At 61.1% G+C, this 57,055-nt stretch carries 50 protein-coding genes and 1 pseudogene (1 of these 51 cut by a window edge); 22 read left to right on the plus strand and 29 right to left on the minus strand.

The annotated features are described in order from the left end of the window. Positions 1-143: pseudogene (locus tag HGP16_RS22425) on the plus strand (IS5/IS1182 family transposase); the annotation flags it as partial. Positions 144-184: 41 nt separating this feature from the next. On the opposite strand, the gene HGP16_RS22430 reads toward HGP16_RS22425, so the two are convergent. Beyond that, positions 185-979 (minus strand): FadR/GntR family transcriptional regulator, encoded by a 795-nt coding sequence (locus HGP16_RS22430; RefSeq protein WP_168842205.1) that lies wholly within the window; start codon positions 977-979, stop codon positions 185-187. A 418-nt stretch (positions 980-1,397) separates the two neighbouring features. On the opposite strand from HGP16_RS22430, the gene HGP16_RS22435 reads away from it, so the two are divergent. Continuing rightward, positions 1,398-2,861 (plus strand): DHA2 family efflux MFS transporter permease subunit, encoded by a 1,464-nt coding sequence (locus HGP16_RS22435; RefSeq protein ID WP_205927552.1) that lies wholly within the window; start codon positions 1,398-1,400, stop codon positions 2,859-2,861. A gap of 21 nt (positions 2,862-2,882) precedes the next feature. On the opposite strand, the gene HGP16_RS22440 is transcribed toward HGP16_RS22435, so the two are convergent. Then, the gene (locus tag HGP16_RS22440; protein ID WP_168842206.1) at positions 2,883-3,023 is read right to left on the minus strand and encodes a hypothetical protein; all 141 of its coding nucleotides are present in this window, start codon (positions 3,021-3,023) and stop codon (positions 2,883-2,885) included. Positions 3,024-3,272: 249 nt separating this feature from the next. On the opposite strand from HGP16_RS22440, the gene HGP16_RS22445 reads away from it, so the two are divergent. Continuing rightward, positions 3,273-4,319 carry an NAD(P)-dependent alcohol dehydrogenase gene (locus tag HGP16_RS22445; protein ID WP_168842207.1) on the plus strand — a complete coding sequence of 349 codons (1,047 nt, stop codon included), beginning with the start codon at positions 3,273-3,275 and terminating at the stop codon, positions 4,317-4,319. A gap of 172 nt (positions 4,320-4,491) precedes the next feature. Next, positions 4,492-6,234 (plus strand): cation:proton antiporter, encoded by a 1,743-nt coding sequence (locus tag HGP16_RS22450; RefSeq protein WP_168842208.1) that lies wholly within the window; start codon positions 4,492-4,494, stop codon positions 6,232-6,234. Positions 6,235-6,238: 4 nt separating this feature from the next. On the opposite strand, the gene HGP16_RS22455 is transcribed toward HGP16_RS22450, so the two are convergent. Then, on the minus strand, positions 6,239-7,150 hold the full coding sequence (locus HGP16_RS22455) for an acetamidase/formamidase family protein (RefSeq protein ID WP_168842209.1): 912 nt from the start codon (positions 7,148-7,150) through the stop codon (positions 6,239-6,241). A 139-nt stretch (positions 7,151-7,289) separates the two neighbouring features. Further along, complete coding sequence (locus HGP16_RS22460; protein WP_168842210.1) at positions 7,290-8,240, minus strand: GlxA family transcriptional regulator; 951 nt, start codon at positions 8,238-8,240, stop codon at positions 7,290-7,292. A gap of 85 nt (positions 8,241-8,325) precedes the next feature. Here HGP16_RS22460 and HGP16_RS22465 point away from each other — a divergent pair, with 85 nt between their 5' ends. From HGP16_RS22465 to HGP16_RS22475, 3 genes are all read left to right on the plus strand, one after another. Continuing rightward, positions 8,326-9,015 carry a DJ-1/PfpI family protein gene (locus tag HGP16_RS22465; RefSeq protein ID WP_168842211.1) on the plus strand — a complete coding sequence of 230 codons (690 nt, stop codon included), beginning with the start codon at positions 8,326-8,328 and terminating at the stop codon, positions 9,013-9,015. Between the two features lie 323 nt (positions 9,016-9,338). Then, positions 9,339-10,271 (plus strand): alpha/beta hydrolase, encoded by a 933-nt coding sequence (locus HGP16_RS22470; RefSeq protein ID WP_246703409.1) that lies wholly within the window; start codon positions 9,339-9,341, stop codon positions 10,269-10,271. 359 nt (positions 10,272-10,630) lie between these two features. Beyond that, positions 10,631-11,464, plus strand: a complete 834-nt coding sequence (locus HGP16_RS22475) for an alpha/beta fold hydrolase (RefSeq protein WP_205927553.1) — start codon at positions 10,631-10,633, stop codon at positions 11,462-11,464. Between the two features lie 85 nt (positions 11,465-11,549). Here the strand turns inward: HGP16_RS22475 and HGP16_RS22480 are convergent, their stop codons facing one another. The 16 genes from HGP16_RS22480 to HGP16_RS22555 all read right to left on the minus strand — a co-directional run bounded on the left by HGP16_RS22480 (position 11,550) and on the right by HGP16_RS22555 (position 31,833). After that, a complete protein-coding gene (locus tag HGP16_RS22480; protein ID WP_086005378.1) occupies positions 11,550-11,723 on the minus strand; it encodes a hypothetical protein in 174 nt (57 codons plus the stop codon). A 140-nt stretch (positions 11,724-11,863) separates the two neighbouring features. Next, positions 11,864-12,370, minus strand: a complete 507-nt coding sequence (locus HGP16_RS22485; protein ID WP_168842214.1) for a hypothetical protein — start codon at positions 12,368-12,370, stop codon at positions 11,864-11,866. Between the two features lie 64 nt (positions 12,371-12,434). Further along, positions 12,435-13,466, minus strand: coding sequence for a CorA family divalent cation transporter (locus tag HGP16_RS22490; RefSeq protein WP_168842215.1), 1,032 nt, complete (start codon positions 13,464-13,466; stop codon positions 12,435-12,437). A gap of 137 nt (positions 13,467-13,603) precedes the next feature. Beyond that, positions 13,604-16,261 (minus strand): nitrate reductase, encoded by a 2,658-nt coding sequence (locus tag HGP16_RS22495; protein WP_168842216.1) that lies wholly within the window; start codon positions 16,259-16,261, stop codon positions 13,604-13,606. Further along, a complete protein-coding gene (nirD, locus tag HGP16_RS22500; RefSeq protein ID WP_168842217.1) occupies positions 16,261-16,608 on the minus strand; it encodes a nitrite reductase small subunit NirD in 348 nt (115 codons plus the stop codon). Before nirD ends, HGP16_RS22495 begins: the two co-directional genes overlap by 1 nt. Before the next feature lie 10 nt (positions 16,609-16,618). After that, the gene (nirB, locus tag HGP16_RS22505; protein WP_168842218.1) at positions 16,619-19,069 is read right to left on the minus strand and encodes a nitrite reductase large subunit NirB; all 2,451 of its coding nucleotides are present in this window, start codon (positions 19,067-19,069) and stop codon (positions 16,619-16,621) included. A 4-nt stretch (positions 19,070-19,073) separates the two neighbouring features. Beyond that, positions 19,074-19,871 carry an ABC transporter ATP-binding protein gene (locus tag HGP16_RS22510; protein WP_168842219.1) on the minus strand — a complete coding sequence of 266 codons (798 nt, stop codon included), beginning with the start codon at positions 19,869-19,871 and terminating at the stop codon, positions 19,074-19,076. A gap of 10 nt (positions 19,872-19,881) precedes the next feature. Beyond that, positions 19,882-20,778 (minus strand): nitrate ABC transporter permease, encoded by an 897-nt coding sequence (gene ntrB, locus HGP16_RS22515; RefSeq protein WP_168842220.1) that lies wholly within the window; start codon positions 20,776-20,778, stop codon positions 19,882-19,884. A 34-nt stretch (positions 20,779-20,812) separates the two neighbouring features. Then, positions 20,813-22,111, minus strand: coding sequence for a CmpA/NrtA family ABC transporter substrate-binding protein (locus HGP16_RS22520; protein WP_168842221.1), 1,299 nt, complete (start codon positions 22,109-22,111; stop codon positions 20,813-20,815). A 364-nt stretch (positions 22,112-22,475) separates the two neighbouring features. Then, complete coding sequence (locus tag HGP16_RS22525; RefSeq protein WP_246703408.1) at positions 22,476-23,774, minus strand: CmpA/NrtA family ABC transporter substrate-binding protein; 1,299 nt, start codon at positions 23,772-23,774, stop codon at positions 22,476-22,478. A gap of 55 nt (positions 23,775-23,829) precedes the next feature. Then, a complete protein-coding gene (locus HGP16_RS22530) occupies positions 23,830-24,417 on the minus strand; it encodes an ANTAR domain-containing response regulator (protein ID WP_168842222.1) in 588 nt (195 codons plus the stop codon). Positions 24,418-24,534: 117 nt separating this feature from the next. After that, complete coding sequence (locus HGP16_RS22535; RefSeq protein ID WP_246703386.1) at positions 24,535-25,587, minus strand: siderophore-interacting protein; 1,053 nt, start codon at positions 25,585-25,587, stop codon at positions 24,535-24,537. Then, complete coding sequence (fhuB, locus tag HGP16_RS22540; protein WP_168842356.1) at positions 25,584-27,560, minus strand: Fe(3+)-hydroxamate ABC transporter permease FhuB; 1,977 nt, start codon at positions 27,558-27,560, stop codon at positions 25,584-25,586. The genes HGP16_RS22535 and fhuB overlap by 4 nt, the downstream gene beginning before the upstream one ends. Before the next feature lie 37 nt (positions 27,561-27,597). Further along, entirely contained in the window at positions 27,598-28,491 is an 894-nt protein-coding gene (locus tag HGP16_RS22545; RefSeq protein WP_168842223.1) for an ABC transporter substrate-binding protein, read from the minus strand. Between the two features lie 101 nt (positions 28,492-28,592). After that, positions 28,593-30,779 (minus strand): TonB-dependent siderophore receptor, encoded by a 2,187-nt coding sequence (locus HGP16_RS22550; protein ID WP_168842224.1) that lies wholly within the window; start codon positions 30,777-30,779, stop codon positions 28,593-28,595. 169 nt (positions 30,780-30,948) lie between these two features. Then, positions 30,949-31,833, minus strand: a complete 885-nt coding sequence (locus tag HGP16_RS22555) for a helix-turn-helix domain-containing protein (RefSeq protein ID WP_168842225.1) — start codon at positions 31,831-31,833, stop codon at positions 30,949-30,951. A 286-nt stretch (positions 31,834-32,119) separates the two neighbouring features. On the opposite strand from HGP16_RS22555, the gene htpG reads away from it, so the two are divergent. The 4 genes from htpG (at position 32,120) to HGP16_RS22575 (ending at position 38,450) form a co-directional block, all read left to right on the plus strand. Further along, entirely contained in the window at positions 32,120-34,006 is a 1,887-nt protein-coding gene (gene htpG, locus HGP16_RS22560; RefSeq protein ID WP_168842226.1) for a molecular chaperone HtpG, read from the plus strand. A 277-nt stretch (positions 34,007-34,283) separates the two neighbouring features. Next, positions 34,284-35,057 (plus strand): siderophore-interacting protein, encoded by a 774-nt coding sequence (locus tag HGP16_RS22565; protein WP_168842357.1) that lies wholly within the window; start codon positions 34,284-34,286, stop codon positions 35,055-35,057. A gap of 346 nt (positions 35,058-35,403) precedes the next feature. After that, entirely contained in the window at positions 35,404-37,143 is a 1,740-nt protein-coding gene (locus tag HGP16_RS22570) for a type I secretion system permease/ATPase (RefSeq protein WP_168842227.1), read from the plus strand. Beyond that, positions 37,140-38,450 carry an HlyD family type I secretion periplasmic adaptor subunit gene (locus HGP16_RS22575; RefSeq protein ID WP_168842228.1) on the plus strand — a complete coding sequence of 437 codons (1,311 nt, stop codon included), beginning with the start codon at positions 37,140-37,142 and terminating at the stop codon, positions 38,448-38,450. Before HGP16_RS22570 ends, HGP16_RS22575 begins: the two co-directional genes overlap by 4 nt. A 158-nt stretch (positions 38,451-38,608) precedes the next feature. On the opposite strand, the gene HGP16_RS22580 is transcribed toward HGP16_RS22575, so the two are convergent. Next, a complete protein-coding gene (locus tag HGP16_RS22580) occupies positions 38,609-40,045 on the minus strand; it encodes a family 16 glycosylhydrolase (RefSeq protein WP_168842229.1) in 1,437 nt (478 codons plus the stop codon). A 225-nt stretch (positions 40,046-40,270) separates the two neighbouring features. Beyond that, positions 40,271-41,194: a LysR family transcriptional regulator gene (locus HGP16_RS22585; RefSeq protein WP_168842230.1), complete on the minus strand. Its 924-nt coding sequence runs from the start codon at positions 41,192-41,194 to the stop codon at positions 40,271-40,273. A gap of 210 nt (positions 41,195-41,404) precedes the next feature. Here HGP16_RS22585 and HGP16_RS22590 point away from each other — a divergent pair, with 210 nt between their 5' ends. From HGP16_RS22590 to HGP16_RS22620, 7 genes are all read left to right on the plus strand, one after another. Then, positions 41,405-42,193, plus strand: coding sequence for a DODA-type extradiol aromatic ring-opening family dioxygenase (locus HGP16_RS22590; protein WP_246703407.1), 789 nt, complete (start codon positions 41,405-41,407; stop codon positions 42,191-42,193). Positions 42,194-42,301: 108 nt separating this feature from the next. Continuing rightward, the gene (locus HGP16_RS22595; RefSeq protein WP_168842232.1) at positions 42,302-42,724 is read left to right on the plus strand and encodes a DoxX family protein; all 423 of its coding nucleotides are present in this window, start codon (positions 42,302-42,304) and stop codon (positions 42,722-42,724) included. A gap of 161 nt (positions 42,725-42,885) precedes the next feature. Further along, on the plus strand, positions 42,886-43,788 hold the full coding sequence (locus HGP16_RS22600) for an NADP-dependent oxidoreductase (RefSeq protein ID WP_168842233.1): 903 nt from the start codon (positions 42,886-42,888) through the stop codon (positions 43,786-43,788). A 416-nt stretch (positions 43,789-44,204) separates the two neighbouring features. Further along, a complete protein-coding gene (gene msuE, locus HGP16_RS22605) occupies positions 44,205-44,765 on the plus strand; it encodes an FMN reductase (protein WP_168842234.1) in 561 nt (186 codons plus the stop codon). A 51-nt stretch (positions 44,766-44,816) separates the two neighbouring features. Continuing rightward, positions 44,817-44,993 carry a hypothetical protein gene (locus tag HGP16_RS22610; RefSeq protein WP_168842235.1) on the plus strand — a complete coding sequence of 59 codons (177 nt, stop codon included), beginning with the start codon at positions 44,817-44,819 and terminating at the stop codon, positions 44,991-44,993. A gap of 79 nt (positions 44,994-45,072) precedes the next feature. Then, on the plus strand, positions 45,073-45,657 hold the full coding sequence (locus HGP16_RS22615; RefSeq protein WP_168842236.1) for an alpha/beta hydrolase: 585 nt from the start codon (positions 45,073-45,075) through the stop codon (positions 45,655-45,657). Between the two features lie 112 nt (positions 45,658-45,769). Further along, a complete protein-coding gene (locus HGP16_RS22620; RefSeq protein WP_168842237.1) occupies positions 45,770-46,429 on the plus strand; it encodes a peroxiredoxin in 660 nt (219 codons plus the stop codon). Between the two features lie 63 nt (positions 46,430-46,492). Here HGP16_RS22620 and HGP16_RS22625 read toward each other — a convergent pair whose 3' ends face one another. After that, positions 46,493-47,395, minus strand: a complete 903-nt coding sequence (locus HGP16_RS22625) for a LysR family transcriptional regulator (RefSeq protein WP_168842238.1) — start codon at positions 47,393-47,395, stop codon at positions 46,493-46,495. Positions 47,396-47,487: 92 nt separating this feature from the next. Between HGP16_RS22625 and HGP16_RS22630 the strand changes: the two genes are divergently transcribed. Next, entirely contained in the window at positions 47,488-48,522 is a 1,035-nt protein-coding gene (locus HGP16_RS22630; RefSeq protein ID WP_168842239.1) for an aldo/keto reductase, read from the plus strand. Positions 48,523-48,597: 75 nt separating this feature from the next. Here HGP16_RS22630 and HGP16_RS22635 read toward each other — a convergent pair whose 3' ends face one another. After that, the gene (locus HGP16_RS22635; protein WP_168842240.1) at positions 48,598-49,629 is read right to left on the minus strand and encodes an aldo/keto reductase; all 1,032 of its coding nucleotides are present in this window, start codon (positions 49,627-49,629) and stop codon (positions 48,598-48,600) included. Positions 49,630-49,887: 258 nt separating this feature from the next. Here HGP16_RS22635 and recX point away from each other — a divergent pair, with 258 nt between their 5' ends. Next, positions 49,888-50,424, plus strand: a complete 537-nt coding sequence (gene recX / locus HGP16_RS22640; protein ID WP_168842241.1) for a recombination regulator RecX — start codon at positions 49,888-49,890, stop codon at positions 50,422-50,424. Between the two features lie 130 nt (positions 50,425-50,554). After that, positions 50,555-51,103 (plus strand): DUF922 domain-containing Zn-dependent protease, encoded by a 549-nt coding sequence (locus HGP16_RS22645; protein ID WP_168842358.1) that lies wholly within the window; start codon positions 50,555-50,557, stop codon positions 51,101-51,103. 54 nt (positions 51,104-51,157) lie between these two features. Here HGP16_RS22645 and HGP16_RS22650 read toward each other — a convergent pair whose 3' ends face one another. From HGP16_RS22650 to HGP16_RS22670, 5 genes are read right to left on the minus strand one after another with little or no spacing between them, the layout of a single operon-like run. Beyond that, a complete protein-coding gene (locus HGP16_RS22650; RefSeq protein WP_168842242.1) occupies positions 51,158-51,883 on the minus strand; it encodes a ribonuclease activity regulator RraA in 726 nt (241 codons plus the stop codon). An 18-nt stretch (positions 51,884-51,901) separates the two neighbouring features. Then, positions 51,902-53,638, minus strand: coding sequence for an L-arabinonate dehydratase (araD, locus tag HGP16_RS22655; protein WP_168842243.1), 1,737 nt, complete (start codon positions 53,636-53,638; stop codon positions 51,902-51,904). 55 nt (positions 53,639-53,693) lie between these two features. Further along, complete coding sequence (locus HGP16_RS22660) at positions 53,694-54,557, minus strand: ABC transporter permease (protein WP_168842244.1); 864 nt, start codon at positions 54,555-54,557, stop codon at positions 53,694-53,696. A 3-nt stretch (positions 54,558-54,560) separates the two neighbouring features. Further along, positions 54,561-55,370, minus strand: coding sequence for an ABC transporter ATP-binding protein (locus HGP16_RS22665; protein ID WP_168842245.1), 810 nt, complete (start codon positions 55,368-55,370; stop codon positions 54,561-54,563). A gap of 52 nt (positions 55,371-55,422) precedes the next feature. Next, positions 55,423-56,427, minus strand: a complete 1,005-nt coding sequence (locus HGP16_RS22670) for an ABC transporter substrate-binding protein (protein WP_168842246.1) — start codon at positions 56,425-56,427, stop codon at positions 55,423-55,425. 130 nt (positions 56,428-56,557) lie between these two features. On the opposite strand from HGP16_RS22670, the gene HGP16_RS22675 reads away from it, so the two are divergent. Beyond that, on the plus strand, positions 56,558-57,055 hold the 5' portion of the coding sequence (locus tag HGP16_RS22675; protein ID WP_168842247.1) for a GntR family transcriptional regulator. 195 nt of this gene lie beyond the right edge of the window; only the first 498 of its 693 coding nucleotides appear in the window; its start codon is at positions 56,558-56,560; its stop codon lies beyond the right edge, outside the window.

Genomic DNA, 57,055 nt, shown 5'->3' on the forward strand with positions numbered 1-57,055 from the left:
ATCTCTACGCCCAGCGCCACCTGATCGAGTGCTGCTTCTCCAGACTCAAGCAGTTCCGCAGGGTCGCTACGCGCTTCGAAAAAACCGCCGAAAACTACCTCGCAGTCGTCACTATCGCAGCAATCGTCCTATGGATCAGATAACTGTCCACTCTTCCTAGCCCGCAAGGGCAAGTTGCGGTGCCTCAGAAGCCGTAGTCGCGGGCAAGCCACGCATCCAGCAGATTTCGCGATGCCTTGATTGCAGCGTCCGTATCCTGCGCGATGATGGCGTCGAGGATGGCCTTGTGAAGGGGCAGCGCCCGCTTTTGGCCCTCGGCTATGTCTTCCTGGCCGGAAAGCGTGCGATTGGCGTAGATCCCGACGGCGATCAGGTCGATCAGCTGCGAATAGATCATGTTGTGCGTGGCGGCGAAGATCGCCGTATGAAAGCGCAGGTCGGCGTCGGCATTGCTGTCGACGTCGCCGATGGTGGAAACCATTTCCGCATAAGCGGAGTTCATTGCGGCAATGTCGCTCTCGCTGCGGCGCAGAGCCGCGCGCGCCGTGGCTTCCGGTTCGAGCGCCAGCCGCAAGTCCTTGATCGAACGCATGATTTCGACCGACGGGCCTGTTTCGTAGTACCATACCATGACATCCGTATCGAGGTGATGCCAGTTGGCGCGCTCCTTGACGCGCGTGCCGACGCGGGTCTTGATCTCCACCAGCCCCTTGCCGGCAAGGCACTTCATCGCTTCGCGAATGACGGTGCGGCTGATGCCGAACTGTTCGACGAGATCCGGTTCGTTCGGCAGTGTCGTGCCGACGGGATAGTCGCCGCGGATGATACGTCGGCCGAGTTCATGGACGAAATAACCGAAGACGCCGCGCCGCGGGATCGTACCGTATTTTCGCACAAAGGCGTCGAAGGGCGATTGCGTTACGATCAGTTTCGACTCCGGCGTGGCCGGGATGGTCAATGCGTCGTGGCCATGTTTCATTATGCGGCTCTTGTTCCTTATTGATGCGCCGTCGCGAAGACACTCGTCAGCTTACACTGCATTTCGAGACTTCAAGCCGGTGTCTCGGCTGGTTTGGGGCTGTTCCATATTGTTATGGCGTCGGTCCTGTTGTTCTTCCTGCGGCATTCTTCCGACGAAAAACCCTAGCATGTCTTGCGCATGCATGCCTACTAGCGGCCGATTGATCGCTTTGTTCACCAACATGAACCTGCCGAGGCGCTTTGCGCGGAGCGCGTTTGGATCGAGAAAGCACTCGGCTTACCGATCAAATTGCGCACCGTCCGCCTCGCGAAACGTGATCGCTTAATCGATTGATGGGACGATTTCGACTATCGTAAACGTTACCGAACCGGTTAAATGCATGCGGGATGCGAGGAGGATTCGGAGTTGCTGATCGATGAATGACATGTCCAGGCCCGGGCAGCGGGAGGAAGCGCGGGAGGCTGGCTCCCGCTCGCTGTTGATAGCACTGCTCGTGGCCGGCGCCTTCTTCATGGAAAACCTGGATGGCACTGTCATCGCGACCGCCTTGCCGCAGATGGCCGTTTCCTTCGGTGCCCGCCCGGTCGATCTCAATATCGGCATGAGCGCCTATCTGCTGACGCTTGGTGTTTTCATTCCCATCAGCGGCTGGATCAGCGATCGCTTCGGCGCCCGTCTGGTCTTCACCACGGCGGTCGTCATCTTTACGCTGGCTTCGGTCCTGTGCGGCTTTGCCAACGGCGTCGGTTCCTTCGTTGCCATGCGCATTCTGCAGGGCATCGGCGGGGCGATGATGGTGCCGGTGGGCAGATTGGTCGTCTTGAACAACACGCCGAAGGATAAGCTGATTTCGGCGATCGCAACGATCACCTGGCCGGCGCTGGTGGCGCCGATCCTCGGGCCGCCGCTCGGCGGCTTCATCACCGATCACGCAAGCTGGCGCTGGATCTTCTTCCTCAATCTGCCGCTCGGCATTCTGGCCTTCGCCTTCTCGCTCACGCTCATTCCCGAAACCAAGAGCACGGCGCGTCCCCCTTTCGATTGGCTCGGCTTCGCCATCAGCGGCATCGGCCTGGCGAGCCTGATGTATGGGTTGGAGCTGATCGGACGCCCCGATCCCGCATGGCTGCAAGCATGGGCCTATGTGATCGCCGGCTTCATCCTGCTTGCCGTTGCCGTGTTTCATTTTCTGCGGACGGAGCATCCGCTCATCGATCTCTCCGGGCTAAGGCTGCCGACCTTCGCCATCACCATTTCCGGCGGGTCGTTGTTCCGCACGGCCATTGGCGCCGTGCCCTTCCTCCTGCCGCTGATGTTCCAGGTCGGCTTCGGGCTCAGCGCCTTTCACGCGGGCATGCTGACCTTAGCCGTTTTTGCCGGCAATCTGGCGATGAAGCCGGCGACGACGCCCATCCTGCGCCGCTTCGGCTTCAAGCCGGTGCTGATCGTCAACGGCATCCTCAACGCCATCTTCATCGCGGCCTGCGCGCTGTTTTCGCCCGACACCCCTCTCTGGTTTATCTTGCCGGTGCTGTTCATCGGCGGCATGTGCCGGTCGATGCATTTCACTGCGCTGAATACGATCGCTTTTGCCGATATTCCGCCCCAGCAGATGACGGGCGCCAATACGCTGTTCAGCACGGTTTTTCAGCTGACCATGGGTATGGGTATCGCCGTCGGCGCCATCGGCATCCGCATCGGCCAGGCGATCAGTGCGCCGCTCGGTGCAAGCGGCATCGTTGCCATCGAATTTCGTTTGGCCTTCGTGATGCTGGGCATCATTGCGCTGTTTGCCGTGCTGGACTGCCTGCCGCTGGACCGTAGGGCAGGCGATAACGTCTCGCGCAAGCCGAAGCTGGGCGCTAGGAAGGCGGCGTAACGATCATGTATTGCGAGGTGGTCAGTGCGGGTATTCGATGATGTTGTAGTGCAGCAATATCGCGGGTATCGCCATCAGGATGATCAGAAGCATTGCGAAGCTTGCCGCACGCAACATCTTCATCCGGCGGGCGCGCTGACCGGTCCAATCATATACTGTCATAATGAGCCCCTCCTTCTCTTTAATTATTAGAAGGCAAGAAATGGAACTCCAGTCAATATTGGCAATAGGGAGCTAACTAATAAGAAATGTCTAATATTGGCGCCAATAATGAGCGGTTGACTGCAAGAATGCGGACTTCATCGGCATCGCGTAAAGATCGTTTTGTGACGCCGGCTCACACGTTATAACGGATAAAGATTTCGTCCCTGTGTCAGCGGGGCGTTGGTTGCTTGGAAAGAGGAAGAGGCGATGAGCAAGATGCGTGCCCTGGTTTTGGAGCGTCAGCATGAACTGTCGATCCGTGATATCGATCTGCCGCAGGAGGTTGGGCCGGGCGAGGTCAGGATCAAGATCCATACCGTCGGCGTCTGCGGATCCGACGTGCATTACTATACGCATGGCAAGATCGGCCCCTTCGTCGTCAACGCGCCGATGGTGCTCGGCCACGAGGCTGCCGGCACGGTGGTCGAAGTCGGCGCCGGCGTGACGCATCTGAAGGTTGGCGACCGGGTCTGTATGGAGCCCGGCATCCCCGATGCCAACTCCAAGGCGAGCCGCCTCGGCATGTACAATGTCGATCCCGCCGTCGCCTTCTGGGCAACGCCGCCGATCCATGGCGTGCTAACGCCCTTCGTCGTTCATCCGGCCAATTATACCTTCAAGCTGCCTGATAATGTCAGCTTTGCTGAGGGCGCCATGGTCGAGCCCTTCGCTGTCGGCATGCAGGCCGCGACCAAGGCCCGGATAACGCCCGGCGACACCGCCGTCGTTCTTGGTGCCGGCCCGATCGGCATCATGGTGGCGGTTGCAGCCCTTGCCGGCGGCTGCGCGCGGGCGATCGTTGCCGATCTGGCCCAGCCAAAGCTCGATATCGCCGTCCAGTATCAGGGTGTCATCCCGGTCAACATTCGTGAAAGGGACCTGGTGGAAGAGGTCAATCGGCTCACGGACGGCTGGGGTGCGGATGTCGTCTTCGAATGCTCGGGTTCGCCGAAGGCCTGGGAAACCGTCATGACGCTGCCGCGTCCCGGCGGCGTCATCGTTGCCGTCGGCCTGCCGGTCAATCCGGTCGGCTTCGATGTTTCCACGGCATCGACCAAGGAAATCCGCATCGAGACGATCTTCCGCTATGCCCATCAGTATGAGCGTTCCATCGCACTGATCGCGTCCGGCCGCGTCGATCTGAAGCCGTTGATCTCAGAGACCTTCGCCTTCGAGGAGTCGATCAAGGCTTTCGATCGTGCGGTCGAAGCCCGGCCGACTGACGTCAAGCTGCAGATCGTTCTGGATCAGTAAGCTCTAATTGCAACTTCGCCTTGCCTTGAGGCTGATATCCAGCCCCGTGTATCGGCAAGGCGATGTTTTTCCTGAGTTGCACACGATCCGGTAGACGGCCCGGCAAAAGCGATGCTAGGTAGCCTTCAACAGAGGGAATAGGCTTTAACGCCGTGAAACGGGAAGGATCGCCGTGCCGCACGACGTTGCATTGATCGCATTGATTGCCGCGGGCTTCGTGTTCGCGGCCATTTTCGGCTATCTGGCCGACAGGCTGCACCTGCCGCCGCTGGTCGGCTATCTGGTGGCTGGCGTCATTATCGGCTCGTCGACACCGGGCTTTGTCGCCGACGTTTCGCTGGCATCGCAATTGGCTGAGATCGGCGTCATCCTGCTGATGTTCGGCGTCGGCCTGCATTTTTCCGCCGCCGACCTTTTGGCGGTGCGCGGCGTCGCCATTCCCGGCGCCATCGGACAGATCGCAATCGCAACTCTCCTGGGTGTCGGGTTAACATCGCTATGGGGCTGGAGTGTCGGCGCCGGCGTGGTTTTCGGCTTGAGCCTTGCCGTTGCCAGTACCGTCGTGCTGTTGAAGGCGCTAGAAGAGCGCAACCTCGTGAGCTCAACCAATGGCCGCGTCGCCGTCGGTTGGCTGATCGTCGAGGATCTGGCCATGGTGCTCGCACTCGTCCTTCTGCCCGCCTTTGCCGGTGTCTTAGGCGGTCATGCGGATGCCGGCGAGCATGCCGTTTCCGGCTCGATCTGGCTGACGATCGGCATGACCCTCGTCAAGGTGGCTGCCTTCACAGCCGTTGCGATCTTCATCGGCCCGCGCGTCGTGCCCTGGCTCTTGACCTCGGTCGCCCGCACGGGCTCGCGCGAGCTGTTCACGCTGTCGGTTCTGGCGATCGCGCTCGGCATCGCCTTTGGCGCGGCGGAAATCTTCGGCGTATCTTTTGCGCTCGGCGCCTTCTTTGCCGGCCTCGTGATGAGTGAATCGCATCTCAGCCACAGGGCAGCAGCCGACTCCCTGCCATTGCAGAATGCCTTTTCGGTGCTGTTCTTCGTGTCCGTCGGCATGCTTTTCGATCCGTCGGTACTGATCCGCGAACCGCTGATGATCATCGGCGTGCTGGCGCTGATCATGCTGGGCAAGTCGCTGATTGCCTTCGGCGTCGTGCTGTTGCTGCGCTATCCCGCCAGCATCGGCTTTGCGGTTGCGGCTGGTCTTGCGCAGATCGGCGAATTCTCCTTCATTCTGGCCGGGCTTGGCGTTTCGCTGGGCCTCCTAACGCGGGAAGGGCAGGATCTCATTCTTGCCGGCGCGATCCTCTCGATCACGCTCAATCCGCTGGCCTTCTACGCCACGGAGAGGCTGGAGAAGTGGACCTTTGCCCGCTGGCCGTTCCTGGCGAACAAATACGGCATGGCCAAGCAGGACGGCCTGCGTCGTCAATTGACCGCGATCAACAAGCAGCGCGAGGAGCGGGATCGCCAGCACCATCTCGAGATCGAGCAGCTCATCGAAACCTTCCCGATGTTTGCCGAACTCGATGATAACGAGCATGAGGAGCTGCTGTTGCTCTTCCGGCCACGATCGGCCTCGCCGGGCGACCGCGTCATTCGTATCGGGGATCGCGGCGACAGCATGTTCTTCATCGCCTCCGGTGCCGTCGAGGTGCAGGTGGAGGATGACGAGATCCGGCTCGGCGCCGGCGCCTTCTTTGGTGAAATGGCACTGTTGACGGGCGCACGCCGCACGGCCGATGTCGTCGCCGTCGATTTCTGTCAGCTCTTCGTGCTGGACCGCCGCGACTTCAATCTCTTCATGTCGCGGCATCCGCAATTGCGCGCCGCCGTCAGCCGCATGGCGCGGGAGCGACAGGAGAGCAACGTGTCGCGCCAGCGGCGCGACCTGTCGCAGGATGCAGGCTGAATCCCTAGCGACGCTTCAGCCAGGATTTCGAGACGCGGCAGGCCATGGTATAGGCAGGATCGAAGATGTTGCCGACATCATAGCGCACGACCTGGCCGAGCAGGTGGCTCGCCGCCGTCTTGTCGAGGCCGTAATCGGCGCCGAGCCAGCGCAGCATTTCGCTGGTGGCATGCTGCAGCGCCTGGTCGAGCGGCCGGGCATTGCCGATGGTGAAGATATCCTCTACCGTCTCGCCGCGCGGCCAGACGATCGTCTTTTTCTTCTCCACGCTCAGGCGCACCGTCACCTCGAAGGTGGTTTCGATGCCCGTACCGACGATCTCGCCGTCGCCTTGCACCGCATGACAGTCGCCCAGAAAAAAGAGCGCGCCGGGTGCTGATACCGGAAACCAGATGGTCGTGCCCGGCCCGAGCAGGCGATAATCCATATTGCCGCCGAACTCACCGCTGGTCGCGGTCGATATGGCCTGGCCAAGCGACGGCGCGACCCCGAAGCAGCCGATCATCGGCGACAACGGCAGAGTAAGGCTTTCGAGACCGGCGACGGGTTCGGCCAGCCGCGCTGTCAGAGCTTCACGATCGATCCGCCATATCACCTTTTCGCTCGCGGGCAGGGAGCGGACGTCGTGCGGGTCGACGACATTGCTCGCGACCACGCTGCGGGTGAAGCCGGTATCGCGCGTCGGCACCATGGTCAGGATATCGACTTTGAGGGAATCGCCCGGCTCCGCGCCCTCGACGAAGATCGGCCCGTTCATCGGATTGGGGCCAGAGATGCGATTGATGTCGTCCTTGTCGTAGCCGGCGGCGTCGAGCGTTTCGGTGATAACCGTATCGCCGTCGGCGACATGCAGGGCCGGCGGCAGCGAACCGATGACATTGTGATAATGGGTGGGGTCGAAACGGTGCGTTGCCATTTTGCTTAAGCCTTGTGTCGAATCCTGTTGCGGCAGCCTATGACGACTCCGCGCGTCTAGGAAAGAGCGCCGCGACGATATTTGTGCGATGGCCACCTCGCTCGGGACGCGAGCAAGTACCCGCCATTGCAGGCTCGCCTCAAGCGAAATGATCGCGAAATGCCTGCGGCGTGGTGCCGAATTTCCGCATGAAATTACGCCGCATGGTTTCTTCCGAACTGAAGCCGCAGCGCATGCGCGCCTGATGAACGGTCAGGCCTTCTTGCAGCATGTGGCGGGCTGCCTCGATGCGGATTTCTTCGACGGCTCGCGCCGGTGTCCGCCCGGTTGCTTTCAGATAATGGCGCGAAAAGCTGCGCGCGCTCATATTCGCCTGCCCGGCGAGCGCCGGCAGGGAAAGATCGGCGCGCAGATTGTCCATGATCCAGCCGTGCAGGCGGTCGAAGCGTTCGCCACCGTCCTGAAGCCTAAGCGCCGCACTGAATTGCGCCTGGCCGCCTGGCCGCTTCAGGAAGACGACGAGTGCGCGGGCAACTGAAAGCGCCAGGGTGCGGCCAAGATCGGCCTCGACCAAGGCGAGGGAAAGATCGATACCGGCAGTCACGCCCGCAGAACTCCAGATCTGCCCGTCCTGAACGAAGATCGGATCGGGCTCGAGCTTCACATGCGGAAAGCGCTTGGCGAATTCTTCGCAACGGTTCCAATGGGTCGCCGCCCGGCGCCCGTCCAAAAGACCGGCTTCCGCAAGCAGAAAGGCGCCGCTGCAGACGGAGGCTATTCGCCGGGCACTCGCGGCTCGCCGGCGCACCCATTCGATCAGGCCGAGATTGTCGCAGGCTTTATTGACACCCCAGCCGCCGGCGATGATCAATGTGTCGAGCGGATGATCGGTATCGACAAGCGGCGCGGTCATGAGCGCGAGACCCGAGCTCGTTCGGGTCTGAGTGTGTTCCGCGACCACGACGGCCTCGTAGGGTTTCGGCCGATCGAGCTCGAGCGCTGCCTCGTTGGCGCTGGTGAAAACCTGCAGCGGGCCGGTGATGTCAAGCAGCTGCGCATTGTCAAAGGCGAGAATTTCGATGCGGCGCATGATTGGCAAGAAATGACGGTGGTTTGGCAAATGTGCCAGATCGTTGTCGCATAAGCTCGCAAAAGTCAACCATCGGAGACATATCATGACCATTCGCTTCGGCCTGCTTGCCTTTCCAGGTGTCCAGCAACTCGATCTGACCGCACCCTATGAGGTATTCGCCTCCATGGATGATGCCGAGGTGCATCTCGTCTGGAAGGATCTCTCGCCCATCGTTTCGGCAACGAAGCTGGTGCTGCAACCGACGACGACCTTTGCCGAATGCCCGCCGCTCGATGTGATCTGCGTGCCTGGCGGCGGCGGCGTCAATGCGCTGCTGGAGGATGACGCGGTCCTCAGTTTTATCCGGAAGCAGGCAGCCCAAGCCCGCTTCGTGACATCGGTATGCACAGGCTCCCTCGTCCTCGGCGCGGCTGGCCTGCTCAAGGGCAAGAAGGCGACGACCCATTGGAATGCGTGCGATTTCCTCGAGAATTTCGGCGCTATCGCCACGCCGGGGCGCGTCGTGCGGGATGGCAATGTCTTCACGGCGGGCGGCGTGACTGCCGGCATCGATTTCGGACTGACGATCGTTGCCGCCTTGCGTGACCGGGAGGAAGCCGAAGGGATCCAGTTGTCGCTGGAATATGCGCCGGAGCCGCCGTTTCATTCCGGATTACCCGAGAAGGCCAGCGCCGAGGTGTTGGCCAGAACCAAGGCACGCCTTGCCGGCTCGAGGACGGCGCGGCAGGCGATCATGGCTCGTCTTGCGGCTGCCGGACACGAGCCCGGGTGAGCACCGGTTTGTCCACCGGCACTGTCACCTCGATGAAATGGAGCGCCGATAGGGAGGCGATCGTCGATTGATCATGTCGAGGTGGTGATGGGCAGGCGGAAGAATGGAATTCCAGTTTCACGTCGCCCATCATGCTTGACACAAATAGCTTTTCTGCGACCGTGGGATCATGACAGCGTCCCCGGCCTTACTGGGAAAAGGCTCATTTGATGAACGAATTCCGATCATTTCACTGCGTGTCACGCTTCCTCAAAGCGCTGACAATCCTGATCAGTGCAGGCCTTTGCTCGATACCGCCGGCGACGGCTGCCGAGGCGTCCGAGATGGCGCCGCAGACCAAGGCTTCGAGCGAACAGGTGGAAAAACTCATCGGCACATTGCGTGACAGCAATGCCATGTCAGGCCCGGATCTTGGTCAGCGGCGTGCCGGTTTCGAGAGGCTCATGGCGTCGACGCCGGATCCGTCGCGCGTGCAGATACGGCGCGTCGATGCCAATGGTGTGGATGGTGATCTGATCTGGCCGGCGCGATTGCATCATCCGATCGGCCGGCGCGCCATTCTCTACCTGCATGGCGGCGGCTTTTACAGCGGCTCGCTCAGAACGCATATCAACATCGCCGGCGCGCTCGCCAAGGCGGCGTCGGCCGATGTCTTGCTGATCGATTATCGCCTCGCACCGGAAAATAGCTTTCCCGCGCAAAGAGACGATGCAGTTGCCGCCTATCGCTGGCTTCTGACGTCGGGATACAAGCCTGGCAATATCGTCGTTGCCGGCGAATCGGTCGGCGCAACCTTGGCTATCGAGATCGTCCTCAACCAGCTCCATCTGAGGGGCGCGCTTCCCGCGGCAGTCGTCGCAATGAGCCCCGTCACCGATTTTGCGGCAACGGGTGCCTCGCTGGCGGCCAATGCATCCGAGGATCCGTTCATGGGCAAGGACGAGCTGAGCCTCATCCGCAATGCATTCGTTCGGGATCGATCCCCCGACGATCCGGACATATCGCCGCTCTATGGCAATTTCTCCGGCTTTCCGCCGCTGCTGATCCAGGTCGGCTCGCGCGAGGCGCTGCTCGACGACAGTACGAGGCTGGCGGACAAGGTGCGTCAGGCAGGCGGTAGCGTGAATCTGGAAATCTGGCCGGGCATGATCCATCAATGGCAGATTTTCCCCTTCTGGCTCGATGACGCAAGAAAGTCGAATGCGAGAGTTGCGGAATTCGCGATATCGCATTTCGCTGACAAGCCGGTGCAATAGTTTTCATGCGCAAGGACATGCCAAGCCTTGATCCGTCTGAGATCGAGGAACGGCGAGTGTTTGCTTTTGCCTGTCCTTGTGCTGTCATCACTGTGTCATTTGTTTATCGCGATAAATGATTGTGGAGCAGTTTTTTGGGTAGACAAAACGAACGAAAGGTTTTATGCAGATGCTTATCGCGATAATAAATCGCATAATAACTTTTTATGGAGATTGAAATGAGCCAGTCGATCCCTCAAGCTACTCGTCGGGGCGTTATGACAGCCGGGCTCGGCCTTGCCGCCGCTGCAGCCGTCGCTCCCTTCGCTCAACCTGCACAAGCCTCTACAAAGCAACCAACTTCGAAAGGTAAGGACACAATGAGCAGCAGCACGATTACCACCAAGGACGGCACGCAGATCTTCTACAAGGATTGGGGAACAGGCCAGCCGATCGTCTTCCATCACGGATGGCCCTTGAGCTCCGACGATTGGGACGCCCAGATGCTCTTCTTCCTCCATCAGGGCTACCGCGTCATCGCCCATGACCGTCGCGGCCATGGCCGCTCCAGCCAGACGGAAACCGGCAACGAGATGGATACCTACGCCGCCGACGTGGCCGCGCTTACCGAGCATCTCGACCTCAAGGGCGCCATCCATGTCGGCCATTCCACGGGCGGCGGCGAAGTTGCCCGCTATGTGGCGCAGTATGGCGGTCATGGCCGCGTTTCGAAGGCTGTGCTGATCGGAGCCGTGCCGCCGATCATGGTCAAGTCCGAGAAGAACCCCGGCGGCTTGCCGCTGGAAGTTTTCGATGGCTTCCGTGCGGCACTTGCAGCCAATCGCGCTCAGTTCTTCCGCGATGTTCCCGCGGGACCGTTCTATGGCTTCAACCGTCCCGGCGCCGTTGTGTCGCAGGGCATTATCGACAATTGGTGGCGTCAGGGCATGATGGGCGGCACAAAGGCCCATTATGATTGCATCAAGGCCTTCTCGGAAACCGATTTCACCGAAGATCTGAAGAAGATCGAAGTGCCGACGCTCGTCATGCATGGCGACGACGACCAGATCGTGCCGATCGCAGATTCGGCCCTTCTTTCCTCGAAGCTGCTGAAGAACGGCACGCTGAAGGTTTACAAGGGCTTCCCGCACGGCATGGCCACCACCCATGCGGATGTCATCAATGCGGACTTGCTGGCCTTCTTCAAGGCCTGATGCAGTCTTGAAACTTGAAAACAGAGCGCCCGCCAAAAGGCGGGCGCTTCACAGCCTGCCGAGTGCTGTTACCGCCTCTGCCGCTTCAGCTATCGAGTTTCAACGAAAGCTGAACGGCGCGTGGCAGGGGCGGTAGCGGCCGGCTGATTTCCACACGGCGCGTCCAGTTGGCGCGCCGTTCCTGTTCGCGCTCCCGAAGTGCCTTCGAGACAGCGACAAAGGTCATTGCACGTTCGATGACTTGTTCGGCCTTGGTCATGGATATCTCCATTTGTTCACTTTATGTTCTCATATTGGGCGCACGAAGTCAAGCAAGCCGGGCATTCGGGCGGATTGGCACCTTCCGGCGTTTCCAATATCGATGTCCGCGACGATCAGAGGATCGGGCCATCTCGGCCGCTATTGCCGGCGCAGGTTGATTTCACTGGTGACGATGGCTTTGCCCGAGGTCTGATCCTTGTCGACGGTCCTCAGCGTCAGCTGACCGCTGCCTTGCCGGTCGATGGTCATATTGGCATCCCGGTCGCCATTGACGAGGCGTGCCCAGCGCACCGACAGGTTGATGACATCACCCTGCCTGCTGCCCGACAGCTGCGACGTTGCGCCGGACGGACCGGTATAGGTGCCGGAATATTGGGTTCCTCGGGCCGTGAGCTGGGCCGAGATCGCGCGATTGATGATGAGAAGGCCGCGACAGTTCCCCGTCATCGAAATCGAGGCGCCCGGTGCACTGATGTTGAACCAGCAGGAGACGCCGATCAGCGAGCTGCCTATCTTTCGAAGCACCTTGCCGGTCCCCGTCCAGCTGCCGTTCAATGGTTTTAGAAATCCGCTATCGTCTGCCGCGGCGGGTATTGCGGCATGAAGCCCGGTAAGGATTGCGAGAAGGCATGCCTGTCGGCGCATGGGAACAACCTTTTCACGCGAATTGACGGAGAACGCCGCAAAGACATCGCCGGTTCCGCCGCGGTCACAGCCAATTGATGCGCTTCAGCACATAAAGGGTAATGACGGAGGTGATGGCGACCAAGGCGACGATGATGATGAATGCCCAGGTGTCGTTGACGCCCGGAATGCCGCCGACATTCATGCCGAAAAGGCCGGCGACGACGCTCGGCGGCAGGAGGAGGGCGGCCAGTGCTGCGAGCCGGTTTGAATTGCGGGCGATGCGTTCGCTGATGACGGTCGAAAGGTCGTCGTGCAGAATACCCGTCCGGTCGCGGATCGCGTCGAGATATTCGATGCAGCGCATCAGCTTGTCGATAACCTCGCGCATTCGAAGCTTGTCGCGGTCGGTAAGCCAGGGCGCGTCGTCGTGCTCGATGCGATTGAGAGCATCGCGCTGCGGTGAAAGATAGCGCCGCAGCTGCACGGCTCGCCGGCGAAGCAGCTTCAGACGCTCGCGGACCTCGGCGGCCTCGCCATGGAAGATCAGCTCATCCAGCTCGTCCACCTCTTCATCCATCTGATCAAGAACGGGCTCCAGGTCCCTCACAAGCTTGTCGCTGACGAGCGCCAGCAATTCGCCGGTGCGCTTCGGCCCCTTGCCCTTTTCCAGCGCCTGGCGGATATCGCGAAGGGCTGTGATGTAATGCCCGCTGTCGCGGAACGTCACGACACGGTCCTCGTCCACCCAGGCATGCAAGGGCACGAGGTCCAGCTCCGCCGCCACTCCCTCGACATCCTGAGGAGGGGCGGCACATACGCCGCGAAGGATGATCAGCAGGCCGTCGTCAACCGGCTCCACGCGCGGGCGGGATTCGTCTTCCAGCAGCGCATCGGCAACGAGCGGATCGAAGCCGCCACTGCTGATTACCCATGCTGCCGCGGCATCGTGATTACGCTCGAGATGGACCCAGAGGATGCCATCCGCCGGCTTCCAGTTCTGCAGGCCGGCGGCGCCGATCTCGCGACAGCCGCCATTGCCGTCGAGAAGAACCGCGAAACGTATGCCGGGCTCGACGCCGTAGCTGAGTTGAACCTTCTGGCCTGCGACTTCCATCCGCTCCCATCCTCCCCCGAGCATAAAAGAAAGCGAAATCATGCGTCTATTTTTGATAGTTCTAGCACCGCGCGGCTTGGGGCGGAACTGGAGTCTGTGACGAATGATCGTATTCGCGGGATTTCAGGGCGGGGCGATTACTCGGCCGCCGCAGCAAGACAGCCGTCGATGATGGTGCGGATCTCGGCGCGGCAGGAGCCGCAATTGGTTCCGGCATTGAGCTCCTTGCCGACGGCTTCGACGCTATGGCAACCGCCGCGAATGACGGCGACGATCTGATTGACGCCGACGCTGAAGCAGGAGCAGACCGTCGCGCCGGCGTCGATGGTATCGGCTCCGGGTCTGCCGGCGATCAAAGCAAACCGCTTGCTGAGATTGCCATGCGATGCCGAAAGCTGGGCGATCGCCCAGTTCCGGGCCACGGCGACGGGCTGCCGCGCGACGAAGAGGGCCGCAAGTAGTCGGTCGCCGTTGAAGAAGGCAAGGCGCAAATCGCCGGAGGCCTGATCGGCATAGCCGAGCGGTTCGAGATCGGCAGGTATGTCGAATGTCGATCGACACCAGCCGATCCAGTCGTCGGGCGCCAAATTGAATGCAAGTTCCGTCCGCCAGCCGCCATCGGCCTTGGCGAGCGCCCAATAAGCGCTGTCGAGGTTATGTGGCTTTGCGGCGGAGACTGCGAAGCAATAATGCGATGCCAGGAAGCGCCGGGCGCGGACCGCGACATTCTTCGAGGCCGGCTGGCCGGAAACCGGATCCGTGACCGGGGCGACCACGGCGTCGATGCGGGCTTTGGCGGCAAAGCTGTCGTTCCAGTGCATCGGCACGAACAGGCTGCCGCGCGCCTGCCGCTCCGTCACCAAAGCGCGCACGATCACCTTGCCATGCGGGCTTTCGATCTCGACCAGGCTGGCTTCCGTAACCCCGATCTCGATCGCGTCACGCGGATGGATCTCGGCAAACGGCTCGGCGATATGGGCCGAAAGCCGCGCGCTCTTGCCGGTGCGTGTCATCGTATGCCAGTGATCGCGAACGCGCCCGGTATTGAGGGTGAGCGGAAAGCGGCTATCGGTTCGATCGCTCGCCAGCGGTTCTAAGGCGAGAAAGCGCGCCTTGCGATCGGGATGATAAAACCCGCCATCTGCGAAGAAGCGCGTCGCCCTCGGCGCTGACCCGGCAGGCTGCGGCCACTGGAAGGGTAGGAGTGCGTCATAGTCCTTGGTCGTGATCGCTTCATGAGCACCGATGTCGAAATCGCGGCTGCCGGCATTTTCGAAGCCGGAGAGGCCGGCGTGCTCGGCGAAAATCTCCGCGTTTGTCCGAAAGGCGAAGGCCTGGGAAAATCCCATGCGGCGACCAACCTCCGCCATTTGCCACCAGTCGGGTCTGGCCTCGCCGGGCACTGCCAGAAACTGGCGCTGCCTGGAGATCCGCCGTTCGGAATTGGTGACGGTGCCGTCCTTTTCACCCCAGCCCAGTGAAGGCAGCAGCACATGCGCATGCCGCGTCGTATCGGTCTCGCGCAGAACGTCGGAGACGACGACGAAAGGACAGGCCTTAATGGCCGCCTCGACGGCATCGGCGTCCGGCATGGAGACGACCGGGTTCGTTGCCATGATCCACAATGCCTTGATGCGGCCGTCGGCGACGGCGCGAAACATGTCGACTGCTTTCAATCCCGGCTTGGCGGCAATTCGGGGCGATTGCCAGAAGCGCTGCACCCGGTCGCGATCTCCAGCGCTCTCGATCGCCATGTGTGCGGCAAGCATGTTGGCGAGCCCACCGACCTCGCGGCCGCCCATGGCATTCGGCTGGCCGGTCAGCGAGAAGGGTCCCGTGCCGGGCCGGCCGATGCGGCCGGTGGCGAGATGGCAATTGATGATGGCGTTGACCTTGTCGGTGCCGGATGAGGATTGGTTGACGCCCTGGCTGTAGCAGGTGACGACCCTCTCGGTCGCGGCAAACAGCCGGTAGAATTCGCGCAGCTGCATGGCGGGCAGGCCCGTCAGTTCAAGCACGCGGCTAAACGACAGGGAGCTGGCGGCAGAAAAAGCCTCGGCAAAGCCGCCTGTATGTTCGGCAATGTAATTCTGGTCGATGGTGTTGCTTGCGATCAGATGTTCGAAAAGGCCCAGGAAAAGGGCAACGTCGCCATCCGGCCGGATCGCCAGATGCAGATCGGCGATATCGCAGGTCATTGTCCGGCGTGGGTCGATAACGACGATCTTCATCGCCGGGCGCGCCGCCTTTGCCGCCGCCAGCCGCTGATAGATGACCGGATGACACCAGGCGAGATTGGAGCCGGTGAGGATGACAAGGTCGGCAAGCTCGATATCCTCGTAGGTGCCGGGCACCGTGTCCGAGCCGAAGGCGCGGCGATGGCCGGCGACCGAAGACGACATGCAGAGCCGCGAGTTCGTATCAATATTGCCCGAGCCGATGAAGCCCTTCATCAGCTTGTTGGCGACGTAATAATCCTCCGTCAACAGCTGACCGGAGACGTAGAAGGCAACGGATTGAGGCCCATGCTCGGCAATCGTCTCGCTGAAGCGTTTGGCGACCAGATCAAGCGCCTCGTCCCAGCTTGCCCTTTGGCCGGCAATTTCCGGATGGAGCAGGCGACCGTCGAGATCGATCGTTTCGGCGAGGGCGGAGCCCTTCGAGCACAGGCGCCCGAAGTTGGAAGGGTGGTCAAGATCGCCTTTGACGGAGACTTTGCCGTCTTCATCGACCCTGGCAATGACGCCGCAACCGACGCCGCAATAGGGGCAGGTGGTTTTGACCTCCGCTTCCATCACTCCGCCGCCATCATCAGGCTTTCGAGTGCGATGAAGAGAGCGCCATCTTCGTTGCGGACGGGAATGGTTCGCACCTCGCCCTGATCGGCTCCAAGCGCCTTGCCGGTTTCGAGCGAGATCACCCAGTTGTGCAGCGGGCAGGTCACGGCCGTGCCGTGAACGATGCCCTGGGAGAGCGGGCCGCCTTTGTGCGGGCAGTGATCCTCGATGGCGAAGACCTCGTTTTCGGCCGTGCGGAATACCGCAATCTTGCCCTGCGGGGTTTTCACGCAACGCGCGCCGCGCAGCGGAATGTCGGCGATATTGCCGATTGCATGCCAGCTTTCCTTTGGCCAGGTCGTCATACCCATCTCCTCACTCGGCGGCCTGCGGGAAGCCGATGGTCGCCATCGGCTTGAACTCGTGCTTGTCCTTGCCGGAAACGCGTTCCGACCAGGGATCGACTTGCGCGAATGTCTGGCTGAAGACGAAGCGCTCGTAATAGGCCTTGCGCTTTTCCTGATCCTGCATGATCTGGCGACGGATCTCGTCAAGGCCGATGCGCTTGGCCCATTTATAGATGCGTTCGAGATAGCGGCCCTGCTCGCGGTACATTTGCGTCAGCGCCACGATATGCTCGAGTGCCTCGTCCTCCGTCTTGACGAGACCCAGAACCTCCGTGCCCTTGATGTCGAGACCGGCCGCACCGGCGAAATGGATTTCGAAGCCGCTGTCGACGCAGATGACGCCGATGTCCTTGCAGGTTGCCTCGGCGCAATTGCGTGGACAGCCGGAGACCGCCATTTTGAGCTTGGCCGGCGTCCACGAGCCCCACATGAATTTCTCGATGCGGATGCCAAGGCCGGTCGAATCCTGCGTGCCGAAGCGGCACCAGTCGGAGCCGACGCAGGTCTTCACCGTGCGCAGGCCCTTGGCATAGGCTTGCCCTGAGATGAAGCCGGCTTTGCCGAGATCGGCCCAGACGGCGGGCAGATCCTCCTTCTGCACGCCGAGCAGGTCGATGCGCTGCCCGCCGGTCACCTTCACCATCGGGATTTCGAACTTGTCGACGACATCGGCAATCGCGCGCAGCTCGCCCGAGCTGGTGACGCCGCCCCACATGCGCGGCACGACGGAATAGGTGCCGTCCTTCTGGATGTTGGCGTGAACGCGCTCATTGATGAAGCGCGACTGATAGTCGTCGGCATATTCGTCCGGCCAGTCGCAGACGAGGTAGTAGTTCAAGGCGGGACGGCACTTGGCGCAGCCGCAGGAGGTTTTCCATTCAAGTTCCTGCATGACGGCGGGAATGGTCTTCAACCCCTTGGCTTTTATCAGCCTCCTGACATCGTCATGGCCAAGCTCGGTGCAGGTGCACATCGGCTGGACGGCGGCCGGATTGTAGCTGTCGCCAAGCGTGATCGACATCAGCTGTTCGACAAGGCCGGTGCAGGAGCCGCAGGAGGCCGAAGCCTTGGTGTGGGCGCGCACGTCGTCGAGCGAGGTCAGGCCCTTGGCCGTGATCGTCGAGGTGATCTTGCCCTTGCAGACGCCGTTGCAGCCGCAGATTTCCGCATCATCCGGCAAGGCTGCAACGGCCGCCATAGGGTCCAGCGGCGACCCTCCCTGATAGGCCTGGCCGAAGATCAGGGTTTCGCGCATCTGCGAGATATCGGTCGCCTTCTTCTTCAGGTCGTTGAACCAGGCGCCGTCGGCCGTCTCGCCGTAAAGCACGGTGCCGATGATTTTGTTGTCCTTCAGCACCAGCCGCTTGTAGACGCCGGCCGCCGCGTCGCGCAGGACGATCTCTTCGCGGTCGTCGCCATCGGCGAAGTCTCCAAGCGAAAACAGATCGATGCCCGTGACTTTCAGCTTCGTCGGCGTATCCGAATGCACGAAGGCGGCGCTCGCGTCACCGGCCAGATGCGAGGCGGCGACACGCGCCATCTCGTAAAGCGGAGCGACGAGGCCATAGACCATGCCGCCGACTTCGGCGCATTCGCCGAGTGCCATGATGGAGCCGTCCGAGGTCTGCATGCCGTCGTCGACGACGATGCCGCGGTTGACGGCGATGCCTGCCTCCTTGGCAAGGCCGATATTGGGGCGAATACCAACGGCCATGACGACGAGCGTGGCGGGGATCACGCGCCCATCGTCGAGCTCTATTCCCTCGACCTTGCCGTCACCGATGATCGCCTTGGTATTGGCCTTGGTGATGACCTTGATGCCGCGCTCCTCGACGGCCCTTTGCAGGAGATAGCCGGCGGCCGGATCGAGCTGGCGTTCCATCAGTGTCGGCATGACGTGCAGAACGGTCACGTCCATGCCGCGGGAGGCAAGGCCCGCCGCCGCTTCGAGACCGAGCAGGCCGCCGCCGATGACGATCGCCTTTTCGCGCGATTGGGCGGCAAGCAGCATCGCCTGCACGTCGTCGAGGTCGCGATAGGTGATGACCCCGCGCAGTTCCTTGCCCGGAACCGGAATGATGAAGGGGACGGAGCCGGTCGCGATGACAAGCTTGTCGTAGCTCTCGGTCACGCCATGATCGGAGGTGACGGTCTTTGCCACCCGGTCGATGGCGACGATCTTGTGCCCCTTGTACAGGGTGATGCCGTGCTTGATGTACCAGCCGTCGCCGTGGATGATGATCTGCTCATAATCCTTCTCGCCGGAGAGGACCGGCGACAGCATGATGCGGTCGTAATTGACGCGCGGTTCGGCGTTGAAGATCGTGACCTCATAGAGGCCGGGCGCCTTTTCAAGCACATGCTCCAGCATGCGCCCTGGCGCCATGCCGTTGCCGATGATGACGAGTTTCTGGGTCATGGTATCACTCCGCGGCTTCCACGAAGCGGTGGCGTTCGTAGAGGAACTTCAGCACGGCTTCGCGGCATTTGAGGTAGGTCCGGTCTGAAGCAAGCTCGATGCGGCTGCGCGGCCGAGGGATCGGCACTTCAAGGATATCGCCGATATGGGCAGCTGGACCGTTGGTCATCATGACGATGCGGTCGGACAGCAGCACCGCTTCGTCGACATCGTGGGTGATCATCACCATGGTGCTGCCGAGGCGGGCATGGATTTCCATCACCGCGTCCTGAAGATGGGCGCGGGTGAGCGCGTCCAGCGCGCCGAAGGGCTCGTCGAGCAACAGGATCTTGGGCTGCATGGCGAGCGCCCGGGCAATGCCGACGCGCTGTTTCATCCCGCCGGATATTTCCGAGGGACGCTTGTCCTTGGCATGTGCCATCTGCACGAGATCGAGATTGCGCATGACCCACTCATGGCGCTCGGCCTTGCTCTTCGTGCCGCGAAAGACCTTCGAGACGGCGAGGTTGACGTTTTCGTAGACGCTGAGCCACGGCAGCAGGCTATGGTTCTGGAAGACCACGGCCCGATCCGGACCCGGCGCGTTGACCTCGCGGTTTTCGAGCAGCACCGCACCGGCCGAGACGGGCGTGAGGCCGGCAATGAGGTTGAGCAGGGTCGACTTGCCGCAGCCGGAGTGGCCGATGATCGACACGAATTCGCCCTTCTCGATGACGAGTTCGATGCCCTTCAGCACTTCGGCACGCTGGCCGCCGCGATCGAAATATTTGTCGATATGATCGAGCTTCAGATAGGCGCTCATCCTGTTCTCCTCAATTGCTCGTCATGCCGCGGGTCACGACGGCACCGAGGCCCGCGACCAGACGATCGAGGACAAAGCCGGTGACGCCGATGTAGGCGAGGGCGACGATGATGTCGGGCAGGCGCGAGGAATTCCACGCATCCCAGATGAAGAAGCCGATGCCGACGCCGCCGGTCAGCATTTCGGCGGCGACGATCGCAAGCCAGGAGAGGCCGGCGCCGATGCGCAGTCCGGTGAAGATGTAAGGGGCTGCCGCCGGCACCATGATGCGGAAGAAGAATTCGATCTGGTTCAGCCGCAACACCTTGGCGACGTTGCGATAATCCTGCGGAATGTTGCGAACGCCGACCGCCGTGTTGATGATGACCGGCCAGATCGAAGTGATGAAGATCACGAAGATCGCCGACGGATTGGAATTCTGGAAGGCCGCGAGCGAGAGCGGCAGCCATGCAAGCGGCGGCACCGTGCGCAGCACTTGGAAGATCGGGTCGAGGCCGCGCATCGCCCAGACCGATTGCCCGATCACCGCACCGACCAGAACGCCGGCGACGGCCGCTAAGCCGAAGCCATAGGCGACGCGCTGCAGCGAGACGAGCACGCGCCAGGCAAGCCCGATATCCTGCGATCCGTTGTAGAAGAAGGGGTGGACGATGAGGTCGTAGCTTTCCTGCCAGACCTGGGAAGGCGGCGGCAGGCTGGCGCCCGGCTGCTCACAAAGCAGCTGCCAGATGGCGAGCAGAAGCACGAGCACCACGAGGGGCGGCAGGACGCTGCGCAGGATGGAGGCGACAATGCGGCCCGGCTCGATGCGGCGGGCGGGACGGGCCGCCAATGTCACGACATGGCTCTTTGCGGGGGCAGGCGCTTGCGCAACGGCGGCTTGCTGTTTGCGGGCGGTTACCGACATTGAACGAATCCTTCTTGGGAGAGAGCGCCGAGCATCACGACGCCACCTTGATGGAGAGGCTTTCGAGGTAGGCACTTGGGTTTTCCGGATCGAAAACCTTGCCGTCGAAGAAGGTCTCCTTGCCGCGCGAGGTCGATGCGGGAATATCCGATGCGGCAACGCCGAGATCCTTGGCGGCATCGCGCCAGATATCCTGGCGGTTCACCTGGCCGACCAGTGCCTTGATATCCGTATTGGGCGCGAACTTGCCCCAGCGGATGTTCTCGGCGATGAACCAGGCGTCATGGCTCTGGTAGGGATAGGAAACGCCGTCCTTCCAGAACTTCATGTAGAGATCGGTGCCCTTGGCGACCCGGCCGTTGCCGTAATTGATATCGCCCTTGAGGCGGCCGAGCACGTCCTTGGGCGGCACGTTGAACCATTGCCGCTTGCCGAGGATGGTGGCCATCTCCTCCTTGTTGTCCATGCTGTCGCACCATTGCTGCGCCTCCATGACGGCGATCAGCAGGGCCTTGGCGGCATTCGGATTTTTCTCGATCCAGTCGGCGCGCATGCCGAGGGCCTTTTCCGGGTGGCCCTTCCAGATTTCGCCGGTCGTGCAGGCGGTAAAGCCGATGCCCTGATTGACGAGCTGTTCGTTCCAGGGTTCGCCGACGCAGAAGACGTCCATGTTGCCGACCTTCATGTTCGCCACCATCTGCGGCGGCGGCACGACGATGGTCGAGACGTCCTTGTCGGGATGGATGCCGCCGGCGGCCAGCCAATAACGGATCCACAGATCATGCGTGCCGCCCGGGAAGGTCATGGCGGCCTTGATTTCCTTGCCCGCGGCTCGTTTCGCGTCGAAGGCGGCCTTCAGCTTCGATGCGTCGAGCTGGACGCCGGTTTCCGCATATTCCTTTGCGACCGAAATGCCCTGGCTGTCGTAGTTGAGGCGGGCAAGGATCGCCATCGGCACGGGCTGGTTGTTCTGCGTCACCTTGCCCGTGTGCATGAGGTAGGGGAGTGGCGAGAGAATGTGGGCGCCATCGATGCCGTTTGCCGCTCCGCCGAGCACGAGGTTGTCGCGCGTCGCGCCCCACGATGCCTGCTTGGCCACATCGACATTGGGAAGGCCATGCTTTTCGAACAGGCCTTTTTCCTTGGCGATGACCAGCGGCGCGGCGTCCGTCAGGGCGATATAACCAAGCTTCGCATCCGACACTTCAGGTCCGGCGGTAGCTGCAAAGGCGCCGGAGGGGAAAGCCGTCCTGACGGCGCCGATCAAGGCTGCCACGGCGGATGTCTTCAAAAGGTTTCGGCGCGTAACACTACCGGACAGGATCTTCTTCACTTGCAGTTCCCCTTTTTGCGCGTGACGCATGGATTTCGGACATAAAAAAACGCCGCTCGGTTGATGCAGCCCGGGAAGAAAGTGAATCCTCGGGGCAAGAACCTTGCGACGTCGATGTCTTTGCGAGCGCGTTTTCCGCGCATTGCGTGCTTCAATCGCCGTTGATCGAAGCGTATTTAATCAAGCAATCCGCGTGCCAGTTTTTGATATGGTTCCTAATGCAATGAAATTACTGATTTATTTCAGGGGCGTCAGGCTTGGCCGTTTTATGTGCGAATGCTGCAGATGCTAAAGTTTTGGGCGGATGTCGACTGTCCGGCCTGGGATTCTGCGTTTATTCTGTGCAGTGCAGCGTAGCCAAAGGCTAAATGTCCTCGGCTGAGAATTGCACTGCATTCACCGTCTTCACCGCGAAGCCGTCGATGTAGCTCGTCATGTCTGTGGGATCGAAAACGTGACCATCCATGAAGCGATCGCTCTCCGTATTGCCCTCTATCCGGATATCGGCATCGTCGGGCGAGGCCTCGTTTCCAAGCGCCAGCCGATACAGGTCCGATCGATAGGCGGAAGCCGCCATCGTTATATTCTGCTGGGAAAGCGCGCTTTGCCCCCAGCGGACCATCTGGCTGAAGATCCAAAGTGCCTGGCTCGGGCGCGGGTAGTTGGCAAAGCCGCCATGGAAACTGAAATATCGGTCGATGATGCGGCGATGGCCTCTGGCATCAAGATTGAATTCGCCCGCCAGCACATGGCGGATGATATGGACGGGCGCTGCGATATAGCGCTGATCGGCAAGCGCTTCGGCAAGGGCATCATGATTTTCCGCTTCGTCGCACCAGCGCGCTGCCGCGTCGAGCGCCACGATGAGGCGCGAAACGGTTTCTGGATGGCTTTCGGCCCATTCCGGGCGCATGCCGATCACCTTTTCGGGGGCGGAGGGCCAGATGTCCTGCTTGGCGGCGACGATGCGGCCGACGCCGCGTTCGGAGGCGACCATGTTCCAGGGCGCGCCGACGCAGAAGCCATCGATGGCGCCGGCCGCGAGCGCATCTGATGTCAGTGGCGGCGGTACGACGACAAGCTTCACGTCCCGGTCGGGATCGATGCCGCCGGCGGCCAGCCAATAGCGGAATTCGTAATTATGCGACGAGAACGGATAGGTCATGCCAAGCGTTGGCGGCTGCTCGCCGCGCGCCTTCATGGTTTCGACCACTTTCGCAAGCGCCTGTGTATTTTCCAATGCGCTTGCCTGATCGGAAAGACCTGTTTCTTCGCACATGCGGTCGAACAGCCGTGTCGATAGCGTAATGGCGTTGCCGCCGCACCCGAGCGAGAATGGCGTAATCGTCGGAGAAGGGTTCGAGCCGAGCCCCAGCATCGCCGCGACCGGCATCGGTGAAAGCATGTGGGCGATGTCGAACTGGCGAAAGGCAAGCCGGTCGCGGATATTGGCCCAGGAGACGTCCCTGATGAGGTCGAGCGCGATCCCCTCCTTGCGTGCGAAGCCGAATTCCGCGGCTGCGATCAGAACCGAAGCATCCACCAGCGGAATGAAGCCCGCGCGCAATATGCGCGGGCCTTCGCTTGCAATCCGCGCCGGTGCGGGGGGATTGCTGCTGCCTGCCTTGCGGGCATTGGCGAAAGGGGCTGCCTGCATTCTCATATTCACTCCGATGTCTCCCCTGCGTGGGCGACGGACGAGATTGGCCTGAGCGCGCTCACATTAGCAATCCCGCTGCCGTCACGACACTTTGCGCGATCTCGGACATCTTCTTCTTCTCGTTCATGGCCGTCTGCCGCAACAGCGCGAAAGCTTCCTCTTCCGAGAGTCCGCGCATCTTCATCAGGATTCCCTTGGCGCGCTCGACGATCTTGCGCTCTTCCAGCGCCGACTTGGCTTCCGCCAGTTCGCGCTGCAACCGGCTGAAGGCGTTGAAGCGGCTGACCGCCATATCGAGGATCGGCTTGACCCGCTCCTTCTTCAGGCCGTCGACGATATAGGCCGAAACGCCGGCCTCGACCGCCGCCTCGATCGAGGCCGTATCGGAGCGGTCGACGAACATGGCGATCGGTCGGCTCACGGTCCGTGTCAGCTGAAACAGATGTTCCATCATGTCGCGGTTCGGATTTTCGAGGTCGATGATGATGACATCAGGCCGAAGTGTCTCGATCGTGCGCGCCACGCCCTGCACTTCATGGATAACCGTCACGCGCGCGTGTCCGGCCTCCCGCAAACCTTCTTCGATGATCGAGGCGCGGATGGTGTTTTCATCAATCACAAGAATGGTCAGATCGAGACGGCTCATCGCATCTTTATGACGCAATGCAGCAAAACGAACAAGTCTTGTTCGCCGAAATATTGGGCGATTTAGAATATCGCCGAAATATTAGGCTATTTCGATCCTGCTTTGGCTATTTCCTCATCAACGCTGCCAATAGGCGGCGATGCTAAAGGTGCAGGGGTCCCTGGCGATCCCGTTTTTGACGAAAGCACGGATGGCGCGGGCCTGCTTCTGTTCGCAGGCGACCCAGACGTAGGTCTCCGGATCGGCCGAGGGCACGATGTCGCGCAGGATGCGTTCGAGGGTATCGGTCATCCCGGCTGCCGCACCATTGCGATGCAGCCAGGTGACATCCATCGACGCGCTTGAGGTCAGCGGCTGCTCCTCCTGCTTGTCCGCGATCTCGAGAAAGATGCGCAGCTCCGCATCAACAGGCACGGAGGCCGCGATGCGGGCGATGGCGGGCAGGGCAGTTTCATCTCCGGCGAGAATGAGCTTGCGCGCTGTCGGCACGCCGCCGCCGCCCGGACCGATGAGGCCGGCGCGATCGCCGGGGCGGGCAATCATCGCCCATGTCGCGCCTGGGACGTTGTCGCCTTCATGCACGACGAAATCGATGTTCATCTCGCCGCGGTCAAGATCGATGCCGCGGATCGTATAGGCGCGGATGGTCAGCGCGTCGTCGCCCTTCGGCCAATGAATACGGCCATCCGGCTCCGTATGCGGCCAGACCGGCGTGCGACCTTTTGGCGGAAGGAGGAGGCGGACATGCATGCCGCCCTCGACGAAATGCCTGGCGTCGTCAGTTGCCACCACGACGCGGCGCATATGCGGGGTGATGTCGTAGGCGTCCACGACGCTGATCTCTCGGAAGTTCGGTATGGCCGATGGTTGCGGCCCGTCGGCCCAATAGAGGGCAAGCGTGTTGCTGGTGGAGAGTTCGAACAGGTTTTCGGCAACCATGCTGCGGATCGTGAAGAGCATGGCCGCTGTCGGGCAACGCAGCTTGATATCGAGGCGATCGTTGCTGACAGCGATGTCGGCGCTGCCGATGACGGTCTCGATGCAGGCTCCGGCTTCGCTCCGCGTGATGGTTACATGCTCGGCAAAGCGCGCGCAGAACTGATCCAGCAACTGACCGGCATCCTTATGGGTGGCAACGCCGGAAGCGGTGAAACCTCTTGCATGCATCATTGCTTAGTCTCCCTTTGGGTCAGGAACCAGATGAGATAGGGGCCGCCGATCAGCGCCGCGAACAGGCCGACGGGAACCTCGTAGGGAAAGATCACTATTCGCGACAGCCAATCGGCCAGCGTCAGCAGCATGGCGCCAAGCAACAGGCTGGCCATCAATTGCTTGAGGGTCGCGTGGAAGCCGACGAGCCGGGCAAGATGCGGCGCGATCAGCCCGGTGAGGCTAAGCGGGCCGACGAGGAAAGATGAGATCGCGGTCAGCAGCGCTGCCACGATAGCCAAAACCAGCCGGCTTGCCCTAGTCGAGAGGCCCACGGAACGGGAGACGCCGCCGCCAAGCGGCAGGATATCGAACCACCGTCGCAGGACAGGCAGCACTGGTATGAGGAGTGCGGCCGAAATGATGCCGGTCCAGGCTTCGAAGGAGCCGGCGCGGTTGGTGGAGCCCGACAGCCAGGTCAACAAGAGATAGCCGCGCAGGTCGCCACGGGAGAGAACGACCGTGACGATTGCCATCGACAGCGCACCGATCGCGACACCGGAGAGCAGCAGACGCTCCGGGCCGAAGTTACCGCGAGCGCTGACCGCCATGATGGCGAGGAACGCGATCAGCGCGCCGAGCGTCATCGCCGTGATCGTGATGGCGGGCGAGGGGAAGGCAAACAGGAAGAGGGCTACAGTCAGTCCGGCGCCACCACCGGCGCTGACGCCCAGGACCTCGGGGCTCGCAAGCGGATTGGCGGTCAGGCGCTGCATGACGAAGCCGGCTGCGGCCAGCATGGCGCCTGCGGTCGCGGCAACGACAGTGCGTGGCAGGCGGAAGCGCAGAAGCTCTGAGAACCGGCCGCCGACAGCCACCTGCCAGCCGTCGATGCCGCGCCCGACCGACAGGGCAAAGACCAGCAGAAGAATGAAGCCGATGGCGAGCAAAGCAAGCCCCCGCCAGGGTGCGGCGAGGTTCAGCCGCGCTCGCGGGGCGCCATCGGCGCGCGGTGGATTGCGCGAATGCAGGCGCGGCAGCAGCAGAAGCAAGAGCGGCCCGCCGAGAAGTGCGGTCGCCGCCCCTGTCGGGGCGAGATCCGTAAACTCCGGCGAAAGCAGTTGCACGACGCAATCCGTGAGGAACAGCAGCCCGGCACCGGCAACCGGTGCGGCAATCAGCAATTGCCCGGTGCTGCGTGCGCCACAGGATCTTGCCAGATGAGGCGCAGCAAGGCCGAGAAAGCCGATGATGCCGACCTGCGCCGTTACCGAAGCCGCGAGCCAGACGGCGAGAGCCAGAACGGCGAAGCGCATGCCGTGCAGGGCCAGGCCGAGGCTCTTCGCGCTGCTGTCGTCCAGGCTCATCACCGTCAGCGGGCGAACGAGTACGAGCGCCGCCGCAAAGCCGACGGCAAGGCGAGGGGCAAGCGTGACGACGCCATCCCAGCTTTGCTGATTGAGCGCGCCCGCGCCCCAGATAAAGACCGACATGGCGTATTCGCCGCGCGCGAGAATGATGGTGACGCTGAGTGCGCTCGCGACCAATGTCACCATCATGCCGCATAGCGCCACCGTCACCGGATTGAGGCCACGGCGCCAGCTCAAGGCCAGAACGAGCAGGACAGCCGCAAGTCCGCCGGCAAAGGCGGAAATCTCGCGCGGCAAGCCGATGAGAAGCGGAAAGAGGCCGACGGCGATCGTCATCGACAGCTGCGCGCCGGCGGCGATCCCAAGCGTCGAGGCATCGGCGATCGGATTGCGCAAGACCCTTTGCAACAGGGCGCCGGAAAGGCCGAGTGTCGCGCCGGCGATGATCGAGATGGCCGATCGCGGCAGCAGGCTATCGATTAATAGGATGCCGTTGAGGGCCGCTGCACCCTCCACGTCCGCGGCAAGCTGTGGACGCAGGAAGAGGAGCGCCGCAAAGGCAAGGATACAGACGACGGCAAGCAGGGCACCATTGCGTGCCAGCGGCCTGTCTCTCGCAATCATGTCTCTCGCAATCATGTCTCTGGCAACCACACGGCGATCAACCATTCCATGCACGGGTGAGCCTTCCCGCAAGGAGATCGGCAAAGCGCTCTGCTGCCGGCAGCGCGCCATAGGGGTTGATCGAGCCGAGCAGGAGGACGCGGCCCTGCCGCACCGATGGCAGTGCTTTCCAGAAAGCGCTTTGCTGGAGTTCGACAAGGGCTTCGGCCGGATGTGGCGGGATGAGGATGATCCATGCGTCCGGCATGGCGGCCAGCCGCTCGATGCCGACGGGCGCGGTTGCCGAATAGGTCGTGAGATCCGGCCAGGCATTGGCAAGGCCGGTGCGGGCCAGGACCTCCCCGAACATGCTGTCGGAGCCGAAAACGCGGAAGTGTCTGGCGCCGCCCAGATTGATCGGCAGGATCGGGCGATGATCGCCCGCGCCGAAGCTGATGCGATAGGCTTCCAGCTTTTCCCGCGTGGCCTCGACGAGCGCGCGGCCGGTGGGAAGCCCGAGCCGCTCTGCGATCTCAAGCGTCATCTCTTCGGAACGCCGATAGGGGCTGGCTCCCGGCTGATAGAGGGCATGGCTCTCGACCGGCGCGATCAGGCGCAGGCGATCGTCGGCCCAGGCGTAGAAATTGGAGTTGAAGATCAGCTCCGGCTTGGCGGCATAAAGGACCTCGAAATTCGGCGTGCCGCGCAGCCCGAGATCGGCGACAGCCGCGGGAATGGCCGGCGTGACGGCAACGTCTTGGAATTGCAGCAGTTCGGTACCGGCGACCACATTTGCGCCGAGCGCCAGCAGGGTTTCCAGAATGGCCCAATCGAGCGTTGCCACACGCGGGCTCGTTGCCGCACGCACCGGCGTCAAACCGGCAAGGGCAACGGCTCCCGTCATGGCCAGCAGCTGCCGACGCGACAGCCTGTGAGCGCTTCTTACCGTCATGCTGGCGTCGCCTCTGGATTCAAATCGGTCCGGGGATTGCCTTGCGGCAATCCCCGGCTCTCTGCCATGATCGAGAAACAAAGTATACTTTTATTCTCAACTTACCACTTCTTGCTGAGCTTGAAGGTGACGGTTCTTGCTTCGCCGTAGCCGCAGACGTTCTCGCCTGCGCAACCCGAGACATATTCCTTGTCGAACAGGTTCGAGACGTTGAGCGCTGCAGCCCAGCCCTTCTTCTGATAGCGGATGCCCGCATCGAAGAGAGTTGCCGAAGGCACGCGCAGGGTATTGGCCTGGTTCGCCCAGGACTTGCCCTGGTAGCGTACGCCGGCGCCGATGCTGAGGCCGTCAAGCGCGTCGCTCGTAAACGCATAGTCGAGCCACAAGGACGCGGTGGAGTTCGGTACCAGATAGGGCGAATTGCCGACGATGGAGGAGTCGAGGTCCTTGGTGACTTCGAGGTCTGTGTAGGAATAGGAGCCGAGCACCTTCCAGTTTTCGTCCAGATTGACCTTGCCTTCGAATTCGGCGCCGCGCGAACGGACCTCGCCGACCTGCCTCTGCAGGAAGGTGACCGGATCGGTCAGAGCCATGTTCTTGCGGTCGATCTGAAAGATGGACGCCGTGAACAGGCCGTCGATGAAGTCCGGCTCGTACTTGACGCCGGCCTCATATTGCTCGCCTTTTTCCGGAAGCAGCCCGCCGCCGGTGACGCTGGTGCCGACGAGCGGCCGGAAGAAGGTGCCGGCGCTGACATAGGGCGTGATGCCGTTGGCGAACTCGTAGGCGAGGCCCGCGCGGCCGCTCGGCGCACTTTCGTTCGAGCTGTAGGTGGTGCCGACCTTTGCATCGGAATTTGTGTCGACGAAGTCGTAACGGCCATTGAGCGTAACCAGCCAGCCGCCGCCGAAGCGGATCTGGTCCTGCGCATAGACGCCGAGCTGCTGCTGCGTCAGCACCTGGTTGAGATAGACGAAGTTCGTGCCCTGCGCGGTGCCGTAGACCGGATTGGTGGCGCTGATCGGGTTGGAGCCGCAGCAGGCCTGGATCTGGTCGAGTCTATAGATCGAGTAGTCGGTGCCGATGAGGAAATCGTGGCTGATCGGGCCGGTGTCGAACTTGTTCTCCGCACGGCTGTCGACCGAGAAGGTATCGACCTTCGAACGTTCGAAGAAGCCGATGCGGTTCAGCATATAGTCCGGATCATTATAGGACGGATCGAGCGGATTGCCGTCGACATAGCCGTTCAGATACGGGCCTTCCTCGCGCTTGTAGAGATGGCCGTAACGCGCGTTCTGCGACACGGTCCAGCCGCCGTCGAAGTCATGCGAGAATTCGTAGCCGAGCATCTGCTGGGCGTATTTCAGATTGTCGACGCTGCGCTCGCCATAGAAGGCGTCGCGCTTGATCTTGCCGAAAGGCGCATCGACGACCGTGCCGACATAGGGAAAGAATCCGTTGCCGCTATGGATTTCGTCGAGACCGCTCAGCATGCCGAAAACGGTGAGCTTGGTGGAATCGTCCGGCGAGATGATGACCTGCGGCATGATGAAGCCGCGCAGGTCATGGGTGCCGTCGCTATAGGTGTCGCCGCCGGCGATCTTGCCGGTCAGGCGGTAGCGATAGACGCCGTCGGCCGAAAGCTTGTCGGAAAAGTCGAAGCCGGCGAAGGCATTGCCGAGATTGTTGATGCCGATTTCGGTGTAGTAATAGGGATCGCCGGTTGGCTCCTTGCGGACCATGTTGACGAGACCGCCGGGATTGGAGCCGCCGTAGAGCACGGAGGAAGGGCCTTTCAGCACTTCGACGCGCTCGAGCATGAACGGATCGATCTGGAAGCCGCCGAAGCCGTAGCTGTAGAGCGTCAGGCCATTCATGAAGACGCCGCTTTGCGTCGCGTCGAAGCCGCGAATATAGAACCAGTCGGTATCGCCGTCATTGCCGAAGGGTTGGATGGTGACGCCGGGCGTATACCGCAGCGCCTCGTCCACCTTGTTGGTGATGCCGCGATCCTGCATTTCCTGTCGGCCGATGACGGAGACCGATTGCGGCACCTCGGTGATCGACGTATCGGATTTCGAACCGGATGTGGCCTTCTTGGCGACATAGCCCTTGATCGGCGCCGTGTCGCTGGCTTCGCTCTTCTGTTGCGCGCCTTGAATGACCAGCGGCTGCAATTCCGTTGGCGCTTCCTGTGCCGCGACCTGCGAGCCCGACAGCAATGTGGCAATGGCCATGCCCGCCGCCATGAGCCGCGCTCGCGATATGTGTTTCTTCAATCCCCGCATTTCCGTCGTTTGTCCCGAATTCTTGCGCCCGTTCGGCCCTGGCGGCCAATCCCTCGATAAGATGAGCAGTTAACTCATATTTACAAACGCGGCTTGTCTGTCATGGGGGAAATTGAATGTTTTTGGGCAATTCTCCGCGAAAGATACAATTGCTCGTGGGCTGTGGTTTTCAGGCAAGCTTGCTGCGTTTCCAGCTCGCCGGCGCGGCGCCGACATTCTTACGGAACACGCGCGTAAAATGCGCCTGATCGGCAAAGCCGGTTTCGACGGCAACGGTTGTCAGCGGCATCTCGCTGTTCAGGAGCAGATGCTTGGCCCTTTCGAGCCTGGCTTGCGTCTGCCACTGATGCGGCGGCAGACCCGTTGACGCCTTGAAGGCATGGCTGAAATGCGATTGCGAGAGGCCGGTCAATTCAGCCAGCTCTTCCAGCCGGATGGCCCGCGTGCAGTGCTCTTCGATATAGTCGACCGCACGGCGCAGCTGCCAGGCGGCAAGACCGCTGCGCTTGCGCGGCTGGGTGCCGCGCAAGCGCAGCACATTGATCAACAGCGAAAGTGTCAGGCCGTCGCCATAGAGATCGTGCAGCGGCTCGGGATTTTCGCATTCGGCCGCGATCATCTCGGCGAGCGCTATCATGCGCGGGTCGTTGAAATGCAGCTGCGGACGGTCGAGCCGCGCCGGGTCGATGTTTTCCATCAGGCGCTGGCTGATGATCTCAGCATCGAAATGGATATCAAGATGGCGCACGAACTCGACGCCCGCCATATCGACCCAGAGCTCCATATCGGCGGGGATATAGGAGATGTGTCCGCTATCGTAATTCTGCAGCCGGCCATGCGCGCGCGGCGACGGGCGGACATTGGTCGTGCCCGAGCCGCGCTGCTCCAGCAGGATGAACAGCCGCGGGTCCCTTGCGACATAATATCCACCAGCCTGTGCCGCGCAATTGACGTTCCAGATGTCGGCAACCATGCCGTTCCATTGACGGCGATGCATGCCGCCGACCACGGAAAAGCCTCCGATCTTGTTTTGCATTCTTGGCTGAAACGTCATTCGCAGCTTCCGGCGTCGCTTCCGTGCAATAATCCTTCAAATTAAACTCAAGTTATTATAGCAGCGTAGCGGCAATGGCAATCATGCGCCTGAGATGTGAGGCGACGTCTGTCGGTCCTTTCGGTGAGAGCCTGGAACAATGCATCGGATTGGCGATTGTACATGCTGAAAAACAAGTCCCTCGCTCCGTTTCGGAGCCCGCATTGACAGCGCCCGCTTGAAATTTGCGTTATCTTCCGCCACCTGTGCGGCGCGACTTTTGTTATTCCCAGGAGACTAGACGCTTATGACGACCACCGCAGAAAATACCGCCGAGAGCCACGTTTTCGAGGCCGACGTTGCCCGCCTTCTGCACATGATGGTTCACTCGGTTTATTCGGACAAGGATGTCTTCCTGCGCGAGCTGATCTCGAATGCGGCCGATGCCTGCGAGAAGCTGCGCTACGAGGCGATTGCCCATCCCGGCCTGCTGGCAAACGATCCCGACAGCCGTATCCTTCTGACGCTCGATGCCGATGGCGGCAAGCTCGTCGTGGAAGATAACGGCATCGGTATGAGCCGCGACGAAATGATCGAAGCGCTTGGCACGATCGCCCGCTCCGGTACGCGCGCCTTCATGGAGCGCATCGAGGCCAACAAGCAGGGTGAGGGCGCGCAGCTCATCGGCCAGTTCGGCGTCGGCTTCTATTCCTGCTTCATGGTTGCGGATCGCGTCGATGTCGTCTCGCGCCGCGCCGGTGCGGAAGATGCCTGGCTCTGGTCTTCCGACGGCAAGGGCGGCTACAGCGTTGCTCCCACCGATGTGAACGAGGCACCCTCGCGCGGCACCCGCATCACGCTGCATCTGATGGAGGATGCCAAGAGCTACGCGTCGCGCTGGAGCGTCGAGCGCATCGTCAAGGAGCAGTCCGGCCATGTGCCGGTGCCGATCAAGATCGCCGAGAAACCGGGCGAAGAAGCGACGCAATTGACCGATGGCACCGCGCTCTGGACCAAGTCGAAGAACGACATCACGGCCGAGGAATATACCGATTTCTATCGCGGCGTCTCCGGCCAGTATGACGAACCGGCGCTGACGGTGCATTTCCGCGCCGAGGGCCGTCATGAATATTCGGCGCTCGCCTTCGTGCCCGGCTCGCAGCCGTTCGATCTCTTCGATCCGGATCGCAAGGGCCGCATGAAGCTCTATGTCAAGCGCGTCTTCATCACCGACGAGGCGGAGTTGCTGCCGCGCTATCTCCGCTTCGTGCGCGGTCTGGTCGACACGTCGGACCTGCCGCTCAACGTCTCGCGCGAGATGATCCAGGAAAGCCCGATCCTGACGGCGATCCGCAAGGGGGTCACCAACCGCATAATCACGGCGATCGAAAAGCAGGCGGAGAGCGATCACGACGCCTTCCTGAAGATCTGGGAAAATTTCGGCAGCCTGATCAAGGAAGGCCTCTACGAGGACTTCGAGCGCCGCTCGCAGCTTCTGGCGCTCTCGCGCTTCCGCACGACGACGTCGGGAGACGGCTATCGTTCGCTTGCCGATTACGCCAGGGATGCCAAGGAAGGCCAGCAGTCGATCTACTATCTCGTCGGCGGCAGCCTGGAGCAGCTGAAGGCCTCGCCGCAGCTCGAAGGTTTCCGTGCCCGTGGCATCGAGGTTCTGTTGCTGACGGATTCCGTCGACAGCTTCTGGGTCACCAATGCTCCGGAATTTGAGGGCAAGAGCTTCAAGTCGATCACGCAAGGGGCTGCGGATCTCGCCCAGTTCAAGAAGCAGGATGAGGACAAGCCGGAAAGCGAAAGCGCGCCCGCCGAAGTGCAGGCCTTCCTCGATTATGCCAAGCAGAAGCTCGCTGACGAAGTATCCGACGTGCGCGCATCCGATCGCCTGATCGAAAGCGCCGTCTGCCTCGTTGCGTCCGAACAGGGCTATGACCGGCAGCTCGAGAAGATCCTGCAGGGTGCCGGCCGTCTGCAGTCCGGGGCAAAACCGATCCTGGAAATCAACATGGATCACCCGGTTGTCAAGGCCATCGCCGCCAAGGCCGATTCACCGTCCCTGCGCGATGATGCGGCCTTCCTTCTGCTCGACCAGGCCCGTGTGCTCGATGGCGACAAACCGGCCGATCCGCGCGCTTTTGCCGAACGTCTGGCACGGCTGATGGAAAAGGCGCTGCAGTAATCGATCAAATCGGCACGGCTCTGAAAGGTCGTGCCGATCGGTTTGCAGAGGATTGCGATCGTCTTGCGATCCGATGCGTCAAAAAGCTTGTCTTGAATTATCATCTTTTCGTTGCAGGGCGCGAGCTCTTCTTCTATAAAAACGTCAGATTGGCCGGGCCTTGCTCGGCCACGTAAGCGTTAACGTCACTCAACGCGTATGATCGAACGGCTCTGCGGCTTCGGTCTGCGCGACTGTGTCCTGCGGATCGATATCGAGCGCCTCGAAAGGACACATGATGGACAATCCTCAAAACTCCAATCCGAATGTCTCGGCCCTCAGGATCGAGCGCGTGCGCCATGAGCTGAAGCGACGCTCCCTGACGGTAACTGCCGTCGACAGGATCACGCCTGGTATGCTGCGCATGCAACTGTCAGGCGATGACCTGGCTGATTTCGTCAGCCTGGCGCCCGACGATCACATCAAGATTTTCATAGCTGGCACGGGTGAGGAGATGGAGCGGCGTGACTATACGCCTCGCCGTTACGATACCGATGCGCGCACGCTCATCATCGATTTCGCCATTCACGAGGCGGGACCGGTGACCAAATGGGCGCTCGACGCGCGGCCGGGCGACAGGCTCGAGATCGGCGGCCCTCGCGGGTCGGCCGTCGTCGCGCGCGATATCGCCGACTGGTTGCTTCTCGGCGATGAAACGGCATTGCCGGCCATGGGCCGCCGGATCGAGGAGGCCGCGGTGGGTGCGCGCATAACGGCCATCGCAGCGGTTGTCGGCGCTGCCGAACACCAGGCTTTTCAAAGCGAGGCGCAGCTTGATATGCGCTGGGCGTATCGGCCTCTTTCGGAGGCAACCGATCCGTCCGCGCTGATGGAAATCCTTCAGTCTGTCGACCTGCAGCCCGGCACTTTCGTCTGGATAGCGGCCGAGGCTTCCGTCACGCGCGCCCTGCGTTCCCACCTCGTCGAGGAGCGTGGCTATCCGCTGAGCTGGATCAAGGCATCCGGTTATTGGGTGAAGGGCGAGGCGGATACGACGGAGAAATTCGACTAAACTTTCGATTGAACTTGGGATGCGGGCGGCAGGACGCCGCCTGCTCGTCCCAATGTTGATGGGTCAGGCATCTTGCCGGAACCGGCTGCTGCCCCATTTCATGGCGCAATTGTCCCGTAAAGGGATAAGGCGTTCCATGATAAGCTTGGGTTCACCGAAACTGCATTCTAGATAGATTTCGACTTCCTAAATTGCATGGGATCGCCGAAGGTTAGGCGCGAAGCGGGAACGGTGGCGGAAATCATCATGATCGCTTTGCAGGTCCATGGCGCCGAGCGGGAGGCGGTGCCTGGACGTCATGTAAATTCCTGCCGTGCGCGGCGGCCAATGTTGAGGATAGAGCCAAGTGCTTGCCGTCCCGAAAGACCCCCCGCAGACATTCGTCGCGTTGATGCTGTCGGCGCTTCGCAAGGCCCTCGTCGGCATCGCCTTGGCGAGTGCCGCCATCAATGTGCTGGCCTTGACCGGCTCCTTCTTCATGCTGCAGGTCTATGACCGGGTCATTCCGAGCCGCAGCCTGCCGACATTGTCCGGCCTCGTCATCATCGTCGTGGCCCTGTTTCTGTTTCAAGGCGTTATCGAGTTCCTGCGTTCCATGCTGCTTGTTCGCATCGGCATGTCGCTTGACGAACGATTGAACAAGCGAGTCTTCGGCTCGCTTCTCTTTCTGCCGACCAGGAAGCAGACATCGGACGACGGCCTGCAATCGGTCCGCGATCTCGAGCAGATCCGCGCGTTCCTTTCCGGCAGTGGCTCGACGGCGCTTTTCGATCTGCCATGGGTGCCGTTCTATCTGATCCTTTGCTTTCTGTTCCATTTCTGGATTGGCTTCACGGCTCTGTGCGGCGCTCTCTTGCTGGTCGGCATTACCTTGCTTGCCGAACTGCTTTCGCGTCGACCGGCCCGGGAGGCCGCCAGGTCTTCGGCCGTGCGCCTCGGTTTTGCCCAGGCGGCGCGACGCAACTGGGAGGCGGCCATTGCCATGGGGTTTGTCGGCCGTCTGAGCGAGAAATGGGCGGCCATGAACGACGACTATCTCCGGCATCAACTGGCGGCGAGCACGATCGTTGGGGCGCTCACCATTGCCGCCAAGATGGCGCGCATGATGCTGCAGTCCGGCGTTCTTGCTGTCGGGGCGATCCTCGTCATTCGCCAGGAGGCGACGGGTGGCATCATCATCGCCAGTTCGATCCTCCTGACGCGGGCGCTGGCGCCCGTCGAGCTTGCGATCGGCCAGTGGAAAAGCCTTGTCGCCGCGCGGCAGGGCTGGGCGCGACTTGCCGCACTCCTCGACGCCGTGCCGCCCAGGCAGCAGGCCTTCGCTTTGCCGCCGCCGTCACGCGAGCTGAGCGTCGAGAACATCAGCGTGACTTCTCCGGGCAGCCGCGATCTCATCCTGCGCAATATATCGTTCAAGATATCGGCGGGGACGGTGCTCGGCGTCATCGGCCCGAGTGCATCGGGCAAGTCCTCCCTTGCGCGGGCGATTGCCGGCCTATGGCCGGCTGCCATCGGCGCCGTGCGGCTCGATCGTGCCGCTCTATCCCAATGGGATAGCGACGAACTTGGTCGGCATATCGGTTATCTGCCGCAGGATGTGGACCTGTTCGACGGTTCGATCGCCGAAAACATTTCCCGTTTCGCCGAGGATATGCGTACCGAGCCGATCATCGCTGCGGCGAAGGCGGCCGGCGTTTACGACATGATCGTCAAGCTCTCGGATGGCTTCGATACCAGGATCGGCGAGAGCGGATCGTGCCTTTCGGCCGGGCAGAGGCAACGCATCGCCCTGGCGAGAGCGCTTTACGGTGATCCGTTCCTGGTCGTTCTCGATGAGCCGAACTCGAATCTGGATGCGGAGGGGGAGGCGGCGCTGACTGAGGCTCTCGCAGGCGTGCGCGAGCGCGGCGGTATCGCGATTGTCGTCGCCCACAGGCCAAGCGCTCTGGCCGTTGCCGATACCGTCATGATCGTTGCCGGTGGCCAGGTCCGGGCATTCGGTCCCAAGAAAGACATTCTCGGGCCGTCGCCCAAGCAAGTCGGAACGACTCATTTTGCCGTTGCCGGCGGGGAGACGCACGGATGACCGAGAAGGCCTCGCCACCGACCGACCGGACGATCCACCGCCTGTCCCTGCTGGTGGTGGCGGCTATAGTGCTGTTGTTCGGCGTCATGGGCGGTCTTGCGGCGGCGACCAGAATTTCCGGGGCGGTGATTGCCTCGGGCGCGCTTGTCGTGGACAGCTATGTGAAACCGGTGAAGCACCTGAAGGGCGGGATCGCCCGCGCGATCCTGGTGAAGAACGGCGATCATGTCGCGGCCGGCCAGGTGCTGGTGCGGCTGGACGACACGCAGACCAAAGCCAACCTTGCGATCATCCGTAAGCGGCTGAACGAGCTTTCCGCGCGCACGGCGCGTCTTACGGCAGAGCGCGACGGCCGGCAGGACATCGCCTTTCCCGCCGACCTGCTCTCGGGCGCCGACGACGCAGGTGTCGCGGCGATCATGGCCGGCGAACGCCGGCTCTTTTTCGATCGCCACGCATCGCGCGAGGGCCAAAAATCGCAGCTGCACGAGCGCATTCAACAGTTGAAGCAGGAGATCGAGGGGCTTGTGGCGCAGGAAGAGGGCAAGCGACGCGAAATCGCGCTTATCGCCAAGGAGCTCGGCAGCCTTGAAGGCCTGCTCGATCAGGGCATTATTTCGGCGACGAAAGTCTATTCCCTTCAGCGTGAAAGCGCTTCGCTGAACGGCGATCTGGGCAATCTCGTCTCGTCCATCGCCCAGACCAGGGGCAAGATCGCGGAAACCGAGCTGCAGATCCTGCAGATCGATGCCGATCACAGTTCGGAAGTTTCCGATCAGCTGCGCCAGGCGGAGAGCGACGGCGGCCAGTTTTCCGAGCGGCTGATTGCGGCCGAGGACGATCTGAAGCGGATCGACCTCAAGGCGCCGCAGGCAGGGATCGTCGATCAATTGAGCATCCATGCCGAGGGCGCGGTCGTTTCGCCGGCCGAGGCGATCCTGCAGATCGTTCCGGACAAGGACGCGCTGGTGGCTGAGCTGAAGCTCGCGCCGCAGGATATAGACCAGATCAGTGTCGGGCAGGCAGTATCCTTGCGCTTTCCCGCCTTCAATCAGCGGATAACGCCTGAGCTGAACGGACATGTCGACACCATTTCGGCGGATCTGGTGACGGACCAGCGTTCCGGCCAAAGCCATTATGTCGTGAGGGCCGAGGTGGCAAAACAGGAATGGGAGAGGCTGGGGCAGCTTACGCCGCTGCCCGGCATGCCCGTCGAAGCCTACCTGCAGACGGGCGAGAGAAGTGTTCTAGCCTACCTGACAAAGCCGATGACCGATCAGATCAGACGCGCCTTCAGGGAGGAATAAGGCCGCCCTTCCCCGATCCCGCGTGCTGATATTACAGCGCTGCGTGTCTTTTAAGACGCGCTAAGGCGCTATAACTCTTTGAAATTATGCAATAAATAAGCGGCCGTCCGATTTCCATCGAACGGCCGCATTTGAAATGCTTCGAGTTCCGAGACCGATCAGATATGCCAGTCCGTCGTGTGGGCGGATTGAGCCGAGGCGGAGAGCTGGGCGGTATGATCCTCCAGGGAATAGGCCTTGATATAGTCGATCTTCATCTCGGATCCGTTCGGAAGCCCATCCGTCGGGATGCCCGCCACGCCGCCGACCGCGAGATCGACCAGCATATACATCGGACTGTGCATATCGGCGGGCGTATCGGCATGGGCGACGGCAACGTCGTCGAAATACCAGACGATCTGATCCTTGTCCCAAAGCACGCCGTAATTGTGGAAGCCGTTGGTGCTTGGCACTTCCACAGGAATGGACGTCTTCGTGTGCTCGCCGGTGGCATTCGAATGAACCGTGACATTCACCGTGGTGGGGTTCTGCCCGCGCATCTCCACCACATCAAGTTCCGGCGGCCAGGAGCCGTCCTCCGGCAACAGCCAGAATGCGGGCCAGACGCCCTGGTTGTGCGGCATCTCCGCTCGCATTTCGAAATAGCCATAGGTCTGCGAGAAGGTGGAGTGGGTGGTCAGAAGGCCCGATGTATAATCATGATTCTCGACGATCGACTTCAATGCATCCGGCGTTTGTTTCGCCGTGATCGTCAGGACGCCGTCCGAGACGGAAAACGGGTTTGCGGATGCGGTCGGCGCATAGGACGGATTGATGTACCATTGTAGCTCATCGTTCAGGCTGCTGCCCTTGTCCGGTGCCCAGGAATATTTCGCATCCCAGGTGCCTTGCGTTCCCTCATGCAGCGAAAGCGTATTGAAATCATCCGAAAAGGTCTGCGTCAGCGACGCTCTGTCGAGCCCCAGCTGGAACTGGTCTGCGTGAAGGTCGGACACGGTCTTGTTGGCGAAGACCAGGCTTTCGCCATTGCCGAGGTCGAGCCGAAGATTGGCGCCCTCCTGGGTGGAATGGCTGACGACCTGATCGAAGGACGTCAGGCCGTATTGGTTGAGCCTGACCTTGTCGTCATCGCTGAAGTCGGTGATGAGATCGCTGCCGTTGCCCTTGGTGATGAGGAAGGTATCGGCCCCGCCGCCGCCGATGAGCACATCGTTGCCGCCGCGGCCATCAATGGTCTGGCTGCCGCTGCCGCCGGTGATGATGTTGTCGGCGTCGTTGCCATAGGCGTGGCGGTTGTCGCCCGTGACGGTAAGGTTTTCGACATTGGCGGGCAGCGTGTAATCCATCCAGGTGCTGACGGTATCGATGCCGGCATTGGGAGCTTCATAGACCCGATTGTTGCTCGAATAGAGATAATAGATATCGTCGCCGGTGCCGCCCATCATCGTCACGTTGACGGTGTTGTCGCCCCACATGGAATCATTGCCGGCGGTCCCGTAGAGCGTCGGTCCCGAGCCGGTGGCGGAAAAGAAACCTGTCGACGTACCGCTATAGTAAAGCGGTTGTCCAAGAGCATTCAAAACTGAATTGGGCATGAGAAACCTCTTCCTTGCTGCCGGATCAGCTCCTCAACCGATCTAATATTTCTCCCCACTCATATGCATCAGATAGCGTGCATTGCTTTTCTGCCCAGCCCCTGCGGCAAGTTTTTTCGCCGTAGCCAAGGATAGGAGCGAGACGGGCTGATTGGGTGGAAATGCCCGCTTCCGATGCACTCTATTTGCAATGCCGCCCTGAAGTCGTTTTGCAAAACAAGGAGCTTATTTTGCCAATTCAATTTCGGCCGACATCGGACAAAGGCTTTTTCGGGAAGCGAGGAAATCGATGAAAGTGCGAACTTTGGCCGAAAGATATTTCCTGGTGGGATAGACCGCATGCAGGGTGGCCTTGAACGTCACATCCTCGGGCAGAACCATTTCCAGGCGGCCATCGGCGATGTCAGCTTGCGTCATCCATACCGGCAGAAAGACCAGCCCCATGCCTTCCAACGCTGCCAGATGCAGCATGATCTCGTTTTCGCTCTGCATGACGGGGCGGAAGTTCACCGTTTCAGGGCCTTTCCTCCCATCGAATGTCAAATTGCCGTTGGCGTTCATGCCGCTATAGGCCAGGAGCGAGTGACCATTGAGATCGGCCACTTCGGTGGGACGCCCGGTCCGCAAGAGATAGGCAGGGGATCCTACAAGGTGAAATGGAAGCTGCAGCAACGGACGTGCGACAAGGCTGGGATCCAGCCGCCCCGGTGCCGTCGCGCGCAGGGCAAGATCGAAGCCCTCGTCGACCAGATTGACGATCCGGCCGCTGAGATCGATGTCGAAGCGCACGTCGGGATAGCGCTGGTGATATTCGGCAAGCGCGCGAGCGACGAGCGCATTTGCTATCCACACCGGAGCGCTTAATCTCAAGGTTCCGCGCGGCATGACGGTAACGTTGCTGACAGCCGCTTCGACTTCGTCGAGGCCGTCAAGCATTTGCCGGCTCTGGTTGAAGTAGAGCGTGCCGCTTTCCGTCATGCTGACATGCCGGCTCGTTCGGTTCAGCAAGCGCGTGCCCAGCCGATTTTCCAGGTGCATCACATGTTTGCTCGCCATCGCGGGTGAGAGACCAAGGCGATCGGCCGCAGCCGTAAAGCTTTTAAGCTCAGCCACCGTGCAAAAGACCCGCATGCTCATCAATGTATCCATGGATCATCAACATAGAGGAAATGTTTCTTCAATGTAAGCTGGATTGATCAATGATGATGAAAGGTTAGTTTGCATTGCGCGACGCTTCTCGGCTCATCATCCCTTCCGGTCTTGAGGCGGATAGCCGTCGCCTCGAAAAGGATGCAACACGTGAACAAGTTTCGTCTTCCGACCTATTTCATCAGCCATGGCGGCGGTCCCTGGCCCTATATGACCGGCGATTTCCGCAGCAATTTCGACAAACTCGAGCAATCCTTGATCGATATGCGCCTCGAGCTCGGCAATACGGTGCAGGCAATCCTGGTCGTTTCCGGCCATTGGGAAGAGCAGGGCTTCGCCATTTCGTCGGGCGCTCAGCCGGGGATGGTCTACGACTATCACGGCTTTCCGGAGCATCTCTATCGCATCAAATATGGCGCGCCGGGCTCGCCGGAGCTTGCCAGGCGGGTGCGGGCGCTGCTGAACGGGCGCGGCCTCGCGGCAGAGCTCGATCCGACCCGCGGCTTCGATCATGGCACCTTCAGCATTCTCAAGCCGCTCTACCCGGAAGAAAACGTTCCCGTCGTCCAGCTTTCGCTCGACACCAGCTATGATCCCGCTCTGCATCTTGAAGTCGGGCGCGCGCTGGCGCCGTTGCGCGATGAGGGCGTTCTGATCATCGGAAGCGGTCTCAGCTACCACAATCTTCCGGCGATGCGCGGGAAAGAGGGTTACGAGCCATCCAGGCAGTTCGACGCCTGGCTGCAAGAGACGCTGGTCCATTCGTCTGCCTATGAGCGTGCAAAGCTGTTGCTCGATTGGGAACAGGCACCATCCGCACGCGCGGCACATCCACGCGAGGATCACCTCATTCCGCTTATGGTGGCCGTCGGCGCTGCCGGGGACGAAGCCGGGGCCGTCACCTACCATCAGACCGATTTCGCAGGCGGGCTTACCGCCTCGAGCTTCCGCTTCGGCGATGCACCAGCGTCGATACCGTCCCATGGAGAACCGGGATGAGCGACCCGTCGACGCCGCACTCAAGCGATGATGAAACTCCGGACGGAAAATCTCGAACTCAAAGCCACCGCCGCTTGACGATCTCAACGGCCATTCAGGAGAAGGACTATGTTGAACACGACGAAATGGACCCCTCACGTTCTCGCCATTTTGCGGATCGTCACCGCGCTGCTGTTCCTTGAGCATGCGACCATGAAATTCTTCCAGTTCCCGGCGGCAATTCCCGGCGTAACCTACCCGTTGCCCGCCATCATGCTCGTCGCCGGCGCACTTGAAATCGTCACCGGCCTGCTGATGACCGTCGGCCTCTACACGCGCATCGCCGCTTTTGTCGCATCGGGCGAAATGGCGGCCGCCTATTGGATGGCGCATGCGCCCCAGGGCTTCTGGCCGGCGCTCAACATGGGCGAGGCAGCCATCATGTTTTGCTTCATCTTCCTCTACATCGCCTTTGCCGGTGCCGGCAGCTGGGCATTCGACAACACCCTGCGCGCCTCTTCGAAGCAGGTATCGCTCACGGAGCGGGCATAGGGCCAACGCGCTCCCGTCATTCGACGGGAGTGTGTCATCCAAGCGATCTGAGTAGCAGCCGGCGCCTCTTGCCGATCCGATCGCACGTTCCTTGGCCTCCTCGACGTCTAGCGCAAGAGCCGAAATCCGCGGAGGCCGCGACAACCCATGGAGACAAGGCAATGAAGGCTGTGCTTCTGAAATCCTATGGTGGCATCGATCAATTCGAGGTCGGCGATATTCCCATGCCAAAGCCGGGTGCGGGTGAGGTTGTGATCAAGATCGCAGCATCCGCCGTCAATCCCTTCGATCTTATTTTGCGCCAGGGTTTCATGGCCCGATACATACCGCTTCCGCTGCCGGCGGTTCTGGGCGGCGACGCCGCCGGGACGATTTCGGACATTGGCGAAGGTGTCGAAGGATTGGCGGTTGGCGATCGCGTCGTTGCCGATTTTTCGGCGAATGGCAAAGGGGCACACGCCGAATTCGGGCTCGTTCCAGCCACTTCCGTTGCCAGGCTGCCCGCCGCACTGAGCTTCGAGCAGGGAGCGGCATTGGTAAAGGCTGGCCTGACCGGGCGACAGACTGTGGATGCCTTGGGTGTCAAGGCAGGGGACCGCGTATTGATCTCGGGCGGGCTTGGTTCCGTCGGCCGCGCCGCCATCCAATATCTTAAGCAAATAGGTGCCCAACCGGTCGCAGGCGTGCGGCCCGAGCGGATGGGCGAGGCGCGTGAACTGGCCGGGGAAAGTCTGGACATTACCGTGCCGGCAACGAGCCCCACCTTTCAATATGCTATCAGTGCCGCGGCGCCCGTGGCCGAAAACCTCATCGGACACGTGGCTGCTGGCGGCCAGGTCGCAAGCATCGTTCCTGTGCTCGAAGATGCCAATCCCGGTAACCGCGTGACCATCCACGAGCTCTACCACCGAACCGATGCCGCGACGCTTGACGCGGTTCTCGACGCGGCAGTTCGGGGACTGCTGGAGATACCGATTTCGCAGGTTTTTGCCCTGGAAGAATTGGGCCTGGCCCAAGATGCGGTCGCCAGGGGAGCGCAAGGTAAAGTCGTGCTCAGGCATTGAGCATTGCACTATCGCTCGCAGCGCAGCCTTCGCTGTTTCGCCGTCCAGAGCGGTGCTAAAACGATCTATCGGTTCCGTTTACTGGTTCGATAGCCTCTGCCGGAAGGCCGGCCAATCGATGACAACGTCATCACTGCGAACACGTGTCACAATCAGTGGCACGTGTTTCATCATATGCACGCTGCTTGGCAAAGATGGCATCCATGTTCGCCCTTATCCAGCGGCTGAGCGCTGAAATCTCTGCGCGCCGATCCAATCCAGTCGGACAAACCAAATAGGCACACCGAAGGTCCTGAGGCGGGAAAGAGATTTTCCGTTTCCGCCAACCCAAGAGATGGCTGTTCCTTTTAATCTACCTTTTTTGTGGACAATATTCGCATTATCGAAAACGCAGGTGATTTCCGAAAGGGATGAGGATGAGTGCGCCCAAACTCGTCGGCTTTGCCGGCAGCTTCAACAGGCCGTCGAAGACCCACGTGCTGGTCCGGACAGTTGCCGATCTGGCAAGCGAGCGGTATGGTTTTACAAGCAGGGTTTACGATCTGCACGATGTCGGCGCCTCGCTCGGATCGGCGCAATGGCGCAGGGATCTCGACGATCAGGCGAGACGCGTGATCGATGACATCGTGTCGTCAGACGCTCTCGTCATTGGCTCGCCGACCTTCAAGGGGTCCTATCCCGGACTGTTCAAGCATTTGATCGACCTCATCGATCCCCATGAGCTGCGGGCAAAGCCGATCATCATCACGGCGACCGGCGGCGGAGACCGGCATGCGTTGATGGTCGAACATCAGCTGCGGCCGCTCTTCGGCTTCTTCATGGCTCATACCTTACCGACGGCGGTCTATGCGTCGGATCGCGATTTCACCGACTACAAGGTCTCGTCCGAGCCACTGGCCGGCCGGATCAACGAGGTCATCGGCGAACTTTCGGCCTTTTTCCCGCATCCGGTGACGAGGCTTGCCGCTGCGGAATGATGGGCGGTCAGGCCCGAACGCCTCGGATTTGTCAACGGAATGGACGATTACATGAGATGGAATGTCATCAGCCGCCTGAAGACGATTTTTGCCGGTCCTGCGCTGCAGACGATGGATGTTCGCACGCGGCCCGTTGATTGGATCGCGTCTACCGAACGGGACCGGGAGCTCTCCGCCCGCGACTACGAGATCTATTATTGGTGCTCCACGCCGGCGCCCTGGTATTGAAAGCCCTGTACTGAAAGGATGCGCCTTTGATGTCGTGTCGCGAGTTGAGCTTCCTATCGTCATTCGTCGCGAGGCTTCCATGACCCGAGTACTGATCGTTCCGGGCCTTTTCGGCTCGGGGGAGGGGCACTGGCAGCGTCACTGGCTGCAGGATCATCAAGATGTCCGGCTGGTCGAGCAGGATGATTGGGACTTTCCCCGTCTCGGCAGCTGGATGGAAAAGCTGGAGGCGGCGCTGGAAGAAGCCGGCGATGCCTATGTGGTCGCGCACAGCCTGGGCTGCATATTGACGGCAAGATTGGCCGGCCGGCCGGCCGCGCGAAGGGTCAAAGGGGCGCTGCTTGTCGCACCCTGCGATATTCCAGTGACCGAAACCCTGCATGCCGGACATCTTTCCTTCGGCACGATGCCGACGGAAGCCCTGCCGTTTCCCAGCATCACCATCGGAAGCCTGAACGATATCTATATGAGGCTCGACCGGCTGACCTTGTTCGGCCGGCTGTGGAATTCCGATGTCCGCAATATCGGTCTTGCGGGGCATATCAATATTGCCAGCGGCTTCGGGCGCTGGCCAAGCGGTTATGGCTTCCTTGACATACTGAAGACGCGCAGCAGGCATCGCCGGCCGCAAGGGTTTTCGACGGCAGTCGCAGTCCCCATTTAAAAGAAGGCTTTTCATATCGAACGTTCGACGCCATTGTGCGGCGGATTTTCTGATCCTACCCCACATCGGCGCATTGAAGGCGTGCAACGGGGCAGAACTTGGAGGTAAGACAATGAGTTTGCGCATCAACGATATTGCTCCGGATTTCACGGCGGACACGACCCAGGGCGAAATCCAGTTTCACGACTGGATCGGCAATGGCTGGGCCGTGCTGTTCTCCCATCCGAAGAACTTCACGCCCGTCTGCACGACGGAACTCGGCGCGATGGCCGGCCTCGAAGGCGAATTCCGCAAGCGCGGCGTCAAGATCATCGGCATCTCCGTCGATCCCGTCGAAAGCCATGGCCGGTGGAAGAACGACATCAAGACGGCGACCGGCTTCGATGTCGATTATCCGCTGATCGGCGACAAGGACCTCAAGGTCGCCAAGCTCTATGACATGCTGCCGGCAGGCGCCGGCGAAAGCTCGGAAGGCCGCACGCCGGCCGACAACGCCACCGTCCGCTCCGTCTTCGTCATCGGCCCCGATAAGAAGATCAAGCTGATCCTCACCTATCCGATGACGACGGGCCGCAACTTCAACGAAATCCTGCGCGCAATCGACTCGATCCAGCTGACATCAAAGCATCAGGTCGCGACGCCGGCAAACTGGCAGCAGGGTGAAGACGTCATCATCACCGCCGCCGTCTCCAACGAAGACGCGATTACCCGTTTCGGCTCGTTCGACACGGTATTACCCTATCTGCGCAAGACCCGGCAGCCGGCTGCCTGATCCGGATAAGCGGCTGAAATTTGCCAAAGAAGCGATGCGGCCCCAAGGGCCGCATCAGCTATTTCATAGGCTGACGTTTTCCCGCAGGAAATCCAGAAGCGCCCGCACGCGGGCCGGTAGCGGGCCGCCCTGGCCGATATAGACGGCATGGAATTCCTCGACATCGCCGGGATTGCGCTCTTCCAGCACCGGCATCAAACGACCCGCCGCAATATCCGACCTGACGGTGAAGGCGGCGAGCCGCGCCAGGCCGGCGCCACCGAGCGCAAGGTGGCGCATCGCCTCTCCGTCACCCACCTGCAGGCTGCGTGCGGACGGAATCACAGCAATTTCGCCATCAAACAGCAACGGCCAGCCTTCCATCGCCCGGATATAGGCAAAGCCGATGCGGCAATGTTTCTCCAGCTCTGCGGCAGAGCGGGGCGTGCCGTGCCGCCGCAGGTAATCCGGCGAGGCGACGATGACCTTGCGCGTTGCTCCGAGCTTGCGGGCCGTCAGGCTGGAGCTTTTCAACGGCCCGGCACGGATTGCGACATCGGCCCGCTCTTCCATCAGATCGACGATCCGGTCGGTGTGAAAGATCTCCAGCGAGACATTCGGATGCAGCCCCATGAAAACGGGCACAAGCGGTGCCAGCACATGGTTTCCGAACGAGCCGCTGGTATTGATGCGGATGTGGCCGGCAACCTGCTCTCCGGCCGAGGCATGGCGTTCGGCCTCGGCGATATCGGCGAGGATGGTAAGGCACCGCTCAAAGAAGGCGCAGCCTTCGGGCGTGAGCTGCAGCCGCCGCGTCGAGCGGTTGATGAGACGGGTGCCAAGACGCCTTTCCAGCCTCGTGATAAGTTTGCTGACCGCCGAGGGCGTCATGCGGCAGGCCGTGGCGGCGGCGGTAAAGCCGCCGAGTTCGACGGCGCGAACGAAGACTTCCATCTCGCCGGAGCGATTGATCTCTTGGCGGCTCATGATGAATTGAAATCACAAATCAGTTTCTTTTCGGCAATCTATATCATCTTCCTTTGGCGGTCTATCTATCAACAACCAACAGGAGACAGATGATGGAATACAGAAATCTTGGCGCTTCCGGCTTGCGCGTTCCCGTGCTCAGTTTCGGCGTCGGCACGTTTGCCGGCAGCGGCCCCCTCTTCAGCGCCTGGGGCTCGACGAATGCGACGGAAGCGCGGCGTCTGGTCGACATCTGCCTGGAGGCCGGCGTCAATCTTTTCGATACGGCCGATGTCTATTCGGCGGGCGCGTCGGAGGAGGTGCTTGGCCAGGCGGTCCAGGGCAGGCGGGATGCCGTGCTGATCTCGACGAAGACAGCGTTGCCGATGGGCGACGGGCCTGCCGATTGGGGAAGTTCGCGTTCACGGCTGATCAGATCGGTCGACGCTGCCTTGCGCCGTCTCGGCACAGATTACATCGACCTCTTGCAATTGCACGCTTTCGACGCCTCGACGCCGATCGAGGAGACACTCTCCACTCTTGATCAGCTCGTGAAGGCGGGGAAGATCCGCTATATCGGTGCGTCCAACTTCGCCGGCTGGGAGCTGATGAAGTCGCTCGCCATTTCCGAAAAGCACGCCTATGTGCGCCATGTCGCCCATCAAGTCTATTATTCGCTTGCCGGCCGCGACTACGAATGGGAGCTGATGCCGCTGGGTAGGGATCAGAATGTCGGCGCCCTCGTCTGGAGCCCATTGGCATGGGGCCGACTGACAGGCAAGATCCGCCGCGGACAGCCATTACCGGAAAAGAGCCGGCTGCACGAAACGGCGACCTTCGGACCACCGGTCGATGACGAAAAGCTGTTCGATATTGTCGATGTGCTGGATGAGATCGCGAGCGAGACCGGAAAGAGCGTGCCGCAAATATCAATCAATTGGCTGCTGAGCCGGCCGACGGTTGCAAGCGTCATCATCGGCGCGCGCAACGAAGAGCAACTGCGCCAGAATCTCGGCGCGGTCGGCTGGACGCTCTCGAAAGAGCAGATCGAGAAGCTCGACAAGGTGAGCGAGCTGACGGCTCCCTATCCCTATTTCCCGTATCGGCGTCAGGAAGGCTTCGCGAGACTGAACCCACCTCTGGTCTGACGCGACAGGCGATATCCTCGCCCGTTTGGGATGAAGGCAGTGGCGCAAACGTGTGCGCCGCCGCCAAACTCACGTTTAGCGACCACCCTCGATCTTGCGATGGCGCTGGTTCCGCCCGCCTTCACCGTAAGGATAGGCAGCTGGCTGAGGCGCGCTGATCTGGTTCAGCCTGTCCATTTCCGCGTCCGTAAGCTTCAGCTCGGCTGCGCCGAGATTATCGGCAAGTTGCTCACGCGTGCGGGCGCCAAGGATGACGGAGGTGACCGCCGGTCGGGCTGCCGTCCAGGCAAGCGCCACCTGCGCCATGGTAACGCCGCGCGCCTTGGCGATCTCCTCCACGGCAGCGATGATTGCCCAGGTGCGCTCCTCAGCGTTGCGTGGGGCAAAGGATTCGCTGCCGCGATTGGGGTTCTCGCCAAGCCGAGTGGCGCCGGTCGGCGTCTCATCGCGCTTGTACTTGCCCGTCAGCCAGCCGCCGCCAAGCGGCGACCAGGGAAGCAGGCCCATGCCGGCATCCAGGCAGGCATCGACAATTTCAAGCTCGATGTCACGAACGAGCAAATTATATTGCGGCTGCAGCGTGACCGGGCGCGTATAGCCCCGTGCCTTGGCGATCTCGACGGCCTTGGCGATATGCCAGCCGACATAGTTGGAGAAGCCGTAATAGCCGATCTTGCCGGCGCGCACGGCATCGTCGAGAAACCGGAGCGTTTCTTCGATCGGCGTCAGGGCATCCCAGGCATGCATCTGATAGAGATCGATATGCTCGATGCCGAGACGGCGCAGGGAATCGTCCAGCGCCTGGCCGAGATGCCGGCGCGACAGACCGAGATCGTTCGGTCCGTTGCCCATCGGGAAACGGCCCTTGGTGGCGATGACGGCCTGGCGGGCCTCGGCCGGGCGAGCCTTCAGCCAGCGGCCGATGATCTCCTCCGACTTGCCGGCACTGTAGACGTCGGCGGTATCGATGAAATTTCCGCCCCAGGCGAAATAGTCGTCCAGCAGTTTGTGCGACGCGGCTTCGTCCGCTTCCGCGCCGAAAGTCATGGTGCCAAGGCAATAGGCCGTGACGACGGCCCCGCTCGGGCCGAGCTTGCGATAATCCATTCCTGCCTCCTCTGAACGGAGCGCTGGCGCCGATCGGCAAAGCTCTCGGAAGAGCTGCAGGCTCCGTGATCCATAGCAATGTGGTGCTTGAGACGGCCTCCACCGTCGATCAGATATGGCGCCTGCCACGTCAGCGTCAGGGCCACGGCAATACCATAGCCAATCATCCCATGATTACCAAGCGCATTCGTTGCCTGAATGGCCTGGCTTGCGTAAAATTCTCCGTGATGATTCCTCTTTCGCCGAATGCCTCCTTGCATGGATGAAACGCCGACCAGCCGCATGCTCTCCTGGGCACGCAACTCCACCATCTATCGTCTCGAACGCCGGATGATGACCGAGAAGCAATTGTCCGGCGCGATCGCCAAGAAGGCGAAACAGAAATTCGAGGATATCAGCGATGCGCAGATCAAGGCGCTTGCCGATTTCGCCGTCAAATTCGCCTATGAGCTGAAAGTGCTCGATGATGTCGCCTTCGCCGAGATCAGCACGCGTTCGGCAGTTCGTTCCGGCAAATCGAAGAAAGCCATCGCCTTCAAGCTCGCATCCAAGGGCATAGATGGTGAAACCGTCGTCGCAGCAGTGGAAGAGGTCGATGATCTCCATTCCGCTGTCATCTTTGCCAGGAAGCGTGGCTTCGGACCCTTCCGGCGCGGCGAGCTCGACGAGAAGCGCAAGGCAAAGGAACTCTCCGCCTTCGCCCGCAACGGTTTCAGCTTCGCTGTTGGCAAGAGGGTCTTCGATATGGAACGAGAAGACGCCGAAGAGCTATTGCTGTCGGCCTCGGCATTCTGAAGCCGAATGCTGATTGAAATAGCCAAGGTCAGCCGCTAGCTTTGCCGCGCTTGAGTGGGGCGTGCAGGGGAAGTTCGTGAAAGCAGACATTCGATTATTCGTGGCGGCGACGTGCATTGCCTCTTTGCCGATGACTGCCCATGCCGATTGGCAGGCGGTGGAGACGACCAAGACCTATGCGATTGCCGGAACGTCAGGCGGCGAGCTTTACGACTCGATCGGCGAACGCGGCCCGTTGCTCGGGCCAAAGGTGAGAGCGATCGCCCATACCGATTTCAAGCTGACATGGACACGAAAATACGAGCCGCAGCCGGACGGTGCCTGCACGATCACCGTCAACATACCGAAGCTGACGATCACCTACACCTTGCCGAAACCCTCGGCGCAACTGCCCGCTTCGACCCGCAAAAGCTGGCAGAAATTCATTGCAGGCGTCGCGGCGCATGAGCGGGTGCATGGCGGCTACATCAAGGATATGGTCAAGGAAATCGAAGCCGTCAGCGTCGGCTTCTCCGTCGCCGACGACCCGAAATGCACCAAAATCCGCGTCGAACTCACAAAGCGTCTCGGCGAGATTTCCAGCAAGGAGCGACAGAAAAACAGCGACTTCGACAAGGTCGAATTCAGCGATGGCGGCAATCTCCAGCAGCTTGTTCTGAAGCTGGTCAGGGAGGAATAGCTGTAAGAAACGCAGCCAGCCGTACGCGACCGGCTGCGTCTAGCTGATCAAGGCTTAGCGGCCCTTCCGCTTCCGCCACTCGGCGAATTTGAGTTTCGGCGCGTCGCTGGTCGCCGGATAGAGGCCGATGATGGTCGCACCGTTCATGACCTCTTCGGTGACGAAATCCTCGTAAGCCGTCATCTCCACGGTCTCACTGGCGATTTCATCGGCTAGATGCGCGGGAATGACGATGACGCCCTCATTGTCGCCGACGAGAACGTCGCCGGGAAAAACCGCCACGTCACCGCAGCCGATCGGGCCATTGATTTCGATCGCCTGATGCAGCGTCAGATTGGTCGGTGCGGACGGCCGGTGATGATAGGACGGGATATCAAGGGCGGCGATTTCCGGACTGTCGCGGAAGCCGCCGTCGGTGACGACGCCGGCCACACCACGCACCTGCAGGCGCGAGACCAGGATGGAACCGGCCGAGGCGGCGCGCGCATCCTTGCGGCTATCCATGACCAGCACGAAGCCGGGCGGGCATTGTTCGACGGCGGCGCGTTGCGGATGCTCCGGATTGCGGAAAACGTCGAGCGTGTTCAAGTCTTCGCGCGCCGGGATGTAGCGAAGCGTGAAAGCCTGGCCGATCATGTTCGCCTTCTTCGGCGAGAGCGGCCGCACATCCTGAATGAACTGGTTGCGCAAGCCGCGCTTGAAAAGCGCGGTCGCGATCGTCGGTGTTGCGACGCCCATCAGCTTGTCGCGCGTCTCGCTGCTCAAAACGTAATTGCTCATGCGATATATCCTTTGAGATCAATAGATGTCGGGCTCGCCCGGCGTCGGGCCGAAGCTGGTTTCCAGGAAGTCGAAATCGCAGCCCGTATCGGCCTGGGCGACATGGCGCGAGAACATCCAGCCAAAGCCGCGGCCGTATTTTTCCGCCGGCTTGACCCAGGCGTCGCGCCGGCGCTGCAGCTCGTCCTCGTCGACAAGCATGTCGATGCGCCGCGCCTCGAGGTCAAGGCGGATGATATCGCCGTTGCGCAGCAGCGCCAGCGGGCCGCCGACATGAGATTCCGGCGAAACATGCAGGATGCAGGCGCCGTAGCTGGTGCCGCTCATGCGGGCATCCGAGAGGCGAAGCATATCCCTGTGGCCCTTCTTGAGGAGCGCCTTCGGGATCGGCAGCATGCCCCATTCGGGCATGCCGGGACCGCCCTGCGGGCCGGCGCCGCGCAGGACCATGACGTGGTCGGGCGTTATGTCGAGATCCTCGTTGTCGACCGCCGCCTTCATCTCCGGATAGCTGTCGAAGACGAGCGCCGGTCCCTGGTGCTTGTGGAAACGCGGATCGCAGGCGGCGGGCTTGATGACGGCGCCCGTTGGCGCAAGGTTGCCCTTCAATACCGCTAGCGAGCCCTCGTGATAGACCGGATTGTCGAGCGAGCGGATCACATCGTCATTGTAGCATTTGGCGCCTTCGAGCGTTTCGCCGAGGGCAACGCCAGAGACGGTGAGGGCCGAGAGATCGAGTTTGGAGGAGAGCTTCGCCATCAGGGCGCGCAGGCCGCCGGCATAGTAGAAATCCTCCATCAGATAGGTCTTGCCGGTCGGTCGGATATTGGCGAGCACCGGGGTTAAGTGCCCGGCCGTGTCGAGATCGTCGAGCGAGAGATGGACGCCGGCGCGTCGCGCCATCGCGATCAGATGCACGACGGCATTGGTGGAACAGCCCGTCGCCATGGCGACAGCGACGGCATTGTTGACGGCGGCCTGCGTGACGATCTTCGAGGGCCGCAAATCTTCCCAGACCATCTCGACGATCCGCCGGCCGACGGCCGAGGACATGCGGATATGATTGGCGTCCGGGGCAGGGATCGAGCTGGCGCCGGGCAGCGTCAATCCGAGCGCTTCGGCGATGGCGGTCATGGTGCTCGCCGTGCCCATGGTCATGCAGTGACCGTAGGAACGGGCGATGCCGGCCTCGACATCGACCCATTCCTTTTCCGAAATGGTGCCGGCGCGGCACTCGTCCCAAAATTTCCAGGCGTCGGACCCCGAGCCCAGATATTCACCGCGATAATTGCCGCGTAGCATCGGGCCGGCCGGCAGGTAGATCATCGGCAGGCCCATGGAGAGAGCGCCCATGACGAGGCCGGGCGTGGTCTTGTCGCAGCCGCCCATCAAGACGGCACCATCGACCGGATGCGAGCGCAAAAGCTCTTCGGCTTCCATCGCCAGCATGTTGCGGTAGAGCATGGTCGTCGGCTTCACGTAGCTTTCCGATAGCGACAGTGCTGGTAGTTCGAGCGGGAAGCCGCCGGCCTGCAGAATGCCGCGTTTGACGTCCTCGACGCGGTGTTTGAAATGCGCATGGCAGGGATTGGCGTCGGACCAGGTGTTGAGGATGGCGATAACCGGCTTGTCGGCCCATTCTTCGGGTGCATAGCCCATCTGCATGGTGCGCGAGCGATGTCCCGAACTCCTGAGATCGTCCGGCGCGAACCATCTGGCGCTGCGTAAGTCCTGGGGCTTCTTCCTGCTGTTCATTGTATTTGCGCCTTGTATTCGAATGTTGGTCGAAGGGATAGATCCGGGCGTCGCATCATTCCTTCATGCCCCATTTTAGCAGGGTGCGCCGCTCGATCGTCTGGAAGACGAGGTTTTCGACAATAAGGCCGATGACGATGACTGTCAGCAGGCCGGCAAAGACCGAGGGGATGTCGAGAAGGTTGCGGTTTTCGAAGATGAACCAGCCGAGACCGCCCTGGCCGGAGGAGACGCCGAAGACGAGCTCGGCGGCAATCAAGGTGCGCCAGGAGAAGGCCCAGCCGATCTTCAACCCTGTGAGGATCGACGGGAACGCGGCGGGGATCAGAATGCGAAAGACATAGGAAAGTCCCGTCAACCCATAATTGGCGCCGACCATGCGCAGAGTACGCGAGACGCCGAGAAAGCCCGCATGGGTATTGAGCGCAACGGCCCACAGCACGGAATGTATGAGCACGAAGACGAGGCTTGCGGGGCCTAGGCCAAACCAGATGAGGGCGAGCGGCAGCAGCGAGATTGCCGGCAGCGGATTGAACATCGCCGTCATGGTCTCGAGAAAGTCGGTGCCGATGCGGGTGTTGATCGCAACGACCGTCAGCACGGCAGCAAGGACCGTTCCCGAGATGTAGCCCGTCACCAGTATCTTCAGCGTGGTCCAGATGCGCGCCGGCAGCACGCCGTCGGCGAACCGGTCGTAAAGCGCTGTCAGCGTGTCGCTGAGCGTCGGAAACAGCAGCGGATTGTCGAGATGCCGGGCATAGGCCTCCCAGATGATGGCAAGGGCGACGATCAGCAATGATTTGCGGAACAGGCCCGACTGCCACAGGAGCTCCATCGTACCGAGCTTCTGCTCGACGGCTGCGATATGTCCGGCTGCCTCGGCGGCCTGCGGGGCAAGGATGATCTGCGGTGTGCTCATGGATTACTCCCTGTGCCCCTGTTCGGCAAACAGCATGTGATGGATCTCCTGCTCCAGTTTGGCGGCAGCCGCGGGATCGTCGCGGACGGTTTCCACATCGCGCACTTCGGCCTTGACGCGACCAGGATGCGGCGACAGCAGCAGGATGCGGTTGGAGATCTTGATCGCCTCGGCGATCGAGTGGGTGACAAAGATGACGGTGAAGCGGGTATCTTCCCAAAGCTGCAGCAGTTCATCCTGCATCTGCCGGCGTGTGAGCGCATCGAGCGCGGCAAAGGGTTCGTCCATCAACAGAATATCGGGCTGCATCGCCATGCCACGGGCAATCGCGACACGCTGCTTCATGCCGCCTGACAACATATGCGGATAGGTGTCGACTGCGCGGGTGAGCTTCACCTTCTCGATATAGTCGCGGGCGATGGCCTCCGCTTCGCTGCGCGGCAGGCGGCGAGCGGTCGTCAGCGGGAACATGACGTTTTCCAAAACCGTCTTCCAGGGCAGCAGCTGGTCGAACTCCTGGAACACCATCATGCGGTCGGCGCCGGGCTTCTTGACGGATTGCCCCTTGATCTCGATCCGCCCAGTCGTCGGTGTCATATAACCGCCGATGGCCTTGAGCAGCGTCGATTTCCCGCAGCCCGAGGGGCCGAGGAGGACGAAGCGATCGGACTGGGCAACCGAGAAGCTGACGTTTTCCGTCGCTGTGATCAGCAGGTTCGGCGTCTTATAGCGAAGCGTCACCTTGTCGACATTCAGGAGCGGTGTCGTCTTTTCCGTCATCGGCGCGTTGGCGGCAATATTTGCCTGAAGCATGGGGCTCCTCCAAGATATGGCTTGAAGGCGGCATTGGCGCCGCCCGCAGGCGTCAGTTGCCATTAAGATCGGCGGCTTCCGGCAGGTAGTAGTCGGTCCAGGCCTTGGGCATGGTCTTGAGCGTGCCGGTTTTATAGAGATGGGCCGCGAACTTCATGGTTCCCTGCGGATCCATGCGGAACTCCATCATGTGCGGCTCGTTGAGGATCGCCAACAGGTCGTCGACACTTGTCTTGTCGCCGCTGACCGTCTTGTAGGCCTCCACCGCCGATTTCGGATCCTTCCTGATGAAATCGATGGCCTCGGCCGTCGCCTCGCGCACGGCCTTGATGACGGTCGGGTTGGCGGTTGCGAATTGGGTCGTGGTGAAGAAGGTGCCCTGGGTCAACTCGCCGCCGATGATGTCGCGGGAATCGACGACCTTGTGAACGCCCTGCTGTTTCAGTTCGAGATATTGAAAGGGCGGGGCGGAGAAGTGGTTCTTGACCTCATGGGTCTGGTTGGCGAGCGCCGCCATCGCGTCCGGGTGGCCGAGCTGCACCGTATTGGCGTCGAACTTGTGCACCTGGTCGTCGCCATACATCTGCGCGGCGGCCATCTGCAACAGGATTGCCTGCGTCGAGACGCCGACGGTCGGAACGGCGATCTTGTCACCCGGCTGAATATCCTTCAGCGACTGGATGCGCGCATCGCGCGAAACCATGATGACGGGCTGGGCCGAATTGGTGACGATGCCCTTGACCTTGCCTTTGGTGCGGTCCCAAAGCAGCAGCAGATTGCCCGTGCCGGTATTGACGATATCGACATTGCCGGAAAGCAATGCGTCGGTCTGCGCGCCGCCGCCGCTGAAGGTACGCCATTCGACCTTTACGCCCTGCAGGCCATCGGCTGCGGCATGCTTCTCGATCAGCTTCTGCGTCTCCATGACGTGGCTGGCGAGATAAAGAATGCCGGGCTGCCGCGTGATCGAAACATCCGTCTTTTCGGCTGCATTGGCCGAAAGGCCGCCGGCAATCATCATGCCGACTGCGCTCAGACAGCGAAGAAATCCTCTCATTAGCTCCTCCCATCGATCCAACTCTTGAGAATTGAAGTTGGCTTCATCGAACTAAAGCACTAATGTATCAGTGCATCAAGCCCTCATTTGTGTTTAATGAGCGGATACGCTTGATCAGAAAGGTCGCCAGTTGAAGCTCAATCCGAAGGAATTCGCCCTTGATCGTTCCCGTCAGGTCGCGCCGCAAATCCTGGAAATCCTGAGATCGCGCATTCTTTCCATGAGCCTGCCGCCGACCACGGTCCTGTCGCGCATCTCGCTGCAAAGCGAATTCAATGTCAGCCAGACGCCGGTGCGCGATGCGCTGATCCGGCTCGAGGAGGAGGGGCTGGTCGAGGTCTATCCGCAATATGCGACCGTCGTCTCGCGGATCGATGTCCGCAACGCCATCGAGGCGCACTTCCTGCGATTGTCGATCGAGCTCGAAGCCGTTCGGCGGCTGACGCTGGATTCACCGGATGAAACGGCCGCGGCTCTGGAGACCGTTCTGGTCCGCCAGAAGCATGTCATGTCTCCCGAGACGTATGACCTGTTCGATTCGCTCGACAAGGATTTTCATCGGGTGCTCTACGAGAGGGCGGACATTCTGGGCCTGTGGTCGACCGTCCGGCGCCAGGGTGTGCATATC

Source organism: Rhizobium sp. P40RR-XXII, assembly GCF_012641405.1.
GTDB lineage: Bacteria > Pseudomonadota > Alphaproteobacteria > Rhizobiales > Rhizobiaceae > Rhizobium.

Excerpts from the sequence above, each read along its gene's own strand:
- nirB (WP_168842218.1), bottom strand. The coding sequence starts at position 19,069 with ATGACCCAGAAACTCGTCATCATCGGCAACGGCATGGCGCCAGGGCGC.
- HGP16_RS22430 (WP_168842205.1), bottom strand. The coding sequence starts at position 979 with ATGAAACATGGCCACGACGCATTGACCATCCCGGCCACGCCGGAGTCG.
- HGP16_RS22475 (WP_205927553.1), top strand. The coding sequence starts at position 10,631 with ATGAGCAGCAGCACGATTACCACCAAGGACGGCACGCAGATCTTCTAC.
- HGP16_RS22625 (WP_168842238.1), bottom strand. The coding sequence starts at position 47,395 with ATGAGCCGCCAAGAGATCAATCGCTCCGGCGAGATGGAAGTCTTCGTT.
- HGP16_RS22550 (WP_168842224.1), bottom strand. The coding sequence starts at position 30,779 with ATGCGGGGATTGAAGAAACACATATCGCGAGCGCGGCTCATGGCGGCG.
- fhuB (WP_168842356.1), bottom strand. The coding sequence starts at position 27,560 with ATGATTGCGAGAGACAGGCCGCTGGCACGCAATGGTGCCCTGCTTGCC.
- HGP16_RS22460 (WP_168842210.1), bottom strand. The coding sequence starts at position 8,240 with ATGCGCCGCATCGAAATTCTCGCCTTTGACAATGCGCAGCTGCTTGAC.
- HGP16_RS22590 (WP_246703407.1), top strand. The coding sequence starts at position 41,405 with ATGACCGGCGATTTCCGCAGCAATTTCGACAAACTCGAGCAATCCTTG.
- htpG (WP_168842226.1), top strand. The coding sequence starts at position 32,120 with ATGACGACCACCGCAGAAAATACCGCCGAGAGCCACGTTTTCGAGGCC.
- HGP16_RS22535 (WP_246703386.1), bottom strand. The coding sequence starts at position 25,587 with ATGATGCATGCAAGAGGTTTCACCGCTTCCGGCGTTGCCACCCATAAG.
- HGP16_RS22480 (WP_086005378.1), bottom strand. The coding sequence starts at position 11,723 with ATGACCAAGGCCGAACAAGTCATCGAACGTGCAATGACCTTTGTCGCT.
- HGP16_RS22490 (WP_168842215.1), bottom strand. The coding sequence starts at position 13,466 with ATGGAAGTCGCAGGCCAGAAGGTTCAACTCAGCTACGGCGTCGAGCCC.
- ntrB (WP_168842220.1), bottom strand. The coding sequence starts at position 20,778 with ATGTCGGTAACCGCCCGCAAACAGCAAGCCGCCGTTGCGCAAGCGCCT.
- recX (WP_168842241.1), top strand. The coding sequence starts at position 49,888 with ATGGATGAAACGCCGACCAGCCGCATGCTCTCCTGGGCACGCAACTCC.
- HGP16_RS22620 (WP_168842237.1), top strand. The coding sequence starts at position 45,770 with ATGAGTTTGCGCATCAACGATATTGCTCCGGATTTCACGGCGGACACG.
- HGP16_RS22610 (WP_168842235.1), top strand. The coding sequence starts at position 44,817 with ATGAGATGGAATGTCATCAGCCGCCTGAAGACGATTTTTGCCGGTCCT.
- HGP16_RS22440 (WP_168842206.1), bottom strand. The coding sequence starts at position 3,023 with ATGACAGTATATGATTGGACCGGTCAGCGCGCCCGCCGGATGAAGATG.
- HGP16_RS22470 (WP_246703409.1), top strand. The coding sequence starts at position 9,339 with ATGGCGCCGCAGACCAAGGCTTCGAGCGAACAGGTGGAAAAACTCATC.
- msuE (WP_168842234.1), top strand. The coding sequence starts at position 44,205 with ATGAGTGCGCCCAAACTCGTCGGCTTTGCCGGCAGCTTCAACAGGCCG.
- HGP16_RS22525 (WP_246703408.1), bottom strand. The coding sequence starts at position 23,774 with ATGAGAATGCAGGCAGCCCCTTTCGCCAATGCCCGCAAGGCAGGCAGC.
- HGP16_RS22650 (WP_168842242.1), bottom strand. The coding sequence starts at position 51,883 with ATGAGCAATTACGTTTTGAGCAGCGAGACGCGCGACAAGCTGATGGGC.
- HGP16_RS22445 (WP_168842207.1), top strand. The coding sequence starts at position 3,273 with ATGAGCAAGATGCGTGCCCTGGTTTTGGAGCGTCAGCATGAACTGTCG.
- HGP16_RS22565 (WP_168842357.1), top strand. The coding sequence starts at position 34,284 with ATGGACAATCCTCAAAACTCCAATCCGAATGTCTCGGCCCTCAGGATC.
- HGP16_RS22600 (WP_168842233.1), top strand. The coding sequence starts at position 42,886 with ATGAAGGCTGTGCTTCTGAAATCCTATGGTGGCATCGATCAATTCGAG.
- HGP16_RS22670 (WP_168842246.1), bottom strand. The coding sequence starts at position 56,427 with ATGAGAGGATTTCTTCGCTGTCTGAGCGCAGTCGGCATGATGATTGCC.
- HGP16_RS22455 (WP_168842209.1), bottom strand. The coding sequence starts at position 7,150 with ATGGCAACGCACCGTTTCGACCCCACCCATTATCACAATGTCATCGGT.
- HGP16_RS22510 (WP_168842219.1), bottom strand. The coding sequence starts at position 19,871 with ATGAGCGCCTATCTGAAGCTCGATCATATCGACAAATATTTCGATCGC.
- HGP16_RS22575 (WP_168842228.1), top strand. The coding sequence starts at position 37,140 with ATGACCGAGAAGGCCTCGCCACCGACCGACCGGACGATCCACCGCCTG.
- HGP16_RS22580 (WP_168842229.1), bottom strand. The coding sequence starts at position 40,045 with ATGCCCAATTCAGTTTTGAATGCTCTTGGACAACCGCTTTACTATAGC.
- HGP16_RS22545 (WP_168842223.1), bottom strand. The coding sequence starts at position 28,491 with ATGACGGTAAGAAGCGCTCACAGGCTGTCGCGTCGGCAGCTGCTGGCC.
- HGP16_RS22595 (WP_168842232.1), top strand. The coding sequence starts at position 42,302 with ATGTTGAACACGACGAAATGGACCCCTCACGTTCTCGCCATTTTGCGG.
- HGP16_RS22555 (WP_168842225.1), bottom strand. The coding sequence starts at position 31,833 with ATGACGTTTCAGCCAAGAATGCAAAACAAGATCGGAGGCTTTTCCGTG.
- HGP16_RS22660 (WP_168842244.1), bottom strand. The coding sequence starts at position 54,557 with ATGAGCACACCGCAGATCATCCTTGCCCCGCAGGCCGCCGAGGCAGCC.
- HGP16_RS22530 (WP_168842222.1), bottom strand. The coding sequence starts at position 24,417 with ATGAGCCGTCTCGATCTGACCATTCTTGTGATTGATGAAAACACCATC.
- HGP16_RS22585 (WP_168842230.1), bottom strand. The coding sequence starts at position 41,194 with ATGGATACATTGATGAGCATGCGGGTCTTTTGCACGGTGGCTGAGCTT.
- HGP16_RS22495 (WP_168842216.1), bottom strand. The coding sequence starts at position 16,261 with ATGGAAGCGGAGGTCAAAACCACCTGCCCCTATTGCGGCGTCGGTTGC.
- HGP16_RS22635 (WP_168842240.1), bottom strand. The coding sequence starts at position 49,629 with ATGGATTATCGCAAGCTCGGCCCGAGCGGGGCCGTCGTCACGGCCTAT.
- HGP16_RS22645 (WP_168842358.1), top strand. The coding sequence starts at position 50,555 with ATGACTGCCCATGCCGATTGGCAGGCGGTGGAGACGACCAAGACCTAT.
- HGP16_RS22630 (WP_168842239.1), top strand. The coding sequence starts at position 47,488 with ATGGAATACAGAAATCTTGGCGCTTCCGGCTTGCGCGTTCCCGTGCTC.
- HGP16_RS22615 (WP_168842236.1), top strand. The coding sequence starts at position 45,073 with ATGACCCGAGTACTGATCGTTCCGGGCCTTTTCGGCTCGGGGGAGGGG.
- HGP16_RS22465 (WP_168842211.1), top strand. The coding sequence starts at position 8,326 with ATGACCATTCGCTTCGGCCTGCTTGCCTTTCCAGGTGTCCAGCAACTC.
- nirD (WP_168842217.1), bottom strand. The coding sequence starts at position 16,608 with ATGACGACCTGGCCAAAGGAAAGCTGGCATGCAATCGGCAATATCGCC.
- HGP16_RS22665 (WP_168842245.1), bottom strand. The coding sequence starts at position 55,370 with ATGCTTCAGGCAAATATTGCCGCCAACGCGCCGATGACGGAAAAGACG.
- HGP16_RS22435 (WP_205927552.1), top strand. The coding sequence starts at position 1,398 with ATGAATGACATGTCCAGGCCCGGGCAGCGGGAGGAAGCGCGGGAGGCT.
- araD (WP_168842243.1), bottom strand. The coding sequence starts at position 53,638 with ATGAACAGCAGGAAGAAGCCCCAGGACTTACGCAGCGCCAGATGGTTC.
- HGP16_RS22485 (WP_168842214.1), bottom strand. The coding sequence starts at position 12,370 with ATGCGCCGACAGGCATGCCTTCTCGCAATCCTTACCGGGCTTCATGCC.